Genomic DNA, 57671 nt, shown 5'->3' on the forward strand with positions numbered 1-57671 from the left:
CTAACAGGCTGTGTGCGAGAAGCGGTTGCCATCTCGATAGCAGTAGTTCGGTCACCCCCACAAAAAGGTTTGGTCTCGTGTAAAAAGGCCACGCCGAGCGAGGAGCCCAACGAGTACGACGACGATGGCGAGGGCGAAGGAGACGCGAGCGACGGCAAGGGTGGGAACGAGCAGCTGCGCGGTGAGGGCGAGGGGAACGGCCATCCATTCCCACCGCCCGCTGAGGGCGACGAACGGTACGAGCAGCAAGGCGTACCAGGAGTAGTGCGGGGTCACGACGAGCAGTGTGACGCCGATCATCACCACCTGGCCGAGCCAGGGATTCTCAGGGTCGGTGCGTCGCCACACCAGCACGGCGGTGACAAGAAGAATGAGCGCGGCGAGAACGAGCGCGCCGGTTCCAGGGGCGACGATCGAGAGCAGGGCGAACCGGCTGCCGTCGTCGTAGCCCTCTTCAGAGAGGTAGCCCGGCAGATACCCGATCACCGCAATTCCCGTCGAGAGAATGTAGGGAATGTACAGGGCGACGAAGGTGAGTACGGCCCCGAGAATCACCTTCCAGGGCTGCCTCCGCAGCAGTGCGGGGGCCGCGATGACGGGCACGAGTTTCACCGCAATGCTGACTCCGAGGCTGACGCCACCGAAGAAGCTCGTCGGGGTTCCGCGCCGCCCGCGCGACACGAGCAGGGTGGCAGTGAGTGCGAGCAGCGCGGCCAGAGCATCCACGTGCGAATTCGTGATGGCCTCGGTGGCGACGAACGGGCTCCACGCCCAGAGGGCGGCCCAGCGCACGTTCATTCCGCGCCGGCGCAGTGCCAGAACGAGGGCGAGTGTGATCGCAATACAGATGAGGAGCCCGGTCAGCTGGAAGGGCCAGTACTCGGCGCTGCTGCCGACCACCGATCGCACGGCGAAGAAGTAGATCTCAGCCGCAGGGGGGTAGATGGTGTGCACCTGCGGGCGGTTGATGGTGGTGCAGAGAACCACGAACGAGGGCACGCTGATGGTGCGTTCGACGCGCACGCCGTCGCACTGCGGGCGGCCGTCGGCGTCGAGCACCGAAGGGGGAAACAGCCACGGCGTGCGAAACTGCGCCAGCGCGTCGTCGGCCGGGGTGTATCGATAGGGGGAAATGCCCTCGGTCTGAACGATGCCGTCCCACGCGTAGCGCGCCGAGTCGGTGCTCGTGTTGGGCGGCCCGGCGAGGGCGGATGCCCCCAACACTGCCGATCCGGCGAGTACCAGCGCCACCGCCGCTTTCGCGGGCACCCGGCAGAGCAGCCACACTGCGAGCCCGAACAGCGCCCAGAGCGCAGCGGTGTACCCGATGATGCCGCCCGCGCCGGCACCCTCGCCGGCCGCGCCGGGGTCGAAGAACCCGAGCGTCGTGACCGAAAGCACCGTGAGCGCCGCCATCGCCGCGAGAACCAGCGCCACGACGCCGACACGAATCGCACCACCGAAGCCTCGGCTCGCGGAGTGCTGTCGGCCGGTCACACGCTCATCTTGCCATCACAAAGATGCCGTGTCCCGCCCAATTCGCGTTCGGCTCCGAACTACAGTCACCACAAGCGATTAGATGGGGATCATGCTGCGACGACTGCTGCTGAACATGCAACGTGCTGTTGCCGCGCCCAGCCGCAACCCTCGGCTCGCCGTTGTCATCGGGCGTCTGCTCGCAACGGCGTTCCTCGTGTGTTTCGGTACCGGGCTCTACTCCCATTTCCTGCAGGAACCGCTGCCGTGGATGCACTTCCCCACCCAGCCGAGCAACCTGTACCAGTACACGCAGGGCATCCACATCACCGCCGGAATCGCGTGCTTTCCGCTACTGTTCGGCAAGTTGTACACGGTGTTCCCGAACCTGTTCGAGACCCCGCCGATCACCGGCATCGGCTCTCTGCTGGCCCGGGCATCCATCGCCGTCTTCGTGGGCGCATCGCTCGTCGAGATCACCATCGGCCTGCTGAACACGTTTCAGTTCTATCCGTGGCCGTTCGGCTTTCGTGAGGTGCACTTCGCGCTGTCGTTCGTGATCATCGGCTCGCTTGCCATTCACATCGCAGTGAAACTGCCGATCATTGCGCGGTATTGGCGCAAACGAGACGGCTACCGCCCCGAGGTGTCGTTCGACGCCGACGAACAGGCGGCTCTGGATGCCCCCCTCATCGATGTGCCCCGACCCGTTCTCGGCACACCCCTCGAGCCTGTCGCGTCGAAGGTGGCCTCGCAGGCATCGGGTCTGACCGGTCGCGTCTTCGCGTGGATCGACGGCACCCCTCGCCCTCAGCCCCGCACCTCACGGCGCACCTTTCTCGCCACCGTCGGTGCGAGCGTTGCGGCCGTAGTGCTGCTCACCGCGGGTCAGTCGTTCGCCGTTCTCAAACCGTTCAATGTCTTCGCCCCCCGAGAAAAGGGAATCGGGCCGAACCAGGTGCCCGTGAACCGCACCGCTATGGCCGCGCAGGTGACCGACACGGCGATGGATGCGGCGTGGGCGCTTCGCATTACAAACGGCACAACGACGGTCGCTTTCACCCGGGCCGAGCTGTTGGCCATGCCGCAGACCACCGTGAACCTGCCGATCGCGTGTGTTGAGGGATGGAGCCAGATGGCCACCTGGTCGGGCGTACGCCTGCACGACCTGGTGGGCAGGGTGGCGCCCGATGGAGCCGCGCTTCGCATCACGAGCCTCGAGAAGGAAGGTGGCTACCGTGTCACGCAGATGGGCTCCGAGTACGTGAGCGATCTCTCGACTCTGGTGGCACTCACCCTGAACGGTGAGACGCTAGACATCGACCACGGGTACCCCGCGCGCATGATTGCGCCCGGTCGCCCCGGGGTGCTGCAGACAAAGTGGCTAGACCACGTGGAGGTGATGTGATGCGCGAGGTTGACGACGTGGGCGACATCCGCAGGTTCCGGCTCGCTCGCGCGATTCTCATCGGCGTGGGGGTGCTCGGCCTCATTCTCGGGGCCATCGAACTGGTGATGAAGCAGACGCCCATTCAGATCGTGGGCGTCGCCGTGTGGATGCTCGGCGCAATCATTCTGCACGACGCCATTCTGTCACCGCTGGTGCTCGGCATCAGTGTGCTGGCGAGGCGAGCGGGGCATCGGGTCTCGAAGGGCGTGCTGGCCATCATGCAGGGCGCCGTCGTGGTGGGCTCGATCATGACCCTGCTTGTGGTGCCCGAGGTGTACGCGAAGACGCTCGGCCCCAACCCCACCGTGCTGACGTTCGACTACGCCCAGCGCCTCGGCGTCATGTGGCTGGTCATCGCGGCCCTCACAGCCCTTACCTGCATCCTCTACACGCGACGGGCTGCGAAGAATCGGTTGCAGCGGCAGTAGCGCTGTTTCAGTCAGTCGGTGCCGGCGTCGAACGCCGCGCCCTCGGAGGCGGCGTCGGTTGCCCGCCCGAGTGCGTCGGCAGCCGCGTCGGGCGATGTGGTCGGGTCGAGAATCTCCCGTGCCTCGCCCGCCTCGAGCGCGCCGATGAGCTCGGCCGTCGCCCCGCCGATGATGCCCGATGCGGCATACTGCTCGAGCCTGGCACGGGAGTCGGCGATGTCGAGGTTTCGCATGGTCAGCTGCCCGATACGGTCGCCAGGGCCGAAGGCCGCGTCGCCGACGCGCTCCATCGAGAGCTTGCCGGGGTGGTAGCTCAGCAGCGGGCCGGTGGTGTCGAGAATGGTGTAGTCGTCACCGCGACGCAGTCGCAGAGTGACTTCGCCCGTGACAGCAGAACCGACCCAGCGCTGGATGCTCTCGCGGAGCATGAGCGACTGCGGGTCGAGCCAGCGGCCCTCGTACATGAGGCGCCCGAGGCGACGGCCCTCCGCGTGATAGTTCGCCACCGTGTCTTCGTTGTGGATGGCGTTCAGCAGCCGCTCGTACGCGATGTGCAGCAGCGCCATACCGGGGGCCTCGTAGATGCCACGGCTCTTGGCCTCGATGATGCGGTTCTCGATCTGGTCTGAGACGCCGAGGCCGTGACGGCCGCCGATGGTATTCGCTTCGAGCACCAGGGCAACGGCGTCGGTGAACTCGACACCGTTGAGGGCCACGGGCCGGCCAGCTTCGAAGCGCACCGACACGACCTCGGTGAGTACCTCGACGTCGTCGCGCCAGGCAGCGACACCCATGATGGGTTCGATCAGGTCAAGACCCGAGCTCAGCTCTTCGAGGAGCTTGGCCTCGTGCGTTGCGCCCCAGATGTTCGCATCGGTGCTGTACGCCTTCTCGGTGGCGTCGCGGTACGGAAAGCCCCGGGCGACGAGCCACTCGCTCATCTCGGTGCGGCCGCCGAGCTCGTTGACGAAATCTGAGTCGAGCCACGGCTTGTACACGCGAAGGCGCGGGTTGGCCAGGAGGCCGTAGCGGTAGAACCGCTCGATGTCATTGCCCTTGTAGGTGGAGCCGTCACCCCAGATGTCGACACCGTCGTCTTTCATGGCACGCACGAGCATCGTGCCGGTCACCGCGCGGCCGAGCGGGGTGGTGTTGAAGTAGGTCTTGCCACCGGAGCGGATGTGGAACGCGCCGCACTGGAGGGCATTCAGGCCCTCTTCGACCAGTGCGCTCTTCGCATCGACGAGACGGGCGATCTCAGCTCCGTACTCGAGGGCACGGTTGGGTACCGAGTCGATGTCTGGTTCGTCGTACTGGCCGATATCAGCCGTGTACGTGCAGGGCACTGCGCCCTTCTCCCGCATCCAGGCAACCGCACAGGAGGTGTCGAGCCCTCCGGAGAATGCGATACCGACTCGTTCACCGACGGGGAGACTGCTCAAGACCTTAGACACACCGAAAGCCTAGTAGAGGTGGGTGTGCCCCCGAGACGCCTAGTTGTTGCCGACGGTGCAGGTCTGCTCAGCTGCCGTCTGGCCGCTCACGTTCGTGGGCAGCGAGACTGAGGTCGACGTGGGTGTGGGTGTCGGTGTTGCCGCGCCCGTCTCGGTGGGCGTCGGAGTCGGAGTACCGGTAGCCGCGGGCGTCGCGGTTGCCGCGGCCGAAGGGTCGGCCTCGGCCGCGATGCCGGTCTTACCGGTGAGCGTGATGGGCTTGTTCTGTTGCAGGGCAGTATTGAGCAGCTTCGCCGCAGTGGCGTCGGGTATTACGCGATTGACATCGTCGGGGTCGGTGACTGCGGGGTACTGAACGAAGACCAGGCTGCTGAGACTCACATTCTTCAGCGCGAGCGCAATGGAGACGAGGGCAGTGGGGTCGGTCAGCGTGGTGGAGAACTGCATGTTCGACAGCGCCGCGTTGGCGAGCGAGTACAGAGAGATGGGATTGGCCAGCACGCCGGCGCTGGTGATCTTGCGCATCAGTGACGACAGAAACACCTGCTGATTGCTGATGCGACCGAGGTCACTGCCGTCGCCCACGCCGTGGCGGCTTCGTACGAAGGCAAGCGCTTCATCGCCCACGAGGGTCTGCTCTCCGGCAGCCAGATCGAGGCCGGTGTAGGCATCGGTCACGGGGGTGGCGAGGCACACGCTCACACCGCCGACGGCGTTCGACATGGCGATCACACCGTCGAAGCTGATGACCGCAGCGTAGGGAATGCTGAGGCCGGTCATCTTCTCCACGGTCAGAACGGTGCAGGAGAGGCCGCCGCGCGACAGCGTGGTGTTGAACATAGCGAGATCAGTGGCGTCGACCGTGCCCTTGCCGCTCGGGTCGGGGCACTCGGGAACCGGCACCATGAGGTCGCGCGGAATGCTGATGACCGTGGCATTGGTGTGATCGGCCGAGACGTGCAGCAGCATAGTGACGTCGTTGTTGCCGACCCCGGAGCTGGCATTCTGATTCGCCGAGTCTGTGAAGCCGGTTCCCTGGTTCGTGCGTGTGTCGGTGCCCACCAGCAACAGGTTCACCTCACCGTCGATAGCCCCGACGCTCGGGATTGCCGCCGCGGTCGAACCGGGCAGCTGCGCGAGTTGGATACCCGGTTTGATGCGCCCGACCGTCTGCCAGACAGCGATGGCTGCGACCGACGTCGAACTCACCGCGAGCACCACGATGCAGGCAAGAAAGATCTTGGCGGCAGTGGCGACGGGGCTCTGGGTGGGGCGGCGACCGTGTTTCAGCGGGGTCTCGTGTGCAGTCATACGTCGGCTGGGCTGCCCTCTCGTAACGGTCATTCGTGTCACCATGGTGCCGTACGATTGCTGGGAACTCCGTCGATTACGGCGTTTCTACCTGAAATTCTTTGCAGATGCCCAGAATTTCGCTCACTCGTGCCCGAGTCGGCAGAAGGTGCGACCGTCGCGGCTCCAGGTCTGGGTGACGCGGAGGCCGGTCATCCGGGCCCTGGTTTCGAGAGCCGAACTGCCGATCTGGGCCCAGGGAAACGAGGCGCTGACCGCGCCGCTGTTGTCGTCGAGCGTGACGGTGCAGTCGAAGGTGGCGTCGGTGGCAGGATCGGTCTGCACTTCGACAAGAACGCTGCCACTCGGTGAGAGCAACTCGGCGCAGCGTTCGAGCATGAGCGACACGTCGCCGCCGATGCCGATGTTGCCGTCGACCAACAGCAGGGTCATCCATTCTCCCTCGAGGGGGAGGGGTTCGAAGACGCTACGCTTCAGCACGGGGATGCCGGCCTGCTCGGCCACGTCGATGGCGGCCTGCGAGACGTCGATGCCGAGCGCCACATACCCAGCGGTCAGCGCGGCTTTCACCATGCGGCCGGGGCCGCACCCGATGTCGAGAAGCGGGCCTGTGCCCTCTTCGATGAGGCTCATGTCGGTGGCGTCTGCTGCGGCGCTCCAGCGGCTGACATCCATCACGACGGCGTCGTGCTTGCCGAAACCGTCGGGGATGAGCAGCAACTGGCCGTCGTTCGCCAGGGCACGGGCGTAGGGTTCGCCGCCGCCGGCGCCGAAAGTGGGCGTCATTCTCAGACCATCGAGACGAGTCGGCGGGCTGCGCGGGCTGCCCGGGCGGGCTGCGTCACGCGCTGCTGTGGCAACTGCTGCGGCAACAACTGGGCCTGGGGCTGATGCAACTGGTGCAGCTGAGCCGTGGCGAAGACGCGGGCGAAACGACTGGTGGGCGCGGTGATGGCCACCTCGACCGCATCGTCGACCGTGTCGACGTCGGTGAGTTCGGGCAGCATTCCCACGCGGAGGTGCGCGTCGTGCAGGCGGCGCAGCTGCTGTGCGCCGGTGTCGTCTTGTGACATGCCGACACCGCGGATCAGTGATCCCGTGGGGTTTGAAAGGGCGAGGGCCCAGAACCCTCCGTCGGTCGCAAAACCGAACCAGGCGTCGATGCTCTCGGTGGCAGCATCGCCGGTGACGGGGCGCGCCGAGCGGGTCTGCCACGACGCCGGTGCAGTGTGTGCGGCAGCCCACGCCACGACGGGGGCGAGGTCTTCGTGGGTCAACTGCGGGGTGTCCATGCCGACGAGCAGAGTGGGGCCCGTGGCTTCGTCGAAGAGGGCGGCCAGTCGGTCATCCAGCCCACCTGATGACTGCGGCACGATTTCGAATCCGCGCGCTTCGGAGGGGGCGTTGTCGGGGTTGCCGTCGAACGCCAGTACCCGGCGGTCAGCGGGAAGAGTGCGTACCACCTCGAGGGTGTCGGCAAGGCTCGCTGCGGCGACGGCCGCGGCCTGGCCGGCCGTGAGGTCGGGGGTCAGACGGGTCTTCACCCGGCCGGGTATGCACTCTTTGGCAATGACGATGATGGTGAGCAACTGCGACTCCTCTGACGATAAATCTGCGGCGAGGGCAGATTCACCCTCGAGCAGTCTTCGGAGCCGGTACTCGTTTCGGTGGTTCGCTGAGCGAACGCTCAGCTGTGCTTGACTTCGGCGAGCAAACGAGACATGTCGTTGATGGCCACAATGGTTCCGCGCAGGGTTCCGGTGACCTTCGAGCGCCCCACCCGTGGTGCGTACGACGTGTCGATTTCGCGGATGCGCCAGCCTCTCGTCGACGCACGCAACACCATTTCGAGCGGGTAGCCGCTGCGACGGTCTTCGATGCCGAGGGCCAGCAGCCGTTCACGATGCCCGGCGCGCATAGGCCCCAGGTCTTTCAGGTCGATTCCGGCACGGCACCGGATGAGCGTGCTGAGCGCTCGGTTCGCGAGCCTCGCGTGCAACGGCCAGGAGCCTCGCCCGGTGGGGCGGCGGCGGCCGAGCACGAGATCAGCCGTATTCGAAAGCAGAGCATCGACCAGTCTCGGCAGCTCCGCCGGATCCATCGACGCATCTGCATCGCAGAACGCCACGATGTCGGCCGTGGCGGCGACCAGACCGGCGTTCGCGGCCGCGCCGAAGCCACGGCGTGCTTCGCTGACGACGGTAGCACCGTGGGCGCGAGCGACATCGGCTGAGCCGTCGGTAGAGCCGTTGTCGACAACGATGCCGCGGTACCCCTCCGGCAGGCGCCCGAGCACCCAGGGCAGGGCGCCGGCCTCGTTGAGGCAAGGAAATACGACGTCGACAGAGAACTCAGGCATGAGTCGAGGGTAGGGCAGTTGAGGGTGGGGCAGTTGAAGGTGTCGTGACGGCGGCCCGGAGGGGGGCGGTGGCGAACTCGTGCACGCCCTGCTCGAAGGTGACGGCGGGCATCCAGTGCAGTTCGAGACGCAGGCGCTCAGACGAGGCCGTGATGTGTCGCACGTCGCCGAGGCGGTATTCGCCCGTGGTCACGGGGGCCGGGCCGTTCGACCAGCGGCTCAGTTCGGCGGCGAGGTCGCCGATGGTGTGCACGGTTCCGCTGCCCACATTGAAGGCGCGAAAGGCGCCTCCCGGGTTCGGCAGGGCGGTGTTGTCGATGGCGGCAAGGTTGGCGGCGGCCACGTCTCGAACGTGAACGAAGTCTCGGCGTTGCAGGCCGTCTTCGAAGACCCGGGGCGCCTCGCCGCGTTCGAGTGCCGAGCGGAACAGCGACGCCACCCCCGCGTACGGCGTGTTCTGTGGCATGCCGGGCCCGTACACGTTGTGGTACCGCAGCGCGACCGCGCGTCCTCCGGTCGAACGCGACCACGCTGTGGCGAGGTACTCCTGCGACAGCTTGCTCGAGGCGTAGACGTTGCGCGGGTCGAGGGGGGCGTCTTCGAAGATGAGTGCCGGCTCGAGTGGCACGCCCGTTTCGGTGTCGACGGGGTCGAAGCGCCCTGCCTCGAGATCGGCGACGAGCCGGGCGGCTGGCCTGACCGTCTCGCCTCTGCTGCCTGCGCTGCCCGTGTCATCGGTCTCGCCCGTTTCGGTGCTGCCGGTTCTGGATGCGCGGCGGTAGCTGCCCTCGCCGTAGACCACCATCGACGACGCCAGCACCAGCCGGTCGATGCCCGCGGTCGTCATGGCGGCGAGCAGAATCGCGGTGCCGAGTTCGTTGCTCGCCACGTAGTCGGGAGCGTCGAGAAAGTCGACTCCGAGCCCGACCTTGGCCGCCTGATGGCAGACGACGGTGACGCCCACGAGGGAAGCTGCAACGGCTGCGGGGTCGGTCATGTCGCCGAGCCGGAAGTCGACGCGTGGGTCGAGCCCGGCGGGCCGGCCCAGCTGCGCCGCGTGCACGTCGGGTCGCAGCGAGTCGAAGACGCGTACCGCCCAGCCCTGCTCGAGGGCGGCCGTGACGATGGCGCCGCCGATGAACCCGGCGCCGCCCGTGACGAGAAGGGTTTTGGGCTCGTGGCTCGAAGCGCTCGCGGGCGGCGTGACCGAGGTGGAGTGGTCGCTCACGATGCTGCGCCAGAGACGGTTGCGGCGGGCGGGTACGCAAGAACAGCGGCCACTTCGGCGGGCGCGATCAGGTCGCGCGGGGCGTAGTCGGCGGGGATCGCCCGGATGATGGCCTCGATGGCCCCGACGATGCGCGGCTGGGCTGCGGCGAGGCGCTCGAACACCAGCTCGGCGCTCACCGAGTCGTCGTCTAGCGACGCAGACGCAGACGCAGATGCGTCAGCCGCAGGCGCAAGACCCGCATCGGCATCGGTGACGAACGACAGGTTCACTGTGCCGATGGTGAGTTCGGCGGCGAGCGTCACCTCGGGCACCAGGGTCATGTTCACCGTGTGGGCCCCGGCCGCGCGAAACCACAGCGACTCGGCGCGCGTCGAGAACCGCGGGCCCTGAATGACCACGACCGTGCCCGTCGAAGCGAACACCTCGCCCGCTTCGGTGAGCGCCCGCGCCGCGATGCCGTGAAGTTCAGGGCAGAACGGGTCGGCCGCAGCCAGGTGCTGCACGCTGCCCCGGTCGAAGAACGTGTCGGGTCGGCCCGACGTGCGGTCGAGGAACTGGTCGGTCAGCACGAGGGTTCCGGGTGGATACTCGGGGCTGACGCCGCCCACGGCGGCCGACGAGACGATGGCGCGCACGCCGAGCGATTTCAGCGCCCAGATGTTCGCACGGTAGTTGATGAGATGAGGCGCCACCGAGTGGTCTGACCCGTGCCGGGTGAGGAACGCCACGCGCCGACCGCCGAGCTCTCCGACCGTGATGGGGCTCGAGGTGGGGCCGTATGGCGTGTCGACCGTGAGCGTCTCCGATGACGCGGGGTCGAACAGCGAGTAGAGCCCCGAGCCCCCGATGACGGCGACGGTCGCGGTGGCGGCGTGGTGGTGTGACATGCGTTTAACGTAACAGCGACCGAGCAGGAACGCGGGTGGGGCGCGTGGGGCTTTACTCGGCGGCCGCCCCGTGCGTACGTGCCACCAGCGACCGCACCTCCGGCAGTCGCTCGATCTCGTTGAACGAGTACACGTGCAGCCCTGCTATTCCCACGCGCTGCAACTGCGGCTCGGCCGCGAGCTCGGCGATGAACGGCGCCGGGTCGAAATCGCGAGACCTCAGCAGCCCGCCCGCCACACCGGCGCTTCGCTTCAGAAAGCCGAGCGAGCTGCCAACGCCGATGCGCGCCGAGAGCGAGATGAGGCGCGATCGTCTGAGTGCCCCGGGCACCCCGACCCAGAGCGGTGCCGTCACGCCCGACGCCCGCAGCTGGGCGGCGTAGGTGCCGATGGTCTCGGCCGAGAAACAGAGTTGAGTGATGACCTTGTCGACGAAGGGGGCCCGCTCGAGCAGGTGCTTCGAGAGCTGGTCGGGGCTCTGGTGGGGGTGGCCCTCGGGGTATCCGGCGATGCCGAGCGACAGCTGCGGTGCGCGGTCGACGATGTCGTGGATGAGTTCGAGACTGGTGGAGTACGAGCCGGCCGGGGAACCGCCGTCGCCTGAGACGACGAAAGCTTCGCTGATACCGCTGTCGTGCATCCGGAGCAGAATGCTTTCGAGTTCGCCGCGGCTGGCGATGGCACGGGCAGAGAGGTGCGGCACCACACCGAAGCCGAGGCGTGCGAGCTCGATCGACGCACGCACGGTACGTTCGACGCCGTGCTGCGGCAGGCTGGTGACGGTGAGGGTCACGGCAGAGGTGTCGGCGAAGGTGCGTGCGAGCCGGTCAGCGACACCGTCGGCGGGAATGATTTCAAAACGCAGTGCGGTCACCCACCCAAGCGTGTCACATGCCGGCTACAGGTCGCCGACCACCTCGGGGTCTTGAACGGTGGGAACAGCGGTGCTCGTCGGTGGCCGCGAGTGCCGAGGGTGAACTTCGGCGCCCTTCGCGAGATGCACCTCGAGCGGTTGGCCCGCATCAGAGAGTTTCTCAGACGAGATCCAGATCGACTCCGGATGCACGTCGTCACCTGCCCGTACATCTTCGGCCGTGCGCAGCTTCGCCACCCGGTGTATGAGGGTGCCGAAGCCGAGCTTCACCACGACGTCGGCCACGCACAGCGCGATTTGCATCGTCGTGGCCCACGCGCCGCCATCGCCGAAGATCTGGATGAGGAAGACGATCGGGTAGATCACCCAGCCCGAGAGCAGCACAATCGCCGCGTTCTTCAGCAGCACAGCCGCCCGAGGGGTGACGTTCGGAAGCGATTTCTGTACGGCACCGATGAGCACGATGTTGGTGGCGATCCAGAACACCACGCTGATGCCGCCCCAGAGCAGGGTCGACACGCGGTTCTCGCCGCCATCGACGATGATCGCGCCCATGAAGCCGCAGAAGATCATCAGAAATGAGAAGCCGCCAGCCAGCAGCTGTGTGCGCCGCAGGTGGGCGCCGGTGAAGGTACAGACGGCGAGCAACTCGAACGTGAGAAGTGGAACGGTGACCGACCAGTCGCTGTAGCGCAGAGCAAAAAGCGAGACGGTCGAATCGGTGGGCGAGTACGCGCCGCCGGAGTGGGTGTAGCTCAGCAGCAGGGTGAGCAGCAACCCGATGTACGAGACGAAGGCGATGCCCGTGATGCTGAGCCGTGCCACGACGGCCGGACGAAAGCGTGAACCGACCTCAGCCTGCGTGACGATGCTGCGCATGAACCCGGCGAGCAGGGCGAGACCGGCGAGAACAAAGAAGTACAGAGTGAGCTGGAACTCGGCCGTTGTGAGGGTGGCGGTCCAGGGAGGAATGAGGTTCATTGACGCTCCTAGACTCGAGCTCGGCCGGCCGGAGCCGCGGTGTGCGCCACCGAACCCGGTTCGGGAAGAAAAAAGAGACCGCTGCCACTGTTCGCCGACTCCATGAGCGCGTCGATCCACTCCCTGTTTATAGAGGGAACGCGCGAGCCGAAGAACCGGTAGTAGAGAGTGCTGCTGGCGTCGAGCCAAATAGAACTGCGGCCGCTGCCGACCTCAGCCGAATCGTTCCAGGAGAATACAAAGCTCTCCCGGCGGCGGAGTTTGGCGGTGATGACAATCTGGAGATGCTGGAGAGCCCGGTCATCGAAACTGATCTCGATGCTGGGGCTCCCGTAAAGCAGTAGGCCCAAAACCCGGCCTGTCTAGAGGTCGTTGGGGTCTGGATCGGCTGCCGCGCCGCCCGAGGCCGTGTCTTCATCGGTCTCGGCATTGTGGTTCTGCTGGGTGTCGGTTGACGTGTCGGGAGTCTCATCTTTTTTGTCGCTCATGAACACCAAAATACGCGGGGCTGTGCGGGAGCTGCGGCTACTGCCCTGGGGACTTGTGCGGAGGGCGACGCGGGGCTAACATCGTGGGCTTTCTGCGCCCTGCGACGTGCTCAGCACTCCACCACATTCAGTGCCAGGCCCCCGCGCGATGTCTCCTTGTACTTGTCTTTCATGTCGGCACCGGTCTCGCGCATGGTCTTGATCGCTTGATCGAGCGAGACGTGGTGCTCACCGTCGGTGCGTACGGCCATGCGGGCGGCCGTGATGGCCTTCACCGCCCCCACCGCATTCCGTTCGATGCACGGAATCTGCACGAGGCCGCCCACCGGGTCGCAGGTGAGGCCCAGATTGTGTTCGATGCCGATCTCGGCCGCCATCTCGACCTGTTTCGGTGTGCCGCCGAGCACTTCGGTGAGCCCGGCGGCCGCCATCGAGCAGGCCGACCCGACTTCGCCCTGGCAACCGACTTCGGCGCCCGAAATCGATGCGTTCTCTTTGAAGAGGATGCCGACGGCGGTGGCCGCGAGCAGAAACCGCACCACCCCGTCGTCGGTGGCCCGTGGCACGAACTCTGTGTAATACGACAGAACGGCCGGGATGATGCCGGCGGCCCCGTTCGTCGGAGCCGTCACCACGCGCCCGCCCGCCGCGTTCTCCTCGTTCACGGCGAGAGCGTAGAGGGTGACCCATTCCATGGCCCGTAGGGGGTCGGACGGGTCGAGGTGAGCCTCGAGCTGGGCCCGTTGGGCCGCGGCACGGCGGCGTACCTTGAGGCCACCGGGAAGAATGCCGGGGGTCGAGCATCCGCGCTCAATTGTCTGCTGCATCACGTGCCAGATGTGCAGCAGCTCGGCACGCACCTCCGCCACGGTTCGCCACACCAGTTCGTTCGCGAGAACGAGGTCGCTCACGCGCATTCCGGTGCTCTCGCAGAGCGCTACGAGCTCGTCGCCGCTCGAGAAGGGGTAAGGAACGGGCGTGGGGTCTTTCACGACGACCTTCTGACCTGTCTCGTCTTCGTCGACCACGAAGCCACCGCCGATCGAGAAGTACTCGCGCAGTTCTAGGGGTTCGCCGGCACTGTCGAACGCGGTGAACCGCATTCCGTTGCTGTGGAAGTCGAGGCGCTCGCGGCGGTGCATGACGATGTCGGTGCGCCACGAGAAGGGCACCGGATGCCCGCCGGCCAGTTCGAGCACCCCCGCGGTCTCTGCGCGCTCGACCGCCGCATCGGCCGTCTCAGGGTCGACGAGGTGCGGCTGTTCGCCCGCGAGACCCAGCATCACGGCCTTGATCGTGCCGTGACCGTGGCCCGTGGCCCCGAGCGAGCCGAACAGGTCGACGCGCACCCGGGCGACCGCCTCGAGCGTGCCCGCCTCTCTCAGCCGAGTGACGAACTGGTAGGCGGCCCTCATGGGCCCGACGGTGTGAGAACTCGACGGGCCGATGCCGATGGTGAAGAGGTCGAATGCGCTGAGGCTCATTGCAAGAAGTGTAATCTCGGCCCCACGACAGAAAACTGCAAACCACGACAGAAAGCCGCGACGCTGTGCTGACGCTCGTCTTTCTCGCCGCCACCTTCCTCACCGCCGCAGTCTCTGACGCCTCTCTCCACAACCTCACCCTGCACACCCTCCCGCCCCGCCCGCGCCCTTAATCCGAGAATAAGTCCCTTATCAGAATGGCGCCGGGGCAGGGGCGGGCATCCGGAATTCTCACCATGCGAAAACGGCGGTGGTGGGGCAGCCTCGGGCGAGGGATGCTGAGGAGGTCGAGAAGACGAAGTCGATCGACCTCACTGAGGAGGAACACGTGAAGGCAGTACGGCTGCACCAGTATGGTCAGAGCCCGCTCGTCGAAGAGGTTGCCGAACCGACGGTGTCGGGCCCGTGGGACGTGATCGTCGATGTGGGCGCTGCCGGCCTCTGCCGCACAGACCTGCACATCATCGAGGGTCAGTGGGATCCGATTCAGCACCCGAGTCTGCCCTACATTCTCGGCCACGAGAACGCCGGCTGGGTGCGCGAGGTGGGCAGCGCGGTTCACAATGTGAAGGTCGGCGACACCGTCATCATGCACCCGCTCACCAGTTGCGGGCTCTGCCCGGCGTGCCGGGTGGGCCAAGACTCGCACTGTGAGAACGCCACCTTCCCGGGCATCAACGTCAACGGCGGCATGGCCGGCCAGTTGCTCACGAACGCCCGTGCGGTGGTGAAGCTCGACGACGGGCTCGAGCCGCGCGACGTGGCTGCGCTCGCCGATGCCGGGCTGACGGCCTACCATGCGGTGCGGAAGGCCGCCGGTGACCTCTTCCCGGGAACCCACGCCGTCGTGATCGGTGCGGGAGGCCTGGGTCACATCGGTATCCAGGCCCTCGCTGCCATCACCAGCGCCACCATAACCGTGGTCGACCGCAGCGAGGAGGCTCTCGAACTGGCTCGCCAGCTCGGCGCGCACCACACCGTTCTGTCGTTCAACGACGACCAGGTCGAGCAGCAGGTGCTCGACATCACGGGCGGGGGAGCGCACGTGGTCTTCGACTTCGTCGGCGAGAAGAGTGCAGAGCTGCTGGCGCCCAAACTGCTCCGCAACCGCGGCTCGCACTACGTCATCGGCTACGGCGGCGCCGTGAACCTGCCGACAATCGACATCATCTCCCGGGAGATCAATGTCATCGGCAATCTGGTGGGCACCTACAACGACCTCGTCGAACTGATGACGCTCACCTCGCAGGGCCGCGTGACGCTGCACACCGCGGTGTATCCGCTCGATGCTGTGAACGACGCCATCGCCGACCTCGAAGCAGGCCGGTTGGTCGGGCGGGGCATCCTCGTTCCCTGACCGGCTCACACCCCACCCCCACCACATCACGCAAAGGAGCTACTGATGGCTTTTCCCGCCAAATATCCGCAACTGAATGCGACCGAGCTGACCGACGAGGCGCGCAGCGTTCTCATCCGGGTCATTCGAGTCGCGTTTCCGCACGACAACTTTCCCGATGGCCCCTACGAGCGCACTGCTGACACGATTCTGAAAGAGGCAGAGACGTCGACCTGGTTTCGGGTGGCGCTCACCCAGGGTCTGCTCACCCTGAGCCACCTGGCCGGGGGTGACTTTCGTGACCTGAATGAAGAAGACGCAACGAAGGTGCTGCGGCGAATCGAATCGACCGAGTTCTTCGGGTTCATCCGGCGCACCACGGTACTGAACCTGTACGACAACGAAGACGTCTGGCAGGTGCTCGGCTACGAGGGCCCGAGCTTCGACAAGGGCGGCTACATCGACCGTGGGTTCGATGATCTCGACTGGCTTCCGGATGCCCGGGTCGAGACCTACACCGGCCCGAACACGTTGATCGAGATCGCCGACAACGTGCCCCTCGCCAAGGGTCGCGCCGCCACGGCCACCGGCCCGGTCACGACGATCCCCACCGCACCGGTCGGAACAGGCAGCCGCGACACCAGCAACCAGCCCGGCAAGCGTGCCGCAGAAATGGCAGAGGTGAAGAAATGACCGCTATCGACCACGCCGAGAACGCCGTTGTGATCGTCGGGTCGGGCGCTGGCGGCGGAACCCTGGCGTACGAGCTCACGAAGAAGGGCATCCCTGTGGTCGTGCTCGAAGCCGGCGGGTACCTGACGAACGACGACTATGTGAACGACGAGTGGGAGGCGTTCAACCAGATGGCGTGGCTCGACCCGCGCACCACGTCGGGTTCGTGGCGGGTGGCCCGCGACTTTCCCAACCTGCCCACCTGGATCGTGAAAGCGGTGGGCGGCACCACGACCCACTGGTCGGGCGCCACCCCGCGGTTCAAAGCGCACGAGTTCGCGGCCCGCAGCACGTACGGCCGCATCGACGGGGCGAACCTGCTCGACTGGCCCCTCACGCTGGCCGAGCTGGAGCCGTACTACGACCTCGCCGAGATCGCGATGGGTTCGACTCACGTGCACGGGCGAAAGCCCCTGCCGGCGAACAACAACTACACCGTGTTCGCGAACGGCGCCGAACGCGTCGGGTACTCGTTCTATTCGACGGGCCCGTACGCGACGAACGCCGAGGAGTACGACGGCCGACCGGCATCGATTCAAGATGGCTTCAATTTCCAGGGCGACAAGAACACGTCGAAGTGGTCGACGCTGGTGCGGGAGATTCCGCGCGCCGAGGCGACCGGCCTGCTCGACCTGCGCCCCAACAGTCACGTCGTGCAGATCACGCACGACGCGTCGGGCCGAGTGGATGCTGTGCTCTACCTCGACGCAGACGGCAACCTGCAACGCCAGGCAGCCGAGCTCGTCGCGGTGGCCGGCAACTCGATCGAGACGCCCCGGTTGCTGCTGCAGTCGGCGTCACCGATGTTTCCCGACGGCCTCGCGAACTCGTCGGGGCAGGTGGGCCGCAACTACATGCGCCACACCACCGGCTCGGTCTACGCGCGGTTCGACAAGCCGGTTCACATGTACCGCGGCGAGACGATGGCCGGGGTGATCGCCGACGAGTCGAAGCACGACCCTGACCGCGGGTTCGCGGGCGGCTACTACCTCGAGACCATCTCGCTCGGCCCGGCGTTTCTGGCGAGCTTCGCAGAGCCCGGGGCGTGGGGCCGGGAGTTCACCGAGATTCTCGACGCGTACGCGAACACCGCCGGACTCTGGGTGGTGGGCGAAGACATGCCGCAGGAGTCGAACCGGGTCACCCTGAACACGAGCGTGACCGACAAGAATGGCCTGCCCGTGCCGAACGTGCACTTCGACGACCATCCGAACGACATCGCGATGCGCACACACGGATACACCCAGGCCGAGCTGCTGTACGACGCGGTGGGCGCGACAGGGTCGCATCGCACTCCGCCGTACCCGTCGACGCACAACCTCGGTACCTCACGCATGAGCGAGAAGCCCCAAGACGGCGTCGTCGACAAGTGGGGGCGGGCGCACGACGTGCCGAACCTGTTCATCAGCGATGGGTCGCAGTTCACCACCGGTGCCGCCGCGAACCCCACGCTCACGATCGTGGCCCTGGCCATCCGGCAGGCCGAGTACATCGCCGACCAACTGAGAACCGGGGGTATCTGAGTTTCGGGCACAACCCCCTTTCTGTACGTGCCCCCTCGGTGCGTAGAGTTTTACAACGAATGGAGAACACAATGAGCACAACGACAAATGCCAACCCGTACGACGCCATCGCCGAGGTTCCGACCTTCACCCTGACGAGCACCGACGTCGCCGACGGCGAAGAGCTGCCCACACCCCAGGTGAGCGGTATCTTCGGTGCCGGCGGCAGCGACACGAGCCCGCAGCTCAGCTGGAGCGGTTTTCCCGAGGGCACGAAGAGCTTCGCGGTCACGGTCTACGACCCGCTCGCCCCGACAGGCGCCGGGTTCTGGCACTGGGCTGTCGTCGACATCCCCGTCGAGACGACCTCTCTCGAAGCAGGCGTCGGCGACGATGCCGGTGCGGGCCTGCCCACCGGAGCATTTCAGCTGAAGAACGACGCGAGCCTCGCCCGCTTCCTCGGTGCGGCACCGCCGGCCGGTCACGGTAAGCACCTGTACCACATTGCGGTGCATGCTCTGGATGTCGCGTCGCTCGGTATCGATGCTGGCGCGACCCCCGCATTCCTCGGCTTCAACATGTCGGGCCACACCCTGGCCCGTGCTGTGATCACGCCCTGGTGGGAGGCGAAGTAGGCTGCACATTCGCGTCAGGCGGCGGCGGGCGCGCCGGGCTTACGGGTCTGACCCGAGCGGTAGTAGCGGCTGACGTGATTCGAGGCGTCGCGCAGGTATCGCTCGAGTTCGCGCTCTCGGACGCGGGAGATCTGCTCGCTGGGGGCGCTGATCGCCACGGCCCCCACCACCATTCCGGCGCCGTTTCGAACACCGACGGCCGCGCAGGTCATGCCGGGCACGAACTCCTCGTGCTCCCACGCCACCCCGAGGTGACCCACCCCGGCCAGATGCTCGTCGAGCTGTGCCCGTGAGGTCATGGTGCGCTCGGTCATCCGAGGCATTCCGTGCACTTCGAGGTACTGGTTCACCTGCTCTGGCGTCATTCCGGCCAGCATGATCTTGCCGAAGGCCGTGGCGTGGGCCGCTTCGTGAAACCCGAAGCCGAGAGGTGTGAGTCGCGGATGCTCGGGGCTGTCGACCACGTACGCCACCACCACATCGGCGCCGCGGTACACCGCGAAGTATCCGGCGGTCTGTGCCGCGTCGTGCAGCCGCCCGATCTCGGCCCGCACCGGATTCGGCACTCCGATCTGGCGGTGCAGTGACACGCCCAGCCGGTCGAGTTTGTACCCCAGCTCGAACCGACGCTGCCCTTTCAGGTGCACGAGATAGTCGCTGCTGACGAGTGCCTGCATGAGGCGGTAGACGGTCGGCAGCGGGTAGCCGAGGGCCAGTGAGACCTCTTTCGCCGTGGCCCCGCCTCGCTCCGCCACAATCTCAAGGATTGAGAGCGTCTTTTCGACCGTCGCCACCCCAGGCTCGCGGGGAATCGCTGATACATCGCTGGTTCGCATGCCCTCAGTCTCGTCGTCGAGTCTCTCCGGTGCAACGCGGATGCCCGGCCTTTCTCACTCCGTGAGAGCGCCTCTGGGCGAACAGGCTACCCCCTCGTCGTCGCTGAACGAAGCGGGGCTGCCGGTGCGCAGAGAGAAGTTCAACGGTATTACCACGGCCCAGGATGTCGACCGTCTCGTTGGAGTCATCAAGGAATCGGGGGCCTACCTCTGCCCTGGCCGTAATCTATCCAGTTCCTGTCCGGGGGATGCCTGTCTGACGTAACCGCGTCGGGGGTACAGTGAGGTGAATGCTTATTCGTTGTGTTGCCTGACTAGCATCCTTCTTTGCAGCCGTAGTTCACTACGCCGCCCAGGGATGGCGATTTTGTGTGCCTTCGAGCGGGGCCCGAGTTTGGGTCCCCGCTCGATTCGACCCACACAAAATCTCTCAACTGGAGTAAGTAATGACTGTTTTTCTCGTAACTGGTGTGACCGGCAACCTTGGTACGGCGGCGCTTCGCAGCCTGCTCGTTCACGTTCGTGTGGCAGATGTGCGGGTGCTGGTGCGCACAGAGCGCGCGGCGGCTGAGTACGCTGCCCGTGGGCTCACAGCGTGTGTTGCGGACTATTCGGATTCTGCTTCCTTGGATCGAGCCTTCGCCGGAGTTGATCGCGCGATCGTGGTCTCTAGCCCCGTACTGGATCCTTCGGTGCGTACCGCGCAGCACCGTCGGGTCGTGGGGGCGGCTGTCGCCGCCGGAGTGCGTCACGTGGTGTACACGAGCGGCATGGGTGCGCGACACGATCCGGGCCATTCCGCAGCCGAAGATGCGCTCACCGAGAGTAGCGTGCACCATGCGATATTGCGGAACGCTCTCTACACAGACCCATTCGTAGACCGTGCGCTCACCCAGGCGCTGGCGAGCGGAGTGATTCAGTCGGCGAGTGCCGGGCAGAGGATAGCTACCGCCGCGATCGGTGACCTGGGGGACGCGGCAGCAACGGCCTCGATCATCATGCCCACGAAACAACTCTGGGAACTTCGCGGTCCCGCGTGGAATTTTGAAGAAATGGCGACAGCCTTGACAGCGTCGCTTCGCCGACAGATTAGCCAGGAAGAGGTCAGCGATGAAGAAACCGGACCGTTCGCCGTACTCTTTCCGCTCGTGCGGCGCGGCGTGTTCGCCTCGGAGAGCGACGGTCTCGCCGAACTCCTCGGCCACGCACCGGCGAGCATCTCAGACGTAGTGCATAGCCTCGTAAGCCAGCTCAACCAAGATCAGCACGAGAATGAGGGGTTCAGCGCACGTAAACGGTGACACGGTCCGGATCGGGTGCGGCGCCGTAGCTGCAACACCTGCACCACACCTCAAGACGGCTTAGCCTCGATGAGGCTCTCGATTCTCGATGAAGTCGATCGAGCGCCTCTCCCGGCGGGTGCGGCAGGAGGCCGGGCTGCCAGAACCTGTGAAATACGAGGGTCACCACTGACTCGTACACAGGGCGCCGTGTCAAGGTGAAGCATTCGCCACCGACCCTCAAGTTTTGCAGGCTACAATCAGGCGCAAACGAGGCGTGCTGCGCGCGATTCAGGCGTGCGATGCCCCCGTTCGAGACCTGCGGGAGTAGTCATGACGAATGCGGTTGGCAACAGTGCTATCGGCGGCGGTGCTATCGGCAACAGATCGAGCGGCCAGACGGGCGAGACCTCGCTCGATGAGTTCGGCCGGCACGCGGCCGCCATTCTCGACAACCTGCAGCGCGTCATCAACGGCAAGCCCGAGATAGCGGCTCTCTCGCTGGTCGTTCTGCTGGCGGAGGGCCATCTGCTGGTCGAAGATGTACCAGGAGTGGGTAAGACCACCCTCGCCAAGGCCCTCGCCCGCTCGGTGGGCTGTTCGGTCAGCCGAATCCAGTTCACCCCCGACCTGCTGCCCTCCGACGTGACGGGCGTGTCGATCTACAATCAGCACAGCCGTGAGTTCGAGTTCAAGCCGGGCGCGGTCTTCGCGAACATCGTCATCGCCGATGAGATCAACCGTGCGTCACCGAAGACTCAGTCGGCCCTGCTCGAGTGCATGGAAGAGCGCCAGGTCTCGATCGACGGCCAGACCTACTTTCTCGACGCTCCCTTCAGCGTGGTCGCCACGCAGAACCCCATCGAGATGGAGGGCACGTACGCCCTCCCCGAGGCCCAGCGCGACCGTTTCATGGTGCGGGTGTCGATGGGCTACCCGGATGCCCGTGCAGAACTCGCCATGCTGCAGAACCGCGAGCAGAAGAGCCCGCTCGACGAGATCGACGCTGTGGTGAGCCGTGACGAACTCAGGGGCATGATCGAGACCGCCCGCACGGTATTCGTCTCTCCTGCCGTGGAGCAGTACGCCGTGAACATCGCCCAGGCCACCAGGCGCGACCCCGAGATCCGTCTCGGTGTGAGCCCCCGGGCCACCCTGCACCTCGTGCGCGCCGCCAAGGTGACGGCAGCACTCGACGGCCGCGAATTCGTTCTTCCCGACGATATCGATGCTCTGGTCATCCCCGTCTTCGCCCACCGGGTACTGCTCACGCGGCGCTCGCTTGCCGACAGCCGCCCAGGCGCTCGCCCCTCGGCGGGGTACGCGGGCGCGGGCCTCGCCGCAACCGCTGGCAGCACCTCCCGACCGGTCGACGAGGTGCTCCGCCGCATCGTGGCGAACACCCCGGTGCCTCTCGTGGCGGCTCGGAAGGGCTGAGCGTGCGAGCCCTGGCGGCCCTCCTCTCGCGGCTGCCGCGCCCCACCGTGCGCGGCTGGGGCTTTCTGGTGACCGGCGCGGCGATGCTTGTCGCGATGGAGGTTCTGCAGCGCCGGGAATTCAGTTTTGTCGGCCTGTTGGTGCTCGCCCTTCCCGTCGTCGCCGCCATCGGGGTATCGCTCTACAGCGCCCCGCTGACCATCGAACGCCGGTTCGATCCCGAACTCGCCCCGGCAGGTTCTGACGTGTCGGTGCGATTGCTCGTGCGCAACTGGGGCAGCCTGTCGAGCCCCGAAGCCGCCTTCTTCGACAGGGTCTCCGGGCCGCTCGAAGCGGCAGGCCGCTCTCGGCTGCCCCGGATGCCCGGCTTTCGCGCCTCGATTCATGACGCCCCCGTGCCGCTCTCACTCGGTTATCGGCTCGAGGCCCGGCACCGGGGCCGTCACGCGGTGGGCCCGTTCGTGCTGCTGCTCTCCGACCCGTTTGCGCTCGTCGTTCGCCGTCTGGCCATCGGAACAACCGACACCCTCACCGTGACACCGTCGACGACCCTCCTGCCGCGGGGCGCCGTGCGCCTGGCCACCGGCGCGGGCGCCGATCAGGTCTCGCGCCAGCTCGGCGGTGCCGGCGAACAAGACGTGATCTCCCGTAAATACCAGACCGGCGACTCCATGCGCCGCGTCAACTGGCCGGCCACCGCACGGTTCGGTGAGCTCATGGTGCGCCAAGACGATCAGCAGAGTGATCAGAACTCGATCGTGCTGCTCGACACGGCCGCGGCGAGCTTCGGGCTCGAGGCCCAGCACGACGGGGCGCCCGGTACCGCGCACACCTTCTCGGCCGAGTTCGAGTGGGCAGTGTCGATGAGCGCGTCGATCGGCCTGCACCTGCTGGCCGAAGGCTTTCACGTTCAGCTCGTCACGTCGGCTGACGCTGTCGTCGACAGTGCCCTCCGCACGCGCGGGTCAGGTGGCTCCGCCCAGCACCCCGGCCCTGTCTCGACGCGCTTCGAACCGAACGGAGGCGAAGAGGCTCTGCTTCTGCATGCCGCCCAGCTTGATCTGATCGACGCGTGGGAGACCGATTTTCGCCTCGCGCTCAGCCGAAGCGACGCCGTCGTGGGCGAGCTGCCCCCCGTCTTCGCCGTGGTCGGGCAGCTCGGTGACGCGTCGGCGCAGGCCCTGGCCTCGGCGGCCCGGTATTCGTCGGGCGCTGTTGCGATCGTGGTCACCGAACCGCTGTCGCCCGGCGTTCCTGCACCGCGGTGGGCAACAGGGCTCTGCGAACTGCTCGAAGCGGGTGGATGGAGCGCGCAGTGCGTCGGCTCCGACGAAGCACCGGCAGCGGCGTGGGGCGCCACCGGCGCAGAACGGTTCGTGCTGTGACCCGGCTCGAGACACCTGCCCGGTCGGGTGGAGCATCACAGCGGGCATCCGGAGCCACCGGGCGAGGCTACGAGAGAGGTGCAGCACCCGGCCGGGGCGAGGCCAGACGAGGCGCCGACCCAGACGAGACGCAGCCGGCCTCCACGCGCGGGCGCCCTGCGCGGCCAGGCCTCGCTCGTGCGGCGCTGTTGTCGGCGCTCGTTTTTCTGCTGCTCGCGCTTCCCGTGGGCGGGCTCGCACCGCTGCTGATGGGCACTGGCTGGTGGTTCACGACCTGCCTGGTCGTTGCCGTTGTGCTGGCGGTTGCTGCGGGCGCACGTCTGCTACCCGTTGCCAGCTGGATACCGTCGCTGGCGGCCCTGGTCGCGTGGGGTGTCAGCATCACCGTTCTGTTTGCTCCGAGTGAGGCGCTGTTCGGCATTCTTCCCACCTTCGACACGCTGCGAACGCTGCGCGACGAACTGCGAGACGCTGGTGCATCGATCGCCTCACAGGGTGTTCCGGCCGAACCTGTCGCCTCGATCGTGTTTCTGCTCGCCCTCACCATCGGCCTCTTGGCGCTGGTCGCTGACGCACTCGTCTTCGCCGTACGGATGCCCGCCCTGGTCGGCCTCGTACCCATCACGGTTCTCGCGGTGCCGTACACGATCCGCCAGCAAGACTTCGACGTGTGGCTGTTCGTGTGGCTCGCGGCCGTGTTTCTCGTGCTCGTGTGGCTCGCCGACCGCTGGGGTGTGGGCCTGCGGCTACGGTCGGCTTCGAGTCTGCGGCCGGGTCGCAACACTGTTCGTGCGCTGGTGTCGGGTGCCGTGGCAATCGCCCTCGCGGTGGTGCTGCCGGCGGTAACACCGGGCCTGACCGCCAATTCGTTTCATTCACTGCCACAGGGCCAGCTGCCCTCGGTGTACTCGAGTGGAGTTGACCCCACCATTCAGCTGAGCCAAGACCTGCGCCGCACGAACCCGGTTCTGTCGATGACCTACACAACCAGTGCGGCCAGCGGGCTCTACCTCAAGCTCGTGAACCTGTCGAACTTCACCAACGGGCCCTGGCAGCCCGAGAACACCGACTCGGCGCACCCGCTCGGCACCGCCTTCGACACACCCGACGGCCTCAACACCGATGTCGCCACGCAGGAGGTCACCACATCGGTGTCGGTCAGCGGGTTGCGCAGTGACTGGTTACCCCTGCCCTACCCCGCCGAGACGGTCACGGGGTTGACCGGCGACTGGGTGCAGTCTCCCGGTAGCCTCACGGTGACGGCTGTCGAGGCGAACGCCGATGGCCAGAACTACACGGTGACGAGCCTCGACGTCGAGCCGTCGGCGGCGCAGCTTGCCGCGTCGTCGGCCGCGGTTCCCGCTGCACTGCAGAGTTACGTGTCGCTGCCCAGAGGCATCGACCCGATCATCCAGAGCACCGCCACCGAGGTCACGGCCGGGGCCGTCTCGAACTACGACAAAGCCGTCGCTCTGCAGAAGTACTTCACCTCGGGGGCGTTCACGTATTCGGTCACGGCACCGGTCGAGGGCAAGTACGACGGTGGCAACTTTCAGGCCGTGGCGAAGTTTCTGTCGGCAAAGAGCGGCTACTGCATCCATTTCGCGTCGGCGATGGCGGTAATGGCACGCAGCCTCGGTATTCCCTCGCGCATCGCGATCGGCTATCACCCCGGTGCTGCGGTGTCGCGCCAAGACAATGGCACGGCCACATTCCAGGTGTTCAGCGATGAGCTGCACGCGTGGCCCGAACTGTGGTTCGAAGGGGTCGGTTGGCTGTCGTTCGAGCCCACCCCCGGGCTCGGTCTCACCCCGCCCGCATATTCGCTTCCGAACTACACGAGTGCGACGCCGGCGACCACGGCGCCGAGTACCGCCCCCAGCAGTGCCACGCCGGTGACACCGAGAACACAGACCCCCACCGACCTTGCCGCCAACCCGGCTCTCACCCCTCAGGCGCAGGCCGCAGAGACCGGGCGGGCCTGGCTGGTGGCCGTGGTGATTGTTATTGTTGTCGGCGGCCTCGCGCTCATCCCTGCGGGTCTTCGTCGGCTGCGTCGCCGTCGTCGGCTGTCGCGCATGGCGGGTTCGGGCAGATCGACCGCGACAATCGGCTGGCGGGAGATCACCGACACGGCCGTCGACTACCGGCTCGATGTTCCGGCCGGTGAGACGGTGCGGGCGTTCGGCGCTCGGTTGGCGGCGCTCGACACTGTGCCGCCCGAGCCGGTGCTGCGACTGGTGCAGGCGGTCGAGCGTGAACGCTTCGCGCCCGGGGGAGCGGCCGAACCAGACCACGCCCAGAGGCAGGCGCTGGCGGGCGATGTGCGGGAGGTCATCCGGGGTCTGCAGAAGAACGCCAGTCGGGCAGACGACCGGTGGGCACTGATCGTGCCGCGCTCGCTGTTCAGCCGGGCCGAGGAGTGAGCTGGCCGCTCAGTTCAGCGCGTCGGCCGCGCGCACGAGTGCAAGGTGCGAGAGCGCCTGCGGAGTGTTGCCCACCTGTCTTTCGCCTTCGACGTCGTACTCCTCAGACAACAGGCCGACATCGTTGCGGAGTGCCAGCAACCGTTTCATCAGCGCTGCGCCGTCTTCGGTACGGCCAGTGCGGGCGTACTGTTCGACCAGCCAGAACGAGCAGGCAAGAAATGGATGCTCGCCGGCTGGCATGCCATCGACGCCGCTCTCGGTGCGATACCGCATGACCAGCCCGTCGCGCAGCAGCGTCTTCTCGAGTTGGGACACCGTGCCCAGCATTCGGGGGGCATCGGGTTCGCAGTAGCCCACCTGGGCCAGCTGCAGCAGTGATGCGTCGACCTCAGAGCCGCCGAACACTTGGGTGTACGTGCCCAGTTCGGTATTGAAACCCTTCTCCTCGATCTCGGCTCGCACTTCATCGCGGATGCGCCGCCAGGTGGCGACCGGGCCGCGCAGCCCGAACTGTTCGATGGCTTTCACACCGCGGTCGAACGCCGCCCACACCATGACACGCGAGTGGGTGAAGTACTGGGCGGGCCCTCTGATCTCCCAGATTCCTGAGTCGGGGCGCTTCAGGTTCTCTTCGAGAAAGCCGAGCAGAGCGCGTTCGAGCGCCCACGCATCCTGGCTCTGCTCCACGCCGCCCTCGCGAGCCTCGTGCAGGCCCACCATGACCTCGCCGATGACATCGGCCTGATACTGGTCGACCGCACCGTTGCCCACCCGCACGGGAGACGCGCCCTGGTAGCCGGGCAGTGAGTCGAGCTCGCGCTCGGGCAACCAGCGTTCGCCCTCGATGCCGTACATGATCTGCAGGTCGTTCGGGTCGCCCGCGATGGCCCTCAGCAGCCAGCTGCGCCAGTCGTTCGCTTCGGTGACGAAGCCGTGCTTGACCAGCACCGAGAGCGTGAGCGACGCGTCGCGCAGCCACACGTAGCGGTAGTCCCAGTTGCGCTGGCCGCCGAATGACTCGGGCAATGACGTTGTCGCCGCTGCCACAATGCCGCCGGTGTCTTCGTGGGTGAGGGCGCGCAGAACCAGCAGCGACCGCACCACTGCGGCCTTGTACGGGCCCTCGTGGGTGCTGTTCGAGCTCCAGTTCTCCCACCACTCGCACGTGTCGGCCAGTGCCTTGTCGACGTCGATCAGCGCGGGGGCCGGGCGGTGCGCCGGGTACCAGGTCATCACCGTGTCGACCGTTTCACCGGCGCCGACGGTGAAGTCGCGCCCGTGCGAGTGGGTCTTGCCCTTCGAATGCAGCTCCGGCCCTCGAAAGACCAGTGCGTCGGGGCCGGCCACAGCGAGCAGCGAGACCCGCCCGTCGTCACCCCGCACCTGGCGCACCCAGGGCAGTGCGCTCGAGTACGCGAACCGAATGCGCAGGTCGGTGGTCATGTTGACGTGCCCAGAGACCCCGTGAACGCGGCGCACGAGGTCGGCATGGCGGTCGCCGTGCGGCATGAAGTCGGTGACCTCCACGACGCCGGTCGCCGTGCTCCAGACAGTGCGCAGAACGAAGGTGTTGCCCACGTATTCGCGGCGGGCGTGAGCGTTCGGGTCGGCGGGGGCGATCATCCAGCGCCCGTTGCCCTCGTCGCCGAGGAGTGCGCCGAATGTCGAGGGGGAGTCGTAGCGCGGCAGGCACAACCAGTCGATGCTGCCGTCGATGCCCACCAGGGCGGCGGTGTGGCAGTCGCTGATGAGCGCGTAGTTCTCGATGGGAAGGGCCATTTCCCTATCTTGCCCGACTGGGCGCGGGGTTGCAGCGCGGGCGCGGTTGCCAGCGCACGTTCGGGGCCAAAGACTTAGGGTTGAGAGGTGAGTATCGAAAGCCTGGTCAGCGACGACCTGCTGCAGGGCATCCGGTCTCGTGCCGCCGGCTACGACGCCGACAACAGTTTCTTCACCGAAGACCTCGCCGAACTGGCCGAGGCCGGCTATCTCCGGATGCTCGTTCCGGCAGAGTTCGGCGGCCCGGGGTTGGGGCTGGCCAGTGTCGCCCGTGAGCAGACCCGTCTCGCCACCGCTGCGCCGGCCACCGCGCTCGCTGTGAACATGCATCTGGTCTGGACAGGGGTTGCCCGGTTGCTGCACGACAGGGGCGATCATTCGCTCGACTTCGTTCTACGCGAGGCTGCCGAGGGTGAGGTGTTCGCTTTCGGCAACAGCGAGGCCGGCAACGACCAGGTGCTGTTCGACTCGACCACTCGGGCTGAACCGCAACCCGGCGGCGCGTACCGGTTCTTCGGGCAGAAGATCTTCACGTCGCTGTCACCGGCGTGGACGAGGCTCGGCATTTTCGGGCGTGACGACTCGGAGCCGGGCTCGCCCGTGCTGGTGCACGGTTTTCTTGCACGGGAGGCCACCGGCTACCGAATCCTCGACGACTGGAACACCCTCGGAATGCGGGCGACGCAGAGCAGAACGACCGTACTCGAGGGTGCCGAGGTGGCCGCAGACCGTATCGTGAGGCGACTGCCGGTGGGGCCGAACGGTGACCCGTTCATCTTCGCCATCTTCGCGAACTTCGAGATTCTCATCGCCGCTGTCTACGCCGGAATCGGAGAGCGGGCTCTCGAGCTCGCGGTGCAGGCGGCGCATCGCCGCACGTCGATGAAGAACGATGGGCGAACGTATGCGGCCGACCCCGACATTCGCTGGAAGGTCGCCGAGGCAGCCATCGCCCAAGACGGGCTGTATCCGCAGGTCGAGGCGCTCGCGCGCGACGTCGATTCGGGCGCGGATCACGGGGCCGAGTGGTTTCCCCGGCTCGTGGGGCTCAAGGTGCGCGCGACCGAGAACGCGCGATTCGTGGTCGATCAGGCGCTGAGGGTTGCCGGTGGCTCGTCGATGAGCGCCACGAGCGAGCTCGGGCGGCTCTACCGCGACGTGCTGGCCGGAATGTTTCATCCCTCCGACGGCGAATCAGCGCATTCGACCGTTGCCAATGCCTGGTTGGGGCCCCTCTCATGACGTCTGTCGCACTGATCATCCCATTCGGTGGGCGCACGCCGCTCGTAGCCGAGACCGCATGGCTGGCGCCGACAGCCACCGTGATCGGCGATGTCTCTGTGGGGGCCGAGGCGAGCGTGTTCTACGGGGCGGTGGTGCGCGCCGACTCCTCAGCCATCACCCTGGGTGCCCGCAGCAACCTTCAAGACACTGTTGTGGTGCATGGCGACCCCGGTTTTCCGGCCCGGATCGGCTCCGGCGTGAGTGTGGGCCACGGTGCGGTCCTGCACGGCTGCACGATTGAAGACGACTGTCTGATCGGCATGAACGCCACGGTGCTGAACGGCGCCGTGATCGGTGCCGAGTCATTGGTGGCGGCGGGTGCGCTCATCCTCGAGGGCACCGTGATTCCGGCCGGTTCGCTGGTTGCCGGCGTACCGGGCAAGGTGCGCCGTGAGCTGACGGCTCCCGAGCGGGCTGCCGTGCGGGAGAACGCTGCGACGTACGTGCGGCTGTCGGCCGAGCATCGGGTCGCGGCAGGCGGCTGAGGTGACGCGAGGTGGGTTCACGCGAAGTGGGGTCTCTCGGCTCGGAGCCGCGCGGGGTGGGGTGAACGCGGTTGCGGGCGCGATTGCCGTTTCGATCCTGTTGTCGGGGTGCAGTGGTGCGTCGGTCGCGGCTGAAGGGTCGTCGCCGGCACCTTCCACAGGCACCGCCGAGGGTGAGACCCCCGCTCTCACCGCAACGCCCTCAGCCAGCCCCGTGCCCGCCGTTCCTGCCGTGCCGCGCGTTCCTGCCGTGCCACCTGTGCCCGGCGCGACCGACCTCGACGACGTATATGCCCGAACGCGCATGCATTCGATGAGCCTCGTCGACAAGGTCTCACTCCTGTTCATGGTGCAGGTCGCGGGCACCGACCCGGCGCCCATGCAGGCCTACCTCGCGGCGAATCGGCCCGGCGGCTTCCTTCTGCTCGGCAGCAATGTTCCCGCCACCGCCGACGCGCTCGCCGCCCAGCTCTCCGGCGTCGGCACCGCGACCGGGCTCAGCCCCCTCATCTCCATCGACGAAGAAGGCGGCGATGTCGCCCGACTCGGTCAAGACACCTTTCCCGGTGCCGACCAGCTGAAGTCGATGCCCGTTCAAGCCACCACTGACGCCTTCACGCAGCGCGCCGCCCTTCTCACCGCGGCGGGCGTCTCGGTCAACTTCGGAACCGTCGCCGACGTCACAGCCAACCCCTCGTCGTTCATCTTCGACCGAGTTCTGGGCACCGATCCCGCCGCCGCGAGTGAGCGGGTGGCGGCATCCGTCGCGGCCGAGAATGACTCCGTCTTCAGCACCCTGAAACACTTTCCCGGGCACGGCGAGACCACGGGTGACTCGCATACGAGCATCCCGAGCACCGAAGTGACCCTCGACCGCTGGCAGATTCAGGATGCCCCACCCTTCGTGGCCGGGATCTCAGCCGGCGCCGGGCTCGTGATGTTCGGGCACCTCTCCTACAGTTCTGTCGACACGGCGCCGGCCTCGTTGTCGTTGCGCTGGCACCAGATTCTGCGCGACGATCTGCATTTCACGGGCGTGGCTGTGACCGACGACATGCTCATGCTGCAGGATTCGGGGCTGCCGCAGTTCGCTGATCCGTCGGCGAACGCCGTGGCGGCGGTGGCCGCGGGCAACGACCTCCTGCTGTACGACAGCGCAATCGATATGGCACCACCGGTTGCCGCAATTGTTGCCGCGGTGCAGGCTGGAACCATCAGCGAACAGCAGATCGACGCGTCGGCGACACGGGTGTTGCAGTTGCAGCGGGTGGCGTGGCTCCGAACGCATCCCGCGCCGTGAAGTCTTCGGTCGGGGTGGCGGTCGCGGTGGTTGTGGCGGTCGGGGCTCCGGATGCGCGAGACGAGAGAACGGGTGGTGCCTGATGTGCGGTCGGTTTGCGATGAACAAAGAAACCGATGATCTCATTCTCGAGTTCGTCGCGCGCGGGGGAGACCCGCAGCAGTGGCGGCCGAGCTACAGCGTGGCTCCGACCGACTCTGCCCCGATCATCCGCGAGCGAATGCATACGTCAGAGAATGAGACGGATTCGGATTCGGGTGCGGATGAAGGTGCAGATGCGGCGCAGGGCTCTGGGGCCGAGGCGATTCGTGAACTGGAGCTCGCGGCGTGGGGGCTGAAGCCGGCCTGGGCGAAACCCGGTGGGCCAGCGCCGATAAACGCTCGGTTGGAGTCAGTGGCGACGAATGGAATGTTCCGGTCGGCGTTCGCATCGCATCGGTGCATCGTTCCGATGACCGGATACTACGAATGGCAACAGCAGGCCGACGGAAAACAGCCGTACTTCATCCATGCCGACACTGACCTGCTCGCGGCGGCCGGGCTCTACAGCGCGCGCCGCGTGAACGACGAGTGGAAGGTCACGTTCACGATCATCACCCGCGAGGCGAGAGACGCATCGGGCGACGTGCACGAGCGCATGCCGGTCTTTCTGACGCCTGACCTCTGGGATCGGTGGCTCGACCCCACTCCCATCGCAGCGAAGGATGCCGCACTCGCGGCACTCGACCGCTCGAGTCTCGCGGTGGCGCGCTCGATCACGACGTACCCGGTCGCCCGCGCTGTGAACAACTCGCGCACGCTCGACCCGGCTGATCCGACGCTCATCGCCCCGGTGTCGTTACCCCTCTGACGAGTCAGTAGCGGTGCGATCGCTTCGCCGGGTCGGCCACGCCAGGCCCAGCACGCGCCAGTTCTGGCTCAGAGCCGGCCGGCCGCGACGGTTTCGAGAACCGGCAACGCTCTGGCGAGGCTTGCCAGGTCGGCATCAGACTGCTCGGCCAGCATGGTGAGCACCCGGGCGGTGCGCGACGATCGAGCCTGGGCCACCGCGCCGACACCAGCCGGCGTCGCACGGAGGAGAAACGAACGGCCATCGAGGGGGTCGGCGGTTCGCTCGATGAGCCCGCGGTTCTCGAGGTCGGCCACGATGCGCGTCATCGTGGGAGCCGCGACATTCTCGAGGCGTGCCAGGTCGCTCGGCCGCAGAGGGCCCGCGGTCTTCACACTCGACAGCGCTGAGAGTACGCCGTGGCTCAGCTCGTCTCCGACGGGTCGGATGCGCCGGCTGAGCCGGCTGATCACCAGGGTGAGCCGTTCGGCGACATCGTCGCGGTTCACGTCGGGCATGAGCATGGATTCGGGCGAACCGACGGCAGGCGTGCTGGCGGGTACGGTCTCGCCCTGGGCCCTCACGGCTGCCGTTCGGTCGATCGTTTCATCGGCAGATTCGGGCATTTTATGACCCTACACTGCCGAGGCCGATGCGGCGGCCGGCGTCGGCGCGACAACGGAGTCGTCGTGCACGTACTTGCTGCCGCGCGTGATCGACATGACCGCCGCGACCACCGACATGGCTGCCGCCACCACGAAGACAAGCACGAGCCCGTCGTGGAACGGCCCCGAGAGCAGCTCGGGAAAGAACTGTTGCCCGGTGAGCACGGCCGAACTGTTGCCCGGCAGCGAGCCGAGAACGCTCGGCCCCAGCAGGCTCTGGATGGGGTTGTACCCCAGAAAGGCGGCGAACAGGCTGCCCACCGGAGGTGTCTGGCCGATCTGCGCTGCGATGTTCGCGGGCACCCCGTTGTTCGCGAGCCCAGCGGTGAGTGCGCCGGGTAACGAACCCGAGAGCCCCACGATCATCAGCGAGAAGAACACCCCGATCGAGAGTGAGCTGCCGGCGTTGAGCGCTGCCCCGGCCATCCCGGAGGCCGAACCGCGCTGATTCGCCGGAACACTGTTCATGATGGCCGTGCGGTTGGGTGAACTGAACAGCCCCGAGCCGATACCACTCAGCCCGGTGATGAGAGCGAACTCCCAGTAGTCGAAGTTGACCGGAATAACCAGCAGGGCCAGAAAAGTGGCCGCGTTCAACAGCAGCCCGACCGTGGCGAAGGCGCGAGCGCCGAACCGGTCGCTGAGCGCGCCCGAGAGAGGGCCGGCGATGAGGAACCCGATGGTGATGGGCAGGAGATAGATGCCGGCCCACAGCGGTGTGTCTTCATACGAGTAGCCGTGCAGCGGTAACCAGATTCCCTGCAGCCAGATGATGAGCATGAACTGCAGGCCACCGCGCCCGATGGCCGCAAGGAGGCCAGCGAAGATTCCGCTTGAGAACGCCCGGATTGTGAAGAGGTGCATGTTGAACATGGGGTTGGCCACCCGCAGCTCGATGACCACGAAGACCACCAACAGCGCGAGGCCGCCGATGATGGCTGCGAGAACCCACGGGTTCAGCCACCCCATGCTCGCGCCGCCATAGGGCTGGATTCCGTAGGTGATGCCGGCGAGCACCGCTGTCAGCCCCAGTGCGAACGTGATGTTTCCGGGCCAGTCGATTGTGCTCTTCGTGCTGGTTCCGACCTCATGCAATGACTTGTACGACCAGATGGTGCCGATGATGCCGATGGGCACGCTCACGAAGAACACGGCACGCCAGTCGACCACGGCCAGCAGGCCACCCACGATGAGGCCGATGAAGCTGCCCGCGATGGCGGCGACCTGGTTGATACCGAGGGCAAAGCCGCGCTTGTTGACAGGAAAGGCGTCGGTGAGAATGGCCGTCGAGTTCGCGAACAGCATGGCGCCGCCGACCCCCTGCACGAGCCGCCAGATGATCAGCCACATCGCGCCGGCTCCGCCCGCGAACGGGTCGAGCGCCAGCGCGATCGAGCCCACCGTGAAGACGATGAACCCGATGTTGTAGATGCGAACCCGGCCGAAGATGTCGCCGAGGCGCCCGAATGTGACGACGAACACGGCGGTTACAAGCATGTAGCCCATCAGAATCCAGAGCAGGTAGCTCACGTTGCCGGGCTCAAGCGGGTTGAGCCCGATGCCTTTGAAGATGGCCGGCAGCGAGATGATCACGATGGAGGAGTTGATGGTGGCCATGAGCACGCCGAGCGTAGTGTTGCTGAGCGCGATCCACCGGTAGCGCGGGTGGTCGCGGGTGAACAAGCCGGTTCGAGTGGCCACGGTGATTCTCCGAACAATAATAAGTTGTGTTAGCTCAACTAACTATAACTCTTGTGCTCGGGTTATGGCCTGCGCCCGGTCTCTGGCGGGCAGCTTGGTGAAGATCGAATTGATGTGGGTCTTCACGGTCGCGACGCTCACGAACAGTCGGGCGGCGATCTCCGGGTTGTTGAGGCCTTCCGTGATGAGCTGCAGCACCCCCGCCTCTCGCGGAGTGAGCTGCGGAAACCGGCTCTGGATGCCCGCGGCGGTGTTGATCGAAGACGCAGCGGCAGGCTGAGGGGTTAGCGTGTTCGTCTGGGTGAAACTGTCGATCAGTTTCGCGCCGATCTCGGGGCCGAACGTGGTCTGACCGTTCGCCACGGCACGGATGGCCGACGCCACCTCGGCCCGGGAGGCGTCTTTTGTCAGATACCCCCGAGCACCGACCCGCAGGGCACCCAGCAGCGACTCGTCGTCTGCGAACGTCGTGAGCACGAGTACGGCCGTCGCGGGCCGCTCGGCGACGATGCGTGCCGTGGCTTCGGTGCCGCCCAGCACGGGCATGCGCAGATCTATCAGCACGACATCGGGCCGAAGCTCGGCCGCGCGCTGCACGGCCTCTTCGCCGTCGGCTGCCTCGCCAACCACATCGATGTCGGGCAGTAGCGCGAGCACGGTGACGAGCCCGTCGCGAACAATGGCCTGGTCGTCGACGACGAGTACGCGAATGCGATCGGCCGTCATGCAGGCTCTGCCACAGTGCGAGCCGGCACGATAGCCGCGACAACGAAGTGGCCGTTCTGCACCCCGGCGCTCAGGGAGGCGCCCGGCAGCGCCTCGAACCGTTCGCGCATGCCGGCGAGGCCGTGCTGGCCGCCGGACTGCTGCAGGCTGGCGATGAGGGGCGCCGCCGTGATGAGCGCTGGCTCTGTGGTGCGGCCTGGTGCAGAGGGGGCGGCGGGTGCAGAGATGATGCCCGGCTCGAGGGCCGTGCTGAGAGCGACTTCGACCGTCGGCGTAAGGGAGCCCGCCGCCAGCCTGACGACAAGGTGAATAGTGCTGCCGGGCGCGTGTTTGCGGGCGTTCGTGAGGCCTTCCTGCACTGCACGGGTGAGGGCCGCCGCGGCGTCGGGTGAGACGCTCACGGCATGTGTCGCCGTGATTTGTGGCAGGTGCTCGGTGACGGCACCGCCCAACGAGCGGTGCGACTCGACGAGGGTGACGATGCTCGAGAGAACCTCGGTGAGGGGGAGCGTCAGCGCGGTGGTGTTCTCAGGGTGGGCTCGCAGGGCATCCACCGCCCGGCGCGCGTCGGCGAGACCGGATGCCGCAAGCAGGCGGGCGTCGTGAACACGACGGAGAGCGTCGTCGAGGTGCCCCGACTCGAGCAGCGCCTCGACGGCGTCGAGTTGCAGCACCAGGCCGCCGAGGCTGTGGGCGAGAACATCGTGGATGTCGCGCGCCACGGCCTGGCGGTCGGCCAGAACCTGCACCCGCGCCTGTTCTTCGCGAATCGCGAGGCGCTCGTCGAGCAACGCCCGGGCCTGCGCATCGGCCCGACGGAACTGGCGGCGGTTGATACCGCCCAGCGCGGCGAGGGCGACGGAGCATTCGATCGCCACGAGGGCGAGCGGCGGCAGGGTGGCCAGGAGCGCACCGATGGGCACGATCACGGCGGTGACGAGAGTGAGGGTGACAGCCCGCCACAGTGGCCATTCGAGGTTGGCGATCGCTCGCAGTACCCCCACCACGATCAGTGTGCAGCCGAGCCCGAGCGTCGGTGCCGCCACGAGTGCGCCGCAGGTTGCCGTGAGCCACAGCGCCAGCGCCCGAATGCGGCGGTCAGCGTGCTGGTTCAGCGTTGCCAGAACGATTTCGGCGATCCAGGCCGCGATGCCGATCAGAGCCACGGCGCTCAGCCAGAGATCGATGACAGGTGTGAACGATGTGAGCAGGTAGAAGGTGACCACCGCCACGCCGAGCAGGTTGAGCCCCAAGCTCAGCGGGCTCAGGCGAGTGGTGTGCGACATAGGTTCATTCTCTCGCTGGCGGCCCGGCTACGCAGCTACCGCCTCGAGACGAATCACCCGTGCAGCCACCACGGCACCACGTGCGGCCCGGTTGGCGGCGATCATGACGAGGATCACGGCAGTCGATGTCGCCAGCTGCGAACCGGCTTGAGTGGCCCATACGTCAAGGCCGATGCGCACCACGATGAAGACGGCCCACAGGGCGAACCCCACCCAGCCGGTTCGGCTCTCGAGATTCGGCACGGGGTCTCCGGGCTTGCCGTTCGCGTGATACCGCGCCTGGTCGGCAGCGGAGATCGGGCGGAACCGTGCAATGACACCCATCGCAGCGCCGACCCCCAGCGAGACGACCACCTCGATGATCAGCAGGCTGATGTCGAGCGTCGACAGAGCAAGGGGGCTCGATGCGTTGGCGAGGGTGACGACCCCGATTATGCCGAGCACAACCGGCAACCGCCATAGGCGACTTGTGACCACGGGGCGCCAGGCGAGCTGGCGGAACCCCAGGAACGCCACGGCAGCGATGATGATGGCCGCGTTGGCGAGAAGTTGAAATGTCATGACCGAAGTCTCGCAAGGCGTGGGGTGGGCATCCACCGCCCCTGGGTGGAGATGAGGGTGGAGATCTCAGACGATCAGGCCGTGACGGGCTTCCTGCGCGAGAGCGCGATGGCACCGGCACCGAGCGCACAGATCACCAGAGCGATGAGGATGACGTAGAACGTCACCGAGAAGTAGCCCTCGGCCGAGGTGACGGGGTTGAGAAACGGGTACGGGTACCACGCTGCGCCGGTGACAGGGTCGAGAGCGAACGGCCCGCGAATCAGCGTGTACGCGGCCCAGACGATGGGAAACGCCACGATCGCCCAGAGACGCCGGTAGTTCAGGGGAATGCGCCCCGGAGCGAAGAGCCAGTCGAGCAGGAGGTAGAGCGGCCCGACCACGTGCAGGATTTCATTCGACCATTCGACGGTCTGGCCCTGCGGCAATGAGATGCCGCGCAGCAGCAGGTTGTAGACGATGCCGGTCGTGACCATGTAGGTGACGACGGCGGCGCGAACGGTGGTGAACAGCAGTGGGTCTCGGGCGGCGTCGTTGCCGACGCCCTGCTTCAGCAGCAGGCCGGCACCCACCAGAAGCACGACAACGCTCGCGGCGTTCGAGTCGATGGTGAAGAAACTGAAGAAATTCGTGACGTAGAAACTGACGTCAGTTGCACCTGCTGCCCGCTGAAAATCGACGGTGTGGGCCAGCTGGGCGATGATGGCGACCGCGACAGCGACCCCCACCACGATTCTCAGAACGACGAACAGTGTGCGCATGTGCTCAGCATAGGGCCGCGCAGCTCGCGCGGCCCCGACGCCCTGCCCAGGCGCTATGCCGCCTTGGCGAACCCACCCTCAGCTGCGTGCCGCGCATCAGGTTTGACGACCTGGCGGTCGGCCACGATGGTGTCGTGCGAGATCTTCATGCCGTCGGCGACCACGACACCGTCACCGATACGGGTGTGGCTGCCGATCTTGACGCCACGGCCGATGCGAGCGTCTTGGCCGATGTGCACGTTGGCGCCGATGAAGACGCCGGGGCCCACCATTGCTCCGCGGTCGATCCAGCTGCCGGCACCGATCCAGGCCCCCTGGCCGACCTGCGCATCAGGTTCGACGTACGCCGACGATTCGATGTACGCGCTGGGATGCACGGTAGCGGTCGCCGAGATGAAGCCCCGACCGTTCAGGTGGTGCTTGTAGCGCGAGAGCTCGCCGAATTCATTTTCGATTTCTACGTATATTTTGCTCAACTGCATCTCCAGAGATTTGTACCTTGTCACGTGTAACAACGAGGAGGCGTCGTCGATTCCCTACAGCGGGGGTGTTCTGTGCGGCGAACAAGACCGGCTGTGGTGGGGGGTTGCCCCGGCACCCGGGTGCGCACATAGGCTGGTCGAATGGAATACCGCGAACTCGGCAGAACACACCGCACCGTATCGAGCATCGGGCTCGGCACCTGGCAGCTCGGCTCCGACTGGGGCAACGTCGACGAGAAAGACGCCGTCGCTGTACTCGACGCGTCGGTCGAGTCGGGGGTGACGTTCTTCGACACGGCCGACGTCTACGGCGACGGTCGAAGCGAAGAGGTCATCGGGAGGTATCTGGCGGCGAACCCCGGCCACTCGATCACCGTGGCCACGAAGATGGGCCGGCGGGTCGACCAGGTCGCCTCGAATTACACTCTCGACAACTTTCGTGCCTGGGCCGATCGGTCACGCCGCAACCTCGGGGTCGAGACGCTGGATCTGGTGCAGCTGCACTGCCCCCCGAGCTCGGTTTACGACAGCGACGCGGTCTACGACGCCCTCGACACACTTGTTTCGGAGGAGGTCATCGCCACCTACGGTTTCAGCGTCGAAGAGACGAGCCAGGCGCTCGCTGCGATAGCGAGGCCGGGAACCGCGACCATCCAGATCATTCTGAACGCGTTCAGGCTGAAGCCGCTCGACGAGGTGTTGCCCGCAGCGCGAGAGGCGGGCGTCGGTATTATCGCCCGCGTTCCGCTGGCGTCGGGGCTGCTGAGTGCGAAGTACTCGAAGCAGACGGCCTTCGCAGCTGACGACCACCGCAACTACAACCGCGACGGCAGCGCGTTCGACGTGGGTGAGACCTTTTCGGGGGTCAACTACGACGACGGGCTTGCGGCGGCGCAGGAGTTCGCCGCTCTGGCTCCCGATGGCGTGTCGTCGGCTGCGGCGGCCTTGGCCTGGGTTCTGCAGCAGGCCGGGGTGAGCACCGTCATTCCCGGTGCTCGAAACCCCGAGCAGGCGCGATCGAACGCCGCCGCGGGCTCGCTGGCGCCGCTCGGCGAACAGTTCGAGGCCAGTGTTCAGGGCATCTACGACCGGTACTTTCGCGCGAGTATCCACTCCCGCTGGTAGGCCTGCACCTCGCCGACACCTCGCCACCAGCACTGCATAAGGCTGTTTTGGTCGCCAGCTACGACATCCGGTGCGGTGGTCACAATAGCCTTATTCAGCGGGCGCCCGGGTGTTTGACGGCCGGGCTGCGCGACCCTAGTCGACCAGGTCGGGGTCGCGCCCCGTGCGCTCGCCCGATTCGAGCGACGCGATGGCAGCCAGATCGTCGGCGTCGAGGGCGAAGTCGAACACGTCGATGTTCGAGGCGATGCGCGACGGCGTCACCGACTTCGGAATCACCACGTTGCCGAGCTGGATGTGCCATCGCAACACCACCTGCGCCGGGGTACGGCCGTGTTTCGCGGCCAGCGCGTCGAGCACCGGGTTGTCGAGAACGCGACCGCGGGCCAGCGGCGACCAGGCTTCGGTGACGATTGCGTGTTGGTCGTTGTAGGCACGCACCTCGGTCTGCGGCAGCCACGGGTGTAGCTCGATCTGGTTGACGCTCGGAACCACGCTGGTCTCGTTCGCGAGGCGTTCGAGGTGGTGCGGGTGAAAGTTCGAGACGCCGATCGAGCGAGCGAGGCCGTCGGCCTGGATCTTCTCCAGTGCGCGCCACGTCTCGACGTACAGGTTCTGCCGGGGCGCCGGCCAGTGGATGAGAAACAGGTCGACGTAGTCGAGGCCCAGCCGGGCGAGGCTGTCGTCGAACGAGCGGCGAGCCTCGTCGTAGCCATGCCGGTCTTGGAAGACCTTGGTCGTGACGAAGATCTCGTCGCGCGGAACCGAGCTCGACGCGACGGCCCGGCCCACACCGACCTCATTGTCGTAGAGCGTCGCCGTATCGATGTGGCGGTAGCCGGCGTCGAGCGCGGAGCCCACCGCAGTGATGGCTTCGTCATCGGTGACCTTGTAGACGCCGAGGCCGAGCTGGGGAATGGTGACGCCGTTGTTCAGCGTGACGAGGGGTGCGAAGGTCATGCCCGCAATTATCCGGCATCGGGCGAGGCCGACCGGGTGGGCATCCGGTGCCGTGTCGAGAATCGGGTGACGCGACCCGATGTGAGCGAGTAGCCAGCAGAACAGGCGGCGCCCCGCGGCTGCGAGCAGTGCAGCTAGCTCGTGACGGTGGCCACGGGCTCGGTGTCGGGAATGGGGCTCGCGTCTCTGCCGCGCAGGTCGGGGTGAAAGCGGCGACCGAGTAGAGGCACCAGAAAGCCGAACAGGGCGAGTACGGCGGCGACGACAAAGGCTCCGGATGACCCGCTCGAGTCGATCATGAAGCCGGCCAGCGCCGACCCCACTGCCGCACCGATCAACTGGCCCGTGCCCACCCAGCCGTAGGCCTCCGCGGTGTCGCTGAAGCGTACGCTCGACGACACGATCGAGAACATGACGGCGAGGGCCGGAGCGATACCGACGCCCGCGAGGAAGAGGAACACGGCCAACCAGCCCACGTTGAGCGACAGCGCGGCGATGGCGGTGCCCACGAAGACGATGAACATGCGCTGGGCGAGGGCCCACGGCCCGATGGCGATGTGGCCGAGCGCGAGACCGCCCACGAGCGAACCCACGGCGAAGACCGCGAGCACGATTCCTGCCTCGGCGCCGCCGTGGCTGAATGCCGACACGACGCCGGCCTCGATGGCCGCGCAGGCCGCGACCAGCAGAAAGCCGACAATCGTGGCGAGAAGCACAGGGGGTTTGGCCAGAACGGCGCCGATTCGACGACGGCTGCGGGGGATGCGCACCCGGCCGAGTTCGGGGCTCGCCAGGAACCAGGCGCCACCGCCCACGAGAAAGGTGACGGCGAGCAGAATGCCCTGAACTGTACCGATCTGCGTCGCCGTGAAGGTTGTGATGACCGGCCCGACCACCCAGATGATCTCCTGCGCCGATGCGTCGAGCGAGAACAGCGGTGTGAGCTGCTTCGAGTTGACCATCTTGGGGTAGATGGTGCGAACGGCGGGCTGGATGGGCGGCATCGTCAGCCCGGCGACGAACGCGACCATCATCGTCGTCGTGATGCTCATGGGTACGAGGGCGATGATCGAAATCGCCACAGCGCAGATGGCAATGGTGCCCGTGATGACCGGGCGCATGCCCCAGCGACCCATCAGACGGCTCGTGAGCGGGCCAGCGATGGCCTGCCCGATCGACAGCGCGGCCAGAACGAGACCGGCAGAGCCGTAGGAGTTGTGCACCCGTTCGATGTGCAGCAGGAACGCGAGTGAGAGCATTCCGAAGGGAAAACGGGCCACCAATTGGGCAGCCATGATGCGCGCGACACCGCGGGTTTTCAAAAGGCTGGAATAACTGCTCACAAGAGGTTAACTGTACCAGCCAGACGGTATTCCCGGTCTACCGTGTGGTGCCCCGACTGTGAACAGAAACTGCACAATCGGGGTACCAGAACTACACGGCGAGCAGCTTCTGGATGCGCTGCAGCGAGACCGGCTCAGCGGTGCCGAGGGTTTGGGCGAAGAGGCTGATGCGCAGCTCTTCGAGCATCCAGCGCGCCCGGATGATCGGCGCCGGCAGCACGACCTCAGCGCCCTGGGGCAGGGGTAGCAGCCCCCCGGCGGCCTCGTAGCGGGCGGTCGCGTTCTGTACTTCGATCATCCATGCGCGATCCCGGGCCACTGCGTCTTGCAGTTTCTGCATGCGCAGCTCGACCCCGGCGAGGTATCGCGGCACGTGGCGCAACTGTTCGGCACCGGCGGCCGAGACGAAGCCGGGGTAGACCAGAGCCGCCAGTTGGGCCCGGGCGTCAGACAGGGCGGGCAGCAGTGAAACGCTCGTCACACTCTTGAGGGCCCGTTCGGCGTCGCGCGCCTTCGTGAGCACGGCTGCCACGTTTGCCACCACGCCGTACATCGAGTCGATCACTGTGGCTGACAGCTGGTCGCGAGCGGCCTCGAATGCCTGTCGGGTGAAAACGAGCCCGTCGGGGTGGTTGAGCCGGATCGCCTGGTCGGCCACCGCCTTCATGCAGTCGTCGAACAGCGCCTGGATGCCGGGGTACGGGCTCGTCGACAGCACCAGCTTCTCGTTCTGGGTCAGGTGCTCGCGCACGTATGAGACGGGCGATGCCACCGCGAGCAGCAGCAGTCGTCGCACTCCGGCGGGGGAGACCCGGTCGGCCTCCTGCTGGGTGCTCATGAGGCGAATGGCGACAGACGTCTTCTCGTCCACAATCGCCGGATACGCGCGAATCACACTGCCTTGCAATCGGGTGTCGAGATGGCGGGGGAGTTCCGTAAAGTCCCACGAGGTGAGGCCGCTTCGCTCGATGGCGTTAGCGGTCTGACTGGATGCCCGGGCGACGCTTTCGCGTGCCGCCGAACGGTAGCGGGTCTGCAGCGCCGCAAGGTCTTTCGACGCGGCCAGGGTGTGGCCCCGATCATCCACCACACGAAACGAAACGGAGAGGTGTGAAGGAATGCGTGATCTGTCGAAGTCGCCTTCGGTGACCGGAATGAACGCCAAACGCGTCATGGTGTGGGCGAGAGCGGTCAGGAAGGGGTCGCCGCCCACGTCGGCGGGAATTGCCGCCAGCAGTTTGACGGCCCAGTCGGTGGCGGGAACGAAGTTCTTGCGAATGTTCTTCGGCAGCGCCCTGATGAGAGCGGTGACCAGTTCCTGTCGGAATCCCGGCACCTGCGACTCGAAGCCGCCCGGCTCGAGGCGGGGCAGCAGCGTGAGTGGCACGGTCACACTCACGCCGTCGTCGTCGGTGCCCGGTTCGAACCGGTAGGTGAGGGCCAGATGCTGATCGCCCTGCTGCCACGTCGCCGGAAACTTGGTCTCGTCGATGTCGGGCGCGCCCTCTGGCACGAGCGAGTCGAGCGTCATTGTCAGAAGGTTCGGCGAATCGTGGCGCGTCGTCTTCCACCAGCCGTCGAAGCTCCGCGCGGTGTTGACGTCGCGAGGAACGCGGGCGTCGTAGAACTCGAAGACCGCCTCGTCGTCGAGCAGCAGATCGCGGCGGCGCGTGCGCTCTTCGATCTCGGCGAGTTCGGTGCGAAAGCGTCGGTTGTCGCGGTCGAAGGCGTGCTGCGATTCCCAGTCTCCATCGACCAGAGCATGACGAATGAACAGCTCGCGGGCGTACGCCGGGTCGACCCGCGAGAACTGCACCCGTCGTTTGAGCACGATCGGTACTCCGTACAGCGTGACCCGCTCGTACGCCACCACGGCGCCCTGTTTCTTCTCCCAGTGCGGCTCAGAATAGGTGCGCTTGCACAGGTCGCCCGCCAACGCCTCGGCCCACGCTGGGTCGATCGAGGCGTTCGTGCGAGCGAACAGGCGGCTGGTCTCCACCAACTCGGCGCTCATCACGGCGTTCGGCTGCTTCTTCGACAGGCCAGAGCCGGGGAACAGGCTGAAGCGCGTCTGCCGTGCACCGACGTAGTCTTTTTTCGCCACGTCTTTCAAACCGATGTGCGAGAGCAGTCCCGCGAGAATCGAGCGGTGAATGCCGTCGGAGTTCATCGACGGCTCGCCGAGCGTGAGATCCAGCGGCTTGCTGAGCTGACGCAGCTGGCGAAACACGTCTTGCCATTCGCGCACGCGCAGATAATTCAGGTGTTCGGCCTTGCAGAGTCGCCGAAACGCGCTCGACGACAGCTCTCGCTGCTTCTCCTCCACGTAGTTCCACAGGTTCAGCAGGGTGAGAAAGTCGCTCGTCGGGTCGGTGAAACGGGCGTGCAGCTCGTCGGCTCGCTGGCGTTTCTCGAGTGGCCGTTCTCGCGGGTCCTGCACGGTGAGGCCCGCGACGATGATCATGACCTCGCGGCTGGTGCCGTGGTTCTTCGACTCGATCACCATGCGGGCGAAGCGCGGTTCGATGGGCATGCGCGAGAGGTCGCGGCCAACGCGGGTGAGCGTGGGTACAGCTGCGTTACCGCCGGGTTTGATGGCACCCGGGTTGATGGCACCCGGGTTGATGGCACCCGGGTTGATGGCGCCGAGTTCACTCAGCAGGTCGAGGCCGTCTTTGATCCCGCGGGAATCCGGCGGCTGCAGAAACGGAAAACTCGCAATGTCGCCGAGCCCGAGCGAGATCATCTGCAGAATCACGGCTGCGAGATTGGTTCTGAGAATCTCCGGCTCAGTGAACGTGGGCCGGGCGAGGTAGTCGTCTTCAGAGAACAGCCGAATGCAGATGCCATCGCTCGTGCGGCCGCTTCGCCCGGCGCGCTGATTGGCCGACGCCTGCGAAATGGCCTCGATCGGCAGTCGCTGCACCTTCGACCGCACGCTGTAGCGGCTGATACGAGCCGTTCCCGTGTCGATCACGTATTTGATGCCCGGCACAGTGAGGCTCGTCTCGGCCACGTTCGTCGCCAACACGATGCGGCGCCGGATGCCCGGGGTGGCCGTTCTCTGAAAGACCTTGTGCTGGTCGGCCGCCGACAACCGCCCGTACAACGGCAGCACTTCGGTTGCCGCGCCCAGCGCGCCGCCCGAGCTGAGACGCCCCCGAATCGACTCCTCGGCGTCGCGGATCTCGTTCTCACCCGAGAAGAACACCAGAACATCGCCCTCGCCTTCTCGGGCCAGCTCGTCGAGCGCCTCGTTCACCGCGTCGAGCGGATCGCGGTTCTCGCTGCGCGTGCTACTCGTGCCGCTTGTGCTGCTCGCCTCGTCTGTGTCGGCACCGTCGTCGACATCGTCGCTCACCTCGCCATCGGCCACCAGGGGGCGGTAGCGAACTTCAACCGGGTAGGTGCGGCCCGACACCTCGATGATGGGGGCGCCGCCGAAGTGCCGGGAGAAACTCTCGGGGTCGATCGTCGCCGAGGTGACGATGACCTTGAGGTCGGGTCGCTTGGGCAGCAGCTCACGCAGATACCCGAGAAGAAAGTCGATGGTGAGGCTGCGCTCGTGGGCCTCGTCGATGATGATCGTGTCGTACTTCTTCAACAACCGGTCGCGATGAATCTCGTTCAGCAGAATGCCGTCGGTCATCAGTTTGATCTGGGTGTTCGGCCCCACCTTGTCGGTGAACCTCACCTGGTAGCCGACCCGGTCGCCCACCTCCTGGCCCAGCTCTTCGGCGATGCGCTCGGCGATCGTGCGCGCGGCGATGCGGCGGGGCTGGGTGTGCCCGATGCTCGTGCGGCCGAGTTCGAGGCAGATCTTCGGCAGCTGCGTGGTCTTGCCCGAGCCTGTTTCGCCGGCCACGATCACGACTTGGTTCGCGGCGATGGTGCGCGCGATCTCCTCGCGCAGTTGGCTGACGGGCAGCTCCGGCGGAAAGTAGATCGTCTCAGCATTCATCGGCCCTCAATTCTACGTGCCGACCGGCCCCGGGAGCCCCCGGAGGCTCGGGTTAGGCTTGAACAATGGCCAACCGACTGGGTGATGCGATCAGCCCGTACCTCCGTTCACATGCCGACAACCCCGTCGACTGGTTCTCCTGGGGTGAGGCAGCATTCGCTGAGGCAGAGCGGCGCGATGTGCCCGTGCTGGTGTCGATCGGGTACTCCACCTGCCACTGGTGCCACGTGATGGCACGCGAGAGTTTCAGCGATCCGGCCTTGGCCGAAGTTCTGAACCGCGGCTTCGTGGCCATCAAAGTCGACCGGGAAGAGCATCCGGAAGTCGACGCGGTCTACCTCGCCGCGGCTGGGGCTTTCACGCAGAACCTCGGCTGGCCGCTCAACGTCTTCGTGACGCCGGAGGGCAAGCCGTTCTTCGCGGGAACGTATTCGCCGCCCGTCGCAGTGCAGGGCAACCCCTCGTTCGGCCAGGTGCTGGGTGCCGTCAGCGACGCGTGGCAGACCCGCCGCGACGACGTCGAGAGCACTGCTCGCCAGCTCACGGCCGCGCTGGTCGCGGTAGAGGACGCAGACCAGGCAGTCGACGCGCTTCCCACCCCGGCACAGCTGGAGCAGGTGGTACTCGAACTCGACGACTACGAAGACACCGTCAATGGTGGGTTCGGTGGTGCGCCGAAGTTTCCCGTCGCGCCGGTGCTCAAATTTCTGCAGGCGATGGATGCACCCGTAGCCACGCGCGCCCTTCAGGCCATGGCGGCCTCCGACCTGCGTGACCGCGTCGAGGGCGGCTTTTTTCGGTACGCCACCCGCGCTGACTGGAGCGAGCCGCACTACGAACGAATGCTCTACGACAATGCGCTGCTGCTCGATGCCTACACCGCTGCGGCGGTGCGGTACCCGGGCGAACAGTGGGCGACCGATACTGCGGCGGGCATCGCCTCGTTTCTTGTCGACGTGCTTCAGGTCGACGGCGGCGCGTTCGCGGCGGCGCAAGACTCCGAGAGCCTCGTCGACGGCACCGCTTCGGAGGGCGGGTACTACGCCCTGAACGCTGCCCAGCGCGTCGATCAGCCGGCCCCCGCGCGCGACCTCAAGATTCTCACCGGGCTCAACGGCCTCGCCATCGCGGCGCTGGCGAGGGCTTCTGCGGCCCTGTCGCCGGCGCTCACCCCTCCATCGTCAACACAGCCGGGCGCGTGGCTGGCCGCTGCCGTCGCGGCGGCCGACTACCTTCTCGGGCACCACCTCCGCCCCGATGGAACCCTGGTGCGGGCCTCGCTGGGAGAGCGCACATCTGACGCCCGGGCGACCCTCGAAGACTACGGAATGTTCGCCGAGGCCCTGCTCGCGCTCGCCGCCGTCACGGGTGACGAGCGCTATTCCCGCACCGGCCGCGACCTGGTCGACAAGGTGCTCGACGCTGGGTTCGCGACTCCGGGCGGCGGAGACCCGGTGCTTGCGGCGCGCGGCTTGCTCATCGACGGCGATGTGTCAGAGGGGGCCTACCCCTCTGGAACGAGCGCAGTGTCAGCGGCGGCGTACGCGTTGTACCTTTCGACGGGCGAGCAGCGTTACCGTGCTGCCGTTGTCGAGGTGTTGACGCCGCTGTCGGCCGATGCGCTTTCGCGGCCCATCGGTTTCGGTGCGTCGCTCGAGATCATGTTGCGGCTCAGCGCCGACGCCTGAGGCGTCAGTAGATCGCCGCCCCGACCAGCGGGAGCGCGTCGTCGACCGACCACTCGGTCAGCGACCCGTCGTAGATTGCCACGTCGGTGACCCCGATGAGAGCGAGTGCGAGGGCGTCGGCCGCCGCCGCAATCGCACCATCGCAGTAGGCCACGATGAGAGTCGGTGTGCCCGCGACGGCAGACCGAGCGGTGAGATCGAGCGTCGGGGCGAACAGGGCTCGCAGGGCATCCGGTCTCAGAAATGCGTTCGTCTCAGCGTCGACCAGGCGCCCGGAGGGCACGCTGACGCTGCCGGGAATGTGCCCACGCCGGGCGCGCTCGCCTGACTCTGCGGCGAACTCGCTGGCCGGAACGGCGCACACCAACGTGGCAGCGGCCTCGCCCGAGACGACCGACGCGACGAATGTCTTGTCTGCCCAGAGCTGTGGGCGCTCGGTCGACGTGAATGCGCCTCGAGCCGGTTCGACAGAGCCGGTGTCGATGGGCCGGTCTTCGTGGTTCCACTTGGTGAGGCCACCGTCGAGCACTGCGACGCGGTCGTAGCCGTTGGCCCGGAAGAGCCACCAGAGCCGGGCTGCCCACTGGCCCGCGGCGGTGTCGTAGACGATCACGGTGCTGTCGTTCGTCACTCCGACGGCGGCCGCGGCAGCCTCGAACTGCGCGATGCTGGGGCGTTCGAAGCCGAACGCGCCAGTCGGGTTGCTGAACTCGTCAATCAGATCAGCGAAGATGGCGCCCGGAATGTGCCCGCCCACCAGGTACTGGTCGAGCCCGCTGAGCCAGGTGGGGTGGCTGTCGAAGCCCGTCACCCGGAGAACGCTCGCGTCGAGCACCACCACAGAATCAGAACCGATGTGGTCGCAGAGCCACTGGGTCGAGACAATGGGCGCGACAAGAGGCGAGACCATGCGGGGTGAGGCCGTCGTGCGCTCGTGCGAGTGGGCAGGCCTCGCGAGAGGGATGACGTGTGCGGCGATTCCGGCGGTGGCCGGAGAGCCTGAGGTCGTACGTGAATCGTTCACGGCCCCAACGCTAGCCCCGCAGAGCGTCGGGCAGCTGGGTATTGCAACAGAGTGTAATAACCCGCTCGGGTACTGCGGTCGCAACGGCAAATGCCCGCGCACACCCTGAATTCGGGCGGTACGCGGGCAGGTGGTCGATCGTCGTGGTGAAGCACAGACTCGGTGAGCACAGACGCGGTGAGCACGGATGTGACGAAGCCGAGACGCCTTCGGGGCTAGCGCAGCACCTTGCGTGCGGTGATCTGGCCGGTGTCGAAGCCGAGCAGGTGCAGGCCACCGTGGAAGCGCGCGTGTTCGACTTTGATGCAACGATCCATGACGACGGTGAGCCCCTTGCTCTCGCCGTAGACTGCTGCGTCTTGGTTCCAGATACCGAGCTGGATCCACACCGTCTTCGCGCCGACCGCGAGCACGTCGTCGATGACCGACGGAATGTCGCTGGCCTTACGGAACACATCGACGATGTCGGGAACCTCGGGCAGCGACGCCAGATTGGGGTAGGCCTTCTGGCCCAGAATGGTGTCGGCATTCGGGTTCACGAAGTACACGCGGTAGTCGGCCGACTGAAGCAGGTACGTGCCGACAAAGAAACTCGACCGAGCCGGGTTCGGCGAGGCGCCGACAATGGCAATCGACTTCGCTGCACGCAGAATCTTCAGGCGAGCCTTGGCATCGGGGCCAACCCAGGTGCGCTGTGATTTCAGCAGCTTGGCGAGAGGAGAGCTGGCCGGAACGTCGCAGGTCAGCCCATTGGCGAACTGCGTGGTGACGGTGTCGGTGGTGACGTTGTCGGTCTGTGCGGCCTCGGCCGCACCACCCGGTGCATCGATGGTGAGTGACATTACTTACCCTCCGTTGCTTTGGCCAGAGCTTGGTCTAAGTCGTAAACGATGTCGTCGGGGTCTTCTATTCCCACGCTGATGCGCACGATGCCCGGCAGAACGCCTGCTTCGAGCAGCTGCTGCTCAGAGAGTTGCGCGTGCGTGGTGGAGGCGGGGTGGATGACGAGGGTCTTGGCGTCACCGATGTTCGCCAGGTGGCTCGCGAGGTCGACGGACTCGATGAACGTGCGGCCGGCGTCGCGGCCACCCTTCACTCCGAAGCTGAAGACCGAGCCGGGGCCCTTCGGCAGGTACTTGAGGCCACGTTCGTAGTGCTCGTGGCCCGGCAGGCCTGCCCAGTTGACGAAGTCGACGCGCGGGTCGTTGTCGAGCCACTCGGCGACGATTCGAGCGTTGTCGACGTGTGCCTGCATGCGGAACGCGAGGGTCTCGACTCCCTGTGCGAGCAGAAAGGCCGAATGTGGGGCGAGAACGGGACCGATGTCACGCAACTGCTCGGCGCGCAGACGTGTGAGAAACGCGTATTCGCCGAAGTTGCCCGACCACTCGAGGCCGCCGTAGCTCGGCACCGGCTGGCCGAACAGCGGGAACTTCTCGCTGTGCCAGTCGAACCGACCGCTCTCGATGACAATGCCGCCAAGCGTGGTGCCGTGGCCGCCCAAGAACTTGGTGGCCGAGTGGATGACCACGTCGGCACCCCACTCGATGGGGCGGTTGAGGTAGGGGGTGGCGATGGTCGAGTCGATGATGAGCGGCAGCCCGTGGGCGTGCGCCACGTCGGCCAGACCCTCGATGTCGGCGATCTCGCCAGACGGGTTGGCCACCGTCTCTGCGAAGATGAATTTGGTCTTGTCAGTGATCGCAGCGGCGTAGTCGGCGGGGTCTGAGCTTCTGACGAAGGTCGTGTCGACGCCGAACCGGCGAAGGGTCACGTCGAGCTGCGTGATCGAGCCGCCATAGAGGTTGGCCGATGAGACGATGTGATCGCCTGCTCCCGCGAGAGACGCGAACGTGATGTACTGCGCGGCGAGACCGCTGGCCGTCGCCACAGCGCCGAGGCCGCCTTCGAGGCTGGCCACCCGCTCTTCGAATGCAGCAACGGTGGGGTTCGACAGACGGCTGTAGACGTTGCCGTATTTCTGCAGAGCGAACCTGGCCGCAGCATCCGCAGTGTCGTCGAAAACGAACGCCGACGTCTGGTAGATGGGCAGGGCGCGAGCACCCGTCACCGCATCAGGAATGTTGCCTGCGTGGATTGCCCGAGTTCTGAAGCCGTATTCGCGATCTGCCATGCCCCAACGCTACCCGAGCGCTCTGGCCCGGATGCCCGGGGTCGACTCCCTTGGTAACAATTCCCCTGCTCGTGGCCCTGTGCAGGAGTAGTTCGAAGGCGGTGACCCATCGTTCTGAACATCCGCATCGAATGGATGTCAATGCACGGCTGCCCCGCAGCATCCCAAGCTAAACTCGAACCACGTCAAAGTCGACCGAAAGAAGTGCCCGATGAGTGCTGGTTTTGCCACCATGTCCGTTGCATCGATCCTCGTTGAAACAGCGAGGCGCATGCCTGAAAGGGTGGCGCTTGTCGTGGGCCCGACAGAGACCACCTATGCAGAGCTGTGGCAGCAGACCCGTGAATACGCCGGGGCCCTCCGCGAGCGAGGAGTGAAACCGGGAACGCCCGTCGCCATGCTGATTCCGAACGTTGCCGACTTTCCGCGGGTCTACTACGCGGTGCTGTCGCTCGGTGGAGTCGTCGTGCCGATCCACGCCCTGCTGAAGGGCAAGGAGATCGAGTACGTGCTGCGCGACAGCGGCGCCGAGTTGTTGGTGTGTGCCGCGCCGCTGCTGACCGAGGGGGCGAAGGGCGCAGCGCTGGCGGGCGTTCCCGTTCTGAGCGTGCTGCTGCCCGACGCAGCCCCTGAACTGCCACCCCGGCTCGAAGACGAGGCCCGCAGCGCCCAGCCGATCGAGACATACGTTCCGCGTGACCCGTTCGACACGGCGACGATTCTCTACACCAGCGGAACAACCGGAACCCCGAAGGGCGCCGAAGGCTCCCACCTGGCGCTGGTCGAACAGGTGAACGTGTCGCTGCTGACCACCTTCGACATGAAAGAAGGTGACCGCGTTCTCGGCGCGCTGCCGCTGTTTCACACCTTCGGTCAGACCTGCACGATGAACACCGTCTTCCGGGCCGGCGCGACGCTCGTGATGGTGCCCAAATTCGACGGTGACACAGCCCTGCGGGTCATGAACGAGCAGCGTTGCACCATCTTCATGGGCGTGCCGACCATGTACATCGCCCTTCTCGACGCCGCCTCCCGCACCCCCGAGCGCCCGCCGCTGCGTTACGGCATCTCGGGCGGTGCAGCGATTCCGGTGGCGGTCATCACCAAGTTCCGTGAATCGTTCGGCACCGAGATCCACGAGGGCTACGGGCTCACCGAGACCTCACCGGTGGCCACGTTCAACATGGTGGGTGTGCCTCCGCGCCCCGGCACCATCGGAACACCCATCTGGGGAATCGATGTCGAAATCGCCGATTCGGAGGTGAGCGATTCGATCGTGCTGCTGCCGACCGGCGAGCTCGGTGAGCTGGTCATCCGGGGTCACAACCTGATGAACGGGTACCACAATCGTCCTGAAGACACGGCCAAGGCCATGGTCGACGGCTGGTTTCGTACCGGAGATCTGGGCCGCAAAGACCACGACGGGTACCTCACCATCGTCGACCGAACGAAAGACATGATTCTGCGAAACGGCTACAACGTCTACCCGCGTGAGGTTGAAGAGGTGCTGGCGAAGCATCCCGCCGTCTCGATGGTGGCCGTCTATGGCGTGCCCCACGAGACGCACGGGCAGGAGATCATCGCGTCTGTCGTGCTGGTTGCCGGAGCGTCGACCAGCCCCGACGAACTGAGCGCGTTCGTTCAAGAAGACGTGGCGCACTACAAGTATCCGCGGCACATCGACATCGTCTCTTCGCTGCCGATCGGCCCGTCAGGCAAGGTGCTGAAACGGGAGCTGGTCGCGGCGTATGTCGCCGCAGCAGACCAGCCGGCCGAGCCTGCTCCGATCAGAAGCTAGGTTCTGCCGAACGCTGTCACGTGAGAATCGCGACGGCGCCGAGAGAGAGCACCGCGATCAGGGCCCACGACGCGAGCCCCACAATCAGGGCGCGCCAACCGGTACGTGCCAGTGCGGCGAACCGGATGTTCGAACCGAGTGCGAAGAGTGCCATCGCGAGCAGCGCGGTCTGAAGCATGTCGGCGACCGAGAGCAGCTCGCCGGGCAACGGAACCACCGTGCGCACGACGACCGCGGCCAGAAAGCCGGCGATGAAGAGGGGCACGATGGCCGGGCGCTTGGCGCTCGTGCCCGAGCCGCTGCGCTTGATCTCGGCTGTGTTGCCGGCGCCCGCACGGAGTTCCCGCGCGTCGCGCGCACGCTCGACGAGCCCGACGATCGCCACCATGGGGGCGAGGGTCAGCACCCGGGTCAGCTTGACGACCACGGCAACGGCGAGCGCGGCCGGCCCGGCGATCTGAGCGGTTGCGACGACCTGACCCACGTCGTGCACGCTGAGCCCCACCCACATGCCGAACTGCTGCTCGTCGAGGCCGAGGGGCAGGCGCAGCACCGGCAGGATGAAGATGGCCAGTGTGCCGCACAGCGTGACGAGTGCGATCGGGGTGGCCTGGTCTTCGTCTTTGCTGCGGGTCACTGCGCTCATCGCGCCGACAGCCGATGCGCCGCAGATGGAGAACCCGGCGGCGATGAGAATGGGCTGGGTTCCCGGCAGGCGGAGCAATTTGCCGAGCCCGAGCGTCGCACTGAAGGTGATCCCCACGATGAGAACGATCACGATGATAGTGGGCCAGCCGAGCCCGGCAATATCGAACAGCGAGAGCTTCAGCCCGAGCAGCACAATGCCGATGCGCAGCAGCCGACGTGCGGCGAGCGCGATGCCCGGCTTCAGAACGGTGTCGAGCAGACGCTGGCTTGCAGGGATCTGCCCGGCGATCATTCCGAGCCCCACTGCAGCGGTCAGGAGCGGCACGGCGGGCACCAGCGAATGGATGCCCAGCGCCACCAGCGCGGCCACCCCCGCCACGACGACTCCGGCCCCCCACCGCGGCCACCACGTCGGCGTCAATCGGGAGCCGCTGCCACCTGCCGAACCTCCACCAGTGCTGCCAGTGCCGGCTCCGCCTTCTACCGCCATGACGGCAGCCAGTAGTGCAGGGTCAGAAGCCACCCGGGGATGGGCTGGGCCGTCCAGACCGGCCAGAAGAACACCGAGACCGCCACCGTGAGCAGAAGGTAGGCGCCCACCACCCACAGCGCGAGCACCCGTTTTCGACGGGCATCCGTTCTCGCGCCCAGGGCCAGCCCGATGACGAACGTCAGCCCCAGGATCATGTACGGCTCGAAGGCGATTGTGTAGAACTGGAAGATGGTGCGGTTCGCGTACATCAACCACGGCAGGTAACCGGCAACCATGCCCATGAGAATGAGCCCGACCTGCCACTCACGCTTACGAATGAGTCGGTAGACGAGGTAGAACAGGGCAGCCGTTGCAGCCCACCAGATGGCCGCGTTGCCCACCGAGGTGATGTTCGCGTAGCAGGTCTGTTCGCCGCAGCCGCCGGTGCCGTCGGTTGTCGTGTTCACGTACATCTGGGTGGGCCGAATCATGAACAGCCACGTGAAGGGGTTCGCTGCGTAGGGGTGCGGTGAATGTTCGTTCACATTGAAGTTGTAGACCGACACCTGGAAGTGCCAGAAGTTCTGGATGGTCAGTGGAACCCACGACAGCGAACCGGTCCACTCGGTGCCGCTCGTCTGGGCCCACGTTCGGTAGTACCCACCGGCCGTGGTGAACCAACCCACCCAGGTGGCCAGGTAGCTCGCCAGAAACAGCGGAACCATCACCAGAAAGGTCGCCGGGCCCTGCTTGAGGATGGCCGCACTGATCCAGAACGGAAGCCCCACGCGGCGGCGGGCGAGCGCGTCGACGAGCAGCGAATACACGGCGAACGCAACGAGAAAGTACAGCCCCGACCATTTCACGGCGCTGGCCAGACCGAAAGCCAGAGCAGCAGCCATCAGCCACGGGCGCCACCAGAACGTGGGCCCCCACGACGCTGTGAGCCCCTCTCGCTCGCGTCTGTCCACCCAGGCCGCCAGTCGCCGGGCATGCCATTCCCGATCGAGTAGCATCGCCCCGAAGCCCAGCAGCATGAAGAGCATCAGTATGCCGTCGAGAATGCCGATACGGGCCATCACGATGGCGTGCCCGTCGATGGCGAACAGAAACCCCGCGATGGTGCCGAGCAGTGTCGACTTGAAGAGTTTGGTGCCGATCATCGCGATCAGCAGCACAGCCAGAATGCCGCACACCGCGACCGAGATGCGCCAGCCGAAGCTGTTCTCTGCCCCGAACACCGAGAGGCCGAGCGCCATGATCCATTTACCGAGCGGCGGATGCACCACATACGACCCGACGTTCGTGAACTGGTTCACGTCGCCCGCGTTGAACGCGGTGTCTGCGTTGGCGGGCCAGCTGCCCTCGTAGCCCAGGTGAAGCAGCGACCACGCGTCTTTCACGTAGAAGGTCTCGTCGAACACGAGGCTGTGCGGGTCGCCGAGGTTCCAGAGCCGGAGGATGGCGGCGAGCAGGGTCACTGCGAGCGGGCCGCCCCATCGCCACGCGCTCTGGCGGCCAGGGGTGCTGAGCAACCGACCCCACCAGGCGTCGAGGCGGCTGCCGACGGGCTCGCGAACGTGCGCCGGGGCGTCTTCGGGCACAGGCGTGGGGGGTTCAGAGTCGGTCGTGAGGCTCACCCGCCCCATGCTACTGAAGGTGCCCGCCGCCGCCGTTCCCCGTGCCGGTTTCTGTGGATAACTCCAGTTTTGCGTGGAGGGTAGCGAGAGCATCCGGTGCCATATCGGGCAGACTGGGGGCATGATCATCCTCGCGGCGACGCCCATCGGCAATCTCAAGGATGCCTCGGTGCGGCTGATCGAGACCCTCGAAGCCGCTGAGGTCGTCGCGGCCGAAGACACGCGCGTCACGGCCAAGCTGCTGCGCGCGCTCAATGTGAGCAACCGGCCCCGGCTCATCGCGTTGCACGACCACAACGAACGCGAGAAGGCGGCAGAGCTCGTGGAGCTCGCCCGCAGCACCGATCTGGTCGTTCTGAGCGACGCAGGCATGCCCACCGTTTCTGATCCGGGGTTTCATCTCGTGCAGGCCGCGGTGGCGGGCGGGGTGGATGTCACGATCATTCCGGGCCCGTCAGCGGTCGTCTCGGCGCTCGCTGTATCGGGTCTGCCCACCGACCGCTTTACATTCGAGGGGTTTCTGCCGAGAAAGCAGGGCGATCGGCTGTCGACGCTCGGTGATCTGGTGCGCGAGCGGCGCACGATGGTGTTCTTCGAGTCACCGAACCGGCTGGCCGCGTCACTGGCCGACATCGCCTCGGTGCTCGGCGACGACCGGCTCGTCGCGGTCTGCCGCGAACTCACCAAGCTCTATGAAGAGGTGAAACGCGGGGGAGCAGCCTCGCTCGTATCGTGGGCCGAGGCCGGAGTCAAAGGCGAGATCGTGCTGGTTGTCGCGGGCGCCGCGGCCCTCGAGGTCACACTCGCAACGGGCGTTGCGCAGGTTCTCGAGCTGGTCTCCGACGGCCAGCGGCTGAAAGATGCGGCGGCTGCGATCGCCGACGCGACGGGGCTCAGCAAGCGCGACCTCTACGAAGCGGCGCTGCAGTCGCGGGCATCCACTACTCCTGCACAGGCGGCAGCGCACCTGAGCTTTCCACCACGGCCGTAACAGGGCCGGGCGCCCGGCCCCCGCAGCTTAGGATGTTGCTTATGTCTGACGGCTCTTCGTTCTATATCACCACCCCCATCTTCTATGTCAACGACGTGCCCCACATCGGCCACGCGTACACCGAGGTCGCCTCTGACGTGCTCGCGCGCTGGCACCGCCAGGCCGGCGACCCCACCTGGTTTCTGACCGGAACAGACGAGCACGGCCAGAAGATCCTCCGCACGGCCACGGCCAACGGTGTCACGCCCAAAGAGTGGGCTGACCGCCTGGTCGAGACCGCCTGGCAGCCGCTCTTGCAGACCATCGACATCTCGAACGACGATTTCATCAGAACGACGGATGCCCGTCACGAGGTCAACGTTCAGCTGTTTCTCCAACGCCTGTTCGACGCCGGCTACATCTATACGGGCGACTACGAAGGTGCGTACTGTGTGGGCTGCGAGGAGTACAAGCAGCTGGGTGACCTGATCGACGGCACAGGCCCCTACGAGGGCCAGCAGGTCTGCGCCATCCACTCGATTCCGGTCGAGCTGCTGCAGGAGCGCAACTATTTCTTTCGCATGAGCGACTTCACCCAGCCGCTGCTCGACCTGTACGAGTCGAACCCCGACTTCATTCAGCCCGAGAGCGTTCGCAACGAGATCATCGCCTTCGTGAAGCGCGGGCTCACCGACCTCTCCATCAGCCGCCAGAGTTTCGACTGGGGTGTGAAGGTGCCGTGGGACGACTCGCACGTCGTCTACGTCTGGTTCGACGCCCTGCTGAACTACATCACCGCGGCCGGCTACGGCTACGACGACGAGAAGTTCGCGCGGCTGTGGCCCGCCACCCACATCGTGGGCAAAGACATCGCCCGCTTCCACGCGGTCATCTGGCCGGCCATGCTGATGGCCGCCGGCATCGAGGTGCCCAAGCAGGTCTTCGGCCACGGCTGGCTCCTGGTGGGCGGTGAGAAGATGTCGAAGTCGAAGCTCACCGGTATCGCGCCGAACCAGATCACCGACACCTTCGGTTCTGACGCGTTCCGGTACTACTTCATGAGCGCCATCAACTTCGGCCAAGACGGCTCGTTCAGCTGGGAAGACCTGTCGGCCCGGTACCAGGCCGAGCTTGCCAACGGTTTTGGCAACCTCGCCTCGCGCTTGGTTGCCATGGTCACGCGGTACTTCGACGGCGTCATTCCTGACCCCGGCGAGTCTGAGGCGGCCGACGAGCGCGTGCGCACCATCGAGCGCCGGGTGGTCGACGACGCCGATGCGGCGATCGAGCGGCTGGCCATCCACGAGGCCCTGTCGTCGATCTGGGAGCTCGTCGACGAGCTGAACGGGTACATCACGGCGCAAGAACCGTGGGCGCTGGCGAAGAAACCAGAGCTGCTCGACCGACTGCAGACGGTGCTGTTCACGGCAGTTCGCGGGGTCGGTACGCTCGCCGTGCTGTTGTCACCGGTGATCCCCGAGGCGACCGGCACGCTCTGGCAGGCTCTGGGTGGTGTGGGTGAGATCACCGACGTGCCGTTGCGCACGGCGTACCACTGGGAGACCGACGGCAAGGTGTGGCCGCTTGAGCCGCTCTTTCCGCGCATCGAGAACATCGAGGGCTCTGGCGGCCCGGCGGCCCGTGAGTAGGCTCGAAGCATGACCGACGGCTCGCCCACCATACGCAAGCGCGAGCCGTCGGCCGGGCGCGACCTCACGTATCCGCCGCTGCCCCAGGCGCTGACCGTTCCGGTGTACGACAACCACACGCACCTCGAGGTGCAAGACGGCGATGATTCGCTGTCGTACCGCGAACACCTCGACCGGGCATCCAGTGTCGGCGTGCGCGGCGTGGTACAGGTGGGCGGCGACGTCGAAACCTCGCGCTGGTCGGCCGAGCAGGCACTTCGTGAGCCGCGGATGCTCGCCGCCGTCGCGCTGCACCCGAACGAAGCTCCCGTCTACGACGAGGCCGGCACGCTCGACGACGCGCTCGCCGTGATCGCCGAGCTGGCGACGCGACCCCGGGTCGCGGCCATCGGGGAGACCGGGCTC

General features: G+C 66.2%; 50 protein-coding genes (1 of these 50 running past the window's edge). 20 read left to right on the plus strand and 30 right to left on the minus strand.

Translation table 11 applies throughout. The features are described from left to right. Positions 1–51 precede the first annotated feature (51 nt). Positions 52–1497: a glycosyltransferase 87 family protein gene (locus tag QN358_RS09705; RefSeq protein ID WP_136642131.1), complete on the minus strand. Its 1446-nt coding sequence runs from the start codon at positions 1495–1497 to the stop codon at positions 52–54. Between the two features lie 91 nt (positions 1498–1588). Between QN358_RS09705 and QN358_RS09710 the strand changes: the two genes are divergently transcribed. Together QN358_RS09710 and QN358_RS09715 are read left to right on the plus strand one after the other, a co-directional pair. Further along, complete coding sequence (locus QN358_RS09710) at positions 1589–2884, plus strand: molybdopterin-dependent oxidoreductase (protein WP_323512218.1); 1296 nt, start codon at positions 1589–1591, stop codon at positions 2882–2884. Next, positions 2884–3354 (plus strand): hypothetical protein, encoded by a 471-nt coding sequence (locus QN358_RS09715; protein WP_323512219.1) that lies wholly within the window; start codon positions 2884–2886, stop codon positions 3352–3354. Before QN358_RS09710 ends, QN358_RS09715 begins: the two co-directional genes overlap by 1 nt. A gap of 11 nt (positions 3355–3365) precedes the next feature. On the opposite strand, the gene argG is transcribed toward QN358_RS09715, so the two are convergent. The 12 genes from argG to QN358_RS09775 form a co-directional block, all read right to left on the minus strand. Next, entirely contained in the window at positions 3366–4808 is a 1443-nt protein-coding gene (argG, locus tag QN358_RS09720) for an argininosuccinate synthase (protein WP_136642133.1), read from the minus strand. 39 nt (positions 4809–4847) lie between these two features. After that, positions 4848–6152, minus strand: coding sequence for an LCP family protein (locus tag QN358_RS09725; RefSeq protein WP_136642134.1), 1305 nt, complete (start codon positions 6150–6152; stop codon positions 4848–4850). Positions 6153–6242: 90 nt separating this feature from the next. Then, positions 6243–6905: a class I SAM-dependent methyltransferase gene (locus tag QN358_RS09730; protein ID WP_136642135.1), complete on the minus strand. Its 663-nt coding sequence runs from the start codon at positions 6903–6905 to the stop codon at positions 6243–6245. Between the two features lie 2 nt (positions 6906–6907). Next, positions 6908–7708, minus strand: coding sequence for a TIGR04282 family arsenosugar biosynthesis glycosyltransferase (locus QN358_RS09735; RefSeq protein WP_323512220.1), 801 nt, complete (start codon positions 7706–7708; stop codon positions 6908–6910). A gap of 98 nt (positions 7709–7806) precedes the next feature. Then, positions 7807–8478, minus strand: a complete 672-nt coding sequence (locus QN358_RS09740) for a glycosyltransferase family 2 protein (protein WP_323512221.1) — start codon at positions 8476–8478, stop codon at positions 7807–7809. Then, positions 8471–9616: an NAD-dependent epimerase/dehydratase family protein gene (locus tag QN358_RS09745; protein ID WP_416351977.1), complete on the minus strand. Its 1146-nt coding sequence runs from the start codon at positions 9614–9616 to the stop codon at positions 8471–8473. The genes QN358_RS09740 and QN358_RS09745 overlap by 8 nt, the downstream gene beginning before the upstream one ends. A gap of 86 nt (positions 9617–9702) precedes the next feature. Beyond that, on the minus strand, positions 9703–10596 hold the full coding sequence (locus QN358_RS09750; protein ID WP_323512223.1) for an MTAP family purine nucleoside phosphorylase: 894 nt from the start codon (positions 10594–10596) through the stop codon (positions 9703–9705). Between the two features lie 52 nt (positions 10597–10648). After that, positions 10649–11470, minus strand: a complete 822-nt coding sequence (locus QN358_RS09755; protein WP_323512224.1) for a methylenetetrahydrofolate reductase — start codon at positions 11468–11470, stop codon at positions 10649–10651. Positions 11471–11494: 24 nt separating this feature from the next. Next, positions 11495–12451 (minus strand): bacteriorhodopsin, encoded by a 957-nt coding sequence (locus QN358_RS09760; protein WP_323512225.1) that lies wholly within the window; start codon positions 12449–12451, stop codon positions 11495–11497. A gap of 8 nt (positions 12452–12459) precedes the next feature. After that, positions 12460–12801, minus strand: coding sequence for an ATP-dependent DNA ligase (locus QN358_RS09765; protein WP_201799281.1), 342 nt, complete (start codon positions 12799–12801; stop codon positions 12460–12462). Positions 12802–12813: 12 nt separating this feature from the next. Next, a complete protein-coding gene (locus tag QN358_RS09770) occupies positions 12814–12939 on the minus strand; it encodes a hypothetical protein (protein WP_323512227.1) in 126 nt (41 codons plus the stop codon). A 110-nt stretch (positions 12940–13049) separates the two neighbouring features. Then, positions 13050–14423: an L-serine ammonia-lyase gene (locus QN358_RS09775; RefSeq protein WP_136642142.1), complete on the minus strand. Its 1374-nt coding sequence runs from the start codon at positions 14421–14423 to the stop codon at positions 13050–13052. A gap of 328 nt (positions 14424–14751) precedes the next feature. On the opposite strand from QN358_RS09775, the gene QN358_RS09780 reads away from it, so the two are divergent. The 4 genes from QN358_RS09780 to QN358_RS09795 all read left to right on the plus strand — a co-directional run bounded on the left by QN358_RS09780 (position 14752) and on the right by QN358_RS09795 (position 18628). Next, on the plus strand, positions 14752–15780 hold the full coding sequence (locus QN358_RS09780) for an NAD(P)-dependent alcohol dehydrogenase (RefSeq protein WP_136642143.1): 1029 nt from the start codon (positions 14752–14754) through the stop codon (positions 15778–15780). A 45-nt stretch (positions 15781–15825) separates the two neighbouring features. Beyond that, positions 15826–16452: a hypothetical protein gene (locus QN358_RS09785; RefSeq protein ID WP_136642144.1), complete on the plus strand. Its 627-nt coding sequence runs from the start codon at positions 15826–15828 to the stop codon at positions 16450–16452. Continuing rightward, the gene (locus QN358_RS09790; RefSeq protein ID WP_136642145.1) at positions 16449–18014 is read left to right on the plus strand and encodes a GMC family oxidoreductase; all 1566 of its coding nucleotides are present in this window, start codon (positions 16449–16451) and stop codon (positions 18012–18014) included. The genes QN358_RS09785 and QN358_RS09790 overlap by 4 nt, the downstream gene beginning before the upstream one ends. 71 nt (positions 18015–18085) lie before the next feature. After that, on the plus strand, positions 18086–18628 hold the full coding sequence (locus tag QN358_RS09795; protein WP_136642146.1) for a YbhB/YbcL family Raf kinase inhibitor-like protein: 543 nt from the start codon (positions 18086–18088) through the stop codon (positions 18626–18628). A 14-nt stretch (positions 18629–18642) separates the two neighbouring features. Here QN358_RS09795 and QN358_RS09800 read toward each other — a convergent pair whose 3' ends face one another. Next, positions 18643–19464: an IclR family transcriptional regulator gene (locus QN358_RS09800; RefSeq protein ID WP_136642147.1), complete on the minus strand. Its 822-nt coding sequence runs from the start codon at positions 19462–19464 to the stop codon at positions 18643–18645. A gap of 446 nt (positions 19465–19910) precedes the next feature. Between QN358_RS09800 and QN358_RS09805 the strand changes: the two genes are divergently transcribed. The 4 genes from QN358_RS09805 (at position 19911) to QN358_RS09820 (ending at position 25992) form a co-directional block, all read left to right on the plus strand. Next, positions 19911–20765: an NAD(P)H-binding protein gene (locus tag QN358_RS09805; protein ID WP_136642148.1), complete on the plus strand. Its 855-nt coding sequence runs from the start codon at positions 19911–19913 to the stop codon at positions 20763–20765. Positions 20766–21077: 312 nt separating this feature from the next. Further along, complete coding sequence (locus QN358_RS09810; protein ID WP_323512228.1) at positions 21078–22181, plus strand: AAA family ATPase; 1104 nt, start codon at positions 21078–21080, stop codon at positions 22179–22181. A 2-nt stretch (positions 22182–22183) separates the two neighbouring features. After that, positions 22184–23566 carry a DUF58 domain-containing protein gene (locus tag QN358_RS09815; RefSeq protein WP_323512229.1) on the plus strand — a complete coding sequence of 461 codons (1383 nt, stop codon included), beginning with the start codon at positions 22184–22186 and terminating at the stop codon, positions 23564–23566. Continuing rightward, positions 23563–25992 carry a DUF3488 and transglutaminase-like domain-containing protein gene (locus QN358_RS09820; protein WP_323512230.1) on the plus strand — a complete coding sequence of 810 codons (2430 nt, stop codon included), beginning with the start codon at positions 23563–23565 and terminating at the stop codon, positions 25990–25992. Before QN358_RS09815 ends, QN358_RS09820 begins: the two co-directional genes overlap by 4 nt. A 9-nt stretch (positions 25993–26001) precedes the next feature. On the opposite strand, the gene QN358_RS09825 is transcribed toward QN358_RS09820, so the two are convergent. Continuing rightward, positions 26002–27774, minus strand: a complete 1773-nt coding sequence (locus QN358_RS09825) for a glycoside hydrolase family 15 protein (protein WP_323512231.1) — start codon at positions 27772–27774, stop codon at positions 26002–26004. Between the two features lie 87 nt (positions 27775–27861). Between QN358_RS09825 and QN358_RS09830 the strand changes: the two genes are divergently transcribed. The 4 genes from QN358_RS09830 to QN358_RS09845 all read left to right on the plus strand — a co-directional run bounded on the left by QN358_RS09830 (position 27862) and on the right by QN358_RS09845 (position 31693). After that, on the plus strand, positions 27862–29016 hold the full coding sequence (locus QN358_RS09830; protein ID WP_323512232.1) for an acyl-CoA dehydrogenase family protein: 1155 nt from the start codon (positions 27862–27864) through the stop codon (positions 29014–29016). Next, complete coding sequence (locus QN358_RS09835) at positions 29013–29543, plus strand: gamma carbonic anhydrase family protein (protein ID WP_136642154.1); 531 nt, start codon at positions 29013–29015, stop codon at positions 29541–29543. Before QN358_RS09830 ends, QN358_RS09835 begins: the two co-directional genes overlap by 4 nt. A 1-nt stretch (position 29544) precedes the next feature. Continuing rightward, a complete protein-coding gene (locus QN358_RS09840; protein WP_323512233.1) occupies positions 29545–30843 on the plus strand; it encodes a glycoside hydrolase family 3 N-terminal domain-containing protein in 1299 nt (432 codons plus the stop codon). Between the two features lie 82 nt (positions 30844–30925). Continuing rightward, positions 30926–31693 (plus strand): SOS response-associated peptidase, encoded by a 768-nt coding sequence (locus QN358_RS09845; RefSeq protein ID WP_323512234.1) that lies wholly within the window; start codon positions 30926–30928, stop codon positions 31691–31693. A gap of 68 nt (positions 31694–31761) precedes the next feature. Here the strand turns inward: QN358_RS09845 and QN358_RS09850 are convergent, their stop codons facing one another. The 7 genes from QN358_RS09850 to QN358_RS09880 all read right to left on the minus strand — a co-directional run bounded on the left by QN358_RS09850 (position 31762) and on the right by QN358_RS09880 (position 37848). Then, the gene (locus tag QN358_RS09850) at positions 31762–32298 is read right to left on the minus strand and encodes a MarR family winged helix-turn-helix transcriptional regulator (RefSeq protein ID WP_323512235.1); all 537 of its coding nucleotides are present in this window, start codon (positions 32296–32298) and stop codon (positions 31762–31764) included. 9 nt (positions 32299–32307) lie between these two features. Continuing rightward, positions 32308–34038 (minus strand): MFS transporter, encoded by a 1731-nt coding sequence (locus QN358_RS09855; RefSeq protein WP_237280359.1) that lies wholly within the window; start codon positions 34036–34038, stop codon positions 32308–32310. Positions 34039–34080: 42 nt separating this feature from the next. Continuing rightward, the gene (locus QN358_RS09860; RefSeq protein WP_136642156.1) at positions 34081–34764 is read right to left on the minus strand and encodes a response regulator transcription factor; all 684 of its coding nucleotides are present in this window, start codon (positions 34762–34764) and stop codon (positions 34081–34083) included. Beyond that, the gene (locus tag QN358_RS09865) at positions 34761–36050 is read right to left on the minus strand and encodes a sensor histidine kinase (protein WP_323512236.1); all 1290 of its coding nucleotides are present in this window, start codon (positions 36048–36050) and stop codon (positions 34761–34763) included. The genes QN358_RS09860 and QN358_RS09865 overlap by 4 nt, the downstream gene beginning before the upstream one ends. A gap of 27 nt (positions 36051–36077) precedes the next feature. Then, positions 36078–36611: a hypothetical protein gene (locus tag QN358_RS09870; protein WP_136642158.1), complete on the minus strand. Its 534-nt coding sequence runs from the start codon at positions 36609–36611 to the stop codon at positions 36078–36080. A 74-nt stretch (positions 36612–36685) separates the two neighbouring features. Continuing rightward, positions 36686–37372: a Pr6Pr family membrane protein gene (locus QN358_RS09875; protein WP_136642159.1), complete on the minus strand. Its 687-nt coding sequence runs from the start codon at positions 37370–37372 to the stop codon at positions 36686–36688. A gap of 53 nt (positions 37373–37425) precedes the next feature. Beyond that, on the minus strand, positions 37426–37848 hold the full coding sequence (locus QN358_RS09880; protein WP_161580406.1) for a hypothetical protein: 423 nt from the start codon (positions 37846–37848) through the stop codon (positions 37426–37428). 147 nt (positions 37849–37995) lie between these two features. Here QN358_RS09880 and QN358_RS09885 point away from each other — a divergent pair, with 147 nt between their 5' ends. After that, positions 37996–38979 (plus strand): aldo/keto reductase, encoded by a 984-nt coding sequence (locus tag QN358_RS09885; RefSeq protein ID WP_136642161.1) that lies wholly within the window; start codon positions 37996–37998, stop codon positions 38977–38979. A 135-nt stretch (positions 38980–39114) separates the two neighbouring features. Here QN358_RS09885 and QN358_RS09890 read toward each other — a convergent pair whose 3' ends face one another. From QN358_RS09890 to hrpA, 3 genes are all read right to left on the minus strand, one after another. Then, a complete protein-coding gene (locus QN358_RS09890) occupies positions 39115–39939 on the minus strand; it encodes an aldo/keto reductase (RefSeq protein WP_136642162.1) in 825 nt (274 codons plus the stop codon). A gap of 134 nt (positions 39940–40073) precedes the next feature. Beyond that, the gene (locus tag QN358_RS09895; RefSeq protein ID WP_136642163.1) at positions 40074–41282 is read right to left on the minus strand and encodes an MFS transporter; all 1209 of its coding nucleotides are present in this window, start codon (positions 41280–41282) and stop codon (positions 40074–40076) included. Between the two features lie 91 nt (positions 41283–41373). Beyond that, on the minus strand, positions 41374–45243 hold the full coding sequence (gene hrpA, locus QN358_RS09900) for an ATP-dependent RNA helicase HrpA (RefSeq protein ID WP_323512237.1): 3870 nt from the start codon (positions 45241–45243) through the stop codon (positions 41374–41376). Positions 45244–45308: 65 nt separating this feature from the next. Here hrpA and QN358_RS09905 point away from each other — a divergent pair, with 65 nt between their 5' ends. Beyond that, positions 45309–46931 carry a thioredoxin domain-containing protein gene (locus tag QN358_RS09905; protein ID WP_323512238.1) on the plus strand — a complete coding sequence of 541 codons (1623 nt, stop codon included), beginning with the start codon at positions 45309–45311 and terminating at the stop codon, positions 46929–46931. Between the two features lie 4 nt (positions 46932–46935). Here the strand turns inward: QN358_RS09905 and QN358_RS09910 are convergent, their stop codons facing one another. The 3 genes from QN358_RS09910 to QN358_RS09920 form a co-directional block, all read right to left on the minus strand. After that, positions 46936–47955: a sulfurtransferase gene (locus QN358_RS09910; protein WP_323512239.1), complete on the minus strand. Its 1020-nt coding sequence runs from the start codon at positions 47953–47955 to the stop codon at positions 46936–46938. A 215-nt stretch (positions 47956–48170) separates the two neighbouring features. Then, positions 48171–48797, minus strand: coding sequence for a CoA-binding protein (locus QN358_RS09915; protein WP_136642167.1), 627 nt, complete (start codon positions 48795–48797; stop codon positions 48171–48173). After that, positions 48797–50089 (minus strand): O-acetylhomoserine aminocarboxypropyltransferase/cysteine synthase family protein, encoded by a 1293-nt coding sequence (locus QN358_RS09920; protein ID WP_136642168.1) that lies wholly within the window; start codon positions 50087–50089, stop codon positions 48797–48799. The genes QN358_RS09915 and QN358_RS09920 overlap by 1 nt, the downstream gene beginning before the upstream one ends. Positions 50090–50300: 211 nt before the next feature. On the opposite strand from QN358_RS09920, the gene QN358_RS09925 reads away from it, so the two are divergent. Then, positions 50301–51887 carry a long-chain-fatty-acid--CoA ligase gene (locus tag QN358_RS09925; RefSeq protein WP_136642169.1) on the plus strand — a complete coding sequence of 529 codons (1587 nt, stop codon included), beginning with the start codon at positions 50301–50303 and terminating at the stop codon, positions 51885–51887. Between the two features lie 16 nt (positions 51888–51903). Here the strand turns inward: QN358_RS09925 and QN358_RS09930 are convergent, their stop codons facing one another. Both QN358_RS09930 and QN358_RS09935 read right to left on the minus strand, forming a co-directional pair. Further along, positions 51904–53025, minus strand: a complete 1122-nt coding sequence (locus QN358_RS09930) for a YeiH family protein (RefSeq protein ID WP_136642182.1) — start codon at positions 53023–53025, stop codon at positions 51904–51906. After that, positions 53016–54656, minus strand: coding sequence for a dolichyl-phosphate-mannose--protein mannosyltransferase (locus QN358_RS09935; RefSeq protein ID WP_136642170.1), 1641 nt, complete (start codon positions 54654–54656; stop codon positions 53016–53018). The genes QN358_RS09930 and QN358_RS09935 overlap by 10 nt, the downstream gene beginning before the upstream one ends. 112 nt (positions 54657–54768) lie before the next feature. On the opposite strand from QN358_RS09935, the gene rsmI reads away from it, so the two are divergent. The 3 genes in view from rsmI to QN358_RS09950 are tightly spaced (at most 41 nt apart) and all read left to right on the plus strand, a layout consistent with a single transcriptional unit that may run on beyond the window. Further along, positions 54769–55638 carry a 16S rRNA (cytidine(1402)-2'-O)-methyltransferase gene (gene rsmI, locus QN358_RS09940; RefSeq protein ID WP_136642171.1) on the plus strand — a complete coding sequence of 290 codons (870 nt, stop codon included), beginning with the start codon at positions 54769–54771 and terminating at the stop codon, positions 55636–55638. Positions 55639–55679: 41 nt separating this feature from the next. After that, positions 55680–57266 (plus strand): methionine--tRNA ligase, encoded by a 1587-nt coding sequence (gene metG, locus QN358_RS09945; protein ID WP_323512240.1) that lies wholly within the window; start codon positions 55680–55682, stop codon positions 57264–57266. 9 nt (positions 57267–57275) lie between these two features. Further along, positions 57276–57671 carry the 5' portion of a TatD family hydrolase gene (locus tag QN358_RS09950; RefSeq protein WP_136642173.1) on the plus strand. The gene runs 522 nt beyond the window's last position, so 396 of the gene's 918 nt are visible here — the first part of the coding sequence; the start codon lies at positions 57276–57278; its stop codon lies off the right edge, out of view.

Source organism: Subtercola sp. RTI3, assembly GCF_035018625.1.
GTDB classification, from domain to species: Bacteria; Actinomycetota; Actinomycetes; order Actinomycetales; family Microbacteriaceae; genus Subtercola; species Subtercola vilae.

Coding starts and splice junctions, on each gene's coding strand:
- QN358_RS09710 (WP_323512218.1), top strand. CDS start 1,589: ATGCTGCGACGACTGCTGCTGAACATGCAACGTGCTGTTGCCGCGCCC.
- QN358_RS09715 (WP_323512219.1), top strand. CDS start 2,884: ATGCGCGAGGTTGACGACGTGGGCGACATCCGCAGGTTCCGGCTCGCT.
- QN358_RS09725 (WP_136642134.1), bottom strand. CDS start 6,152: ATGACCGTTACGAGAGGGCAGCCCAGCCGACGTATGACTGCACACGAG.
- QN358_RS09730 (WP_136642135.1), bottom strand. CDS start 6,905: ATGACGCCCACTTTCGGCGCCGGCGGCGGCGAACCCTACGCCCGTGCC.
- QN358_RS09740 (WP_323512221.1), bottom strand. CDS start 8,478: ATGCCTGAGTTCTCTGTCGACGTCGTATTTCCTTGCCTCAACGAGGCC.
- QN358_RS09750 (WP_323512223.1), bottom strand. CDS start 10,596: ATGTCACACCACCACGCCGCCACCGCGACCGTCGCCGTCATCGGGGGC.
- QN358_RS09760 (WP_323512225.1), bottom strand. CDS start 12,451: ATGAACCTCATTCCTCCCTGGACCGCCACCCTCACAACGGCCGAGTTC.
- QN358_RS09770 (WP_323512227.1), bottom strand. CDS start 12,939: ATGAGCGACAAAAAAGATGAGACTCCCGACACGTCAACCGACACCCAG.
- QN358_RS09775 (WP_136642142.1), bottom strand. CDS start 14,423: ATGAGCCTCAGCGCATTCGACCTCTTCACCATCGGCATCGGCCCGTCG.
- QN358_RS09785 (WP_136642144.1), top strand. CDS start 15,826: ATGGCTTTTCCCGCCAAATATCCGCAACTGAATGCGACCGAGCTGACC.
- QN358_RS09790 (WP_136642145.1), top strand. CDS start 16,449: ATGACCGCTATCGACCACGCCGAGAACGCCGTTGTGATCGTCGGGTCG.
- QN358_RS09795 (WP_136642146.1), top strand. CDS start 18,086: ATGAGCACAACGACAAATGCCAACCCGTACGACGCCATCGCCGAGGTT.
- QN358_RS09800 (WP_136642147.1), bottom strand. CDS start 19,464: ATGCGAACCAGCGATGTATCAGCGATTCCCCGCGAGCCTGGGGTGGCG.
- QN358_RS09805 (WP_136642148.1), top strand. CDS start 19,911: ATGACTGTTTTTCTCGTAACTGGTGTGACCGGCAACCTTGGTACGGCG.
- QN358_RS09810 (WP_323512228.1), top strand. CDS start 21,078: ATGACGAATGCGGTTGGCAACAGTGCTATCGGCGGCGGTGCTATCGGC.
- QN358_RS09825 (WP_323512231.1), bottom strand. CDS start 27,774: ATGGCCCTTCCCATCGAGAACTACGCGCTCATCAGCGACTGCCACACC.
- QN358_RS09835 (WP_136642154.1), top strand. CDS start 29,013: ATGACGTCTGTCGCACTGATCATCCCATTCGGTGGGCGCACGCCGCTC.
- QN358_RS09845 (WP_323512234.1), top strand. CDS start 30,926: ATGTGCGGTCGGTTTGCGATGAACAAAGAAACCGATGATCTCATTCTC.
- QN358_RS09850 (WP_323512235.1), bottom strand. CDS start 32,298: ATGCCCGAATCTGCCGATGAAACGATCGACCGAACGGCAGCCGTGAGG.
- QN358_RS09860 (WP_136642156.1), bottom strand. CDS start 34,764: ATGACGGCCGATCGCATTCGCGTACTCGTCGTCGACGACCAGGCCATT.
- QN358_RS09865 (WP_323512236.1), bottom strand. CDS start 36,050: ATGTCGCACACCACTCGCCTGAGCCCGCTGAGCTTGGGGCTCAACCTG.
- QN358_RS09870 (WP_136642158.1), bottom strand. CDS start 36,611: ATGACATTTCAACTTCTCGCCAACGCGGCCATCATCATCGCTGCCGTG.
- QN358_RS09875 (WP_136642159.1), bottom strand. CDS start 37,372: ATGCGCACACTGTTCGTCGTTCTGAGAATCGTGGTGGGGGTCGCTGTC.
- QN358_RS09885 (WP_136642161.1), top strand. CDS start 37,996: ATGGAATACCGCGAACTCGGCAGAACACACCGCACCGTATCGAGCATC.
- QN358_RS09890 (WP_136642162.1), bottom strand. CDS start 39,939: ATGACCTTCGCACCCCTCGTCACGCTGAACAACGGCGTCACCATTCCC.
- hrpA (WP_323512237.1), bottom strand. CDS start 45,243: ATGAATGCTGAGACGATCTACTTTCCGCCGGAGCTGCCCGTCAGCCAA.
- QN358_RS09905 (WP_323512238.1), top strand. CDS start 45,309: ATGGCCAACCGACTGGGTGATGCGATCAGCCCGTACCTCCGTTCACAT.
- QN358_RS09915 (WP_136642167.1), bottom strand. CDS start 48,797: ATGTCACTCACCATCGATGCACCGGGTGGTGCGGCCGAGGCCGCACAG.
- QN358_RS09920 (WP_136642168.1), bottom strand. CDS start 50,089: ATGGCAGATCGCGAATACGGCTTCAGAACTCGGGCAATCCACGCAGGC.
- QN358_RS09925 (WP_136642169.1), top strand. CDS start 50,301: ATGAGTGCTGGTTTTGCCACCATGTCCGTTGCATCGATCCTCGTTGAA.
- QN358_RS09930 (WP_136642182.1), bottom strand. CDS start 53,025: ATGGCGGTAGAAGGCGGAGCCGGCACTGGCAGCACTGGTGGAGGTTCG.
- QN358_RS09935 (WP_136642170.1), bottom strand. CDS start 54,656: ATGGGGCGGGTGAGCCTCACGACCGACTCTGAACCCCCCACGCCTGTG.
- rsmI (WP_136642171.1), top strand. CDS start 54,769: ATGATCATCCTCGCGGCGACGCCCATCGGCAATCTCAAGGATGCCTCG.
- metG (WP_323512240.1), top strand. CDS start 55,680: ATGTCTGACGGCTCTTCGTTCTATATCACCACCCCCATCTTCTATGTC.